Source organism: Microbacterium sp. Soil_C_42, assembly GCF_057656735.1.
In genome coordinates, this window is the sequence record NZ_JBDGJU010000024.1 from 1 (window position 1) to 55350 (window position 55350).

At 71.2% G+C, this 55350-nt stretch carries 55 protein-coding genes and 1 riboswitch (1 of these 56 only partly in view); of the genes, 30 read left to right on the forward strand and 25 right to left on the reverse strand.

Features of this window, described 5'->3' with window-relative positions; all coding sequences use genetic code 11:
* Positions 1–78: 78 nt before the first annotated feature.
* The 3 genes from bcp to aroA all read right to left on the reverse strand — a co-directional run bounded on the left by bcp (position 79) and on the right by aroA (position 3077).
* Positions 79–549 carry a thioredoxin-dependent thiol peroxidase gene (bcp, locus tag AC3A46_RS13605; RefSeq protein WP_487665666.1) on the reverse strand — a complete coding sequence of 157 codons (471 nt, stop codon included), beginning with the start codon at positions 547–549 and terminating at the stop codon, positions 79–81.
* Between the two features lie 9 nt (positions 550–558).
* The gene (gene rsgA, locus AC3A46_RS13610; RefSeq protein WP_487665667.1) at positions 559–1620 is read right to left on the reverse strand and encodes a ribosome small subunit-dependent GTPase A; all 1062 of its coding nucleotides are present in this window, start codon (positions 1618–1620) and stop codon (positions 559–561) included.
* Between the two features lie 83 nt (positions 1621–1703).
* The gene (aroA, locus tag AC3A46_RS13615; protein ID WP_487665668.1) at positions 1704–3077 is read right to left on the reverse strand and encodes a 3-phosphoshikimate 1-carboxyvinyltransferase; all 1374 of its coding nucleotides are present in this window, start codon (positions 3075–3077) and stop codon (positions 1704–1706) included.
* A gap of 167 nt (positions 3078–3244) precedes the next feature.
* Between aroA and AC3A46_RS13620 the strand changes: the two genes are divergently transcribed.
* Positions 3245–3862 carry a sigma-70 family RNA polymerase sigma factor gene (locus tag AC3A46_RS13620; RefSeq protein WP_056371499.1) on the forward strand — a complete coding sequence of 206 codons (618 nt, stop codon included), beginning with the start codon at positions 3245–3247 and terminating at the stop codon, positions 3860–3862.
* Positions 3859–4101: a zf-HC2 domain-containing protein gene (locus AC3A46_RS13625; protein WP_045297433.1), complete on the forward strand. Its 243-nt coding sequence runs from the start codon at positions 3859–3861 to the stop codon at positions 4099–4101. The genes AC3A46_RS13620 and AC3A46_RS13625 overlap by 4 nt, the downstream gene beginning before the upstream one ends.
* Positions 4102–4117: 16 nt before the next feature.
* On the opposite strand, the gene AC3A46_RS13630 is transcribed toward AC3A46_RS13625, so the two are convergent.
* Positions 4118–5023 carry a diacylglycerol kinase gene (locus AC3A46_RS13630; protein WP_487665669.1) on the reverse strand — a complete coding sequence of 302 codons (906 nt, stop codon included), beginning with the start codon at positions 5021–5023 and terminating at the stop codon, positions 4118–4120.
* Entirely contained in the window at positions 5020–6684 is a 1665-nt protein-coding gene (locus tag AC3A46_RS13635) for an FAD-binding oxidoreductase (RefSeq protein ID WP_487665670.1), read from the reverse strand. Before AC3A46_RS13635 ends, AC3A46_RS13630 begins: the two co-directional genes overlap by 4 nt.
* 34 nt (positions 6685–6718) lie before the next feature.
* Between AC3A46_RS13635 and AC3A46_RS13640 the strand changes: the two genes are divergently transcribed.
* Both AC3A46_RS13640 and AC3A46_RS13645 read left to right on the forward strand, forming a co-directional pair.
* Positions 6719–7306, forward strand: coding sequence for a TetR/AcrR family transcriptional regulator (locus tag AC3A46_RS13640; protein ID WP_487665671.1), 588 nt, complete (start codon positions 6719–6721; stop codon positions 7304–7306).
* Positions 7303–8862: a glycerol-3-phosphate dehydrogenase/oxidase gene (locus AC3A46_RS13645; RefSeq protein ID WP_487665672.1), complete on the forward strand. Its 1560-nt coding sequence runs from the start codon at positions 7303–7305 to the stop codon at positions 8860–8862. The genes AC3A46_RS13640 and AC3A46_RS13645 overlap by 4 nt, the downstream gene beginning before the upstream one ends.
* 288 nt (positions 8863–9150) lie before the next feature.
* On the opposite strand, the gene AC3A46_RS13650 is transcribed toward AC3A46_RS13645, so the two are convergent.
* On the reverse strand, positions 9151–12906 hold the full coding sequence (locus AC3A46_RS13650) for a multifunctional oxoglutarate decarboxylase/oxoglutarate dehydrogenase thiamine pyrophosphate-binding subunit/dihydrolipoyllysine-residue succinyltransferase subunit (protein ID WP_487665673.1): 3756 nt from the start codon (positions 12904–12906) through the stop codon (positions 9151–9153).
* Between the two features lie 178 nt (positions 12907–13084).
* Between AC3A46_RS13650 and guaB1 the strand changes: the two genes are divergently transcribed.
* Positions 13085–14542, forward strand: coding sequence for a GMP reductase (guaB1, locus tag AC3A46_RS13655; protein WP_487665674.1), 1458 nt, complete (start codon positions 13085–13087; stop codon positions 14540–14542).
* Positions 14543–14776: 234 nt separating this feature from the next.
* On the opposite strand, the gene AC3A46_RS13660 is transcribed toward guaB1, so the two are convergent.
* Both AC3A46_RS13660 and AC3A46_RS13665 read right to left on the reverse strand, forming a co-directional pair.
* Positions 14777–15745, reverse strand: coding sequence for a hypothetical protein (locus AC3A46_RS13660; protein ID WP_487665675.1), 969 nt, complete (start codon positions 15743–15745; stop codon positions 14777–14779).
* A gap of 132 nt (positions 15746–15877) precedes the next feature.
* Entirely contained in the window at positions 15878–16144 is a 267-nt protein-coding gene (locus tag AC3A46_RS13665) for a hypothetical protein (RefSeq protein ID WP_487665676.1), read from the reverse strand.
* Positions 16145–16277: 133 nt separating this feature from the next.
* Here AC3A46_RS13665 and AC3A46_RS13670 point away from each other — a divergent pair, with 133 nt between their 5' ends.
* Positions 16278–17606: a hemolysin family protein gene (locus tag AC3A46_RS13670; RefSeq protein WP_487665677.1), complete on the forward strand. Its 1329-nt coding sequence runs from the start codon at positions 16278–16280 to the stop codon at positions 17604–17606.
* Positions 17603–18661 carry a hemolysin family protein gene (locus tag AC3A46_RS13675; protein WP_487665678.1) on the forward strand — a complete coding sequence of 353 codons (1059 nt, stop codon included), beginning with the start codon at positions 17603–17605 and terminating at the stop codon, positions 18659–18661. The genes AC3A46_RS13670 and AC3A46_RS13675 overlap by 4 nt, the downstream gene beginning before the upstream one ends.
* Before the next feature lie 60 nt (positions 18662–18721).
* On the opposite strand, the gene AC3A46_RS13680 is transcribed toward AC3A46_RS13675, so the two are convergent.
* A complete protein-coding gene (locus AC3A46_RS13680) occupies positions 18722–19786 on the reverse strand; it encodes an NADH:flavin oxidoreductase/NADH oxidase (RefSeq protein WP_487665679.1) in 1065 nt (354 codons plus the stop codon).
* Positions 19787–19827: 41 nt separating this feature from the next.
* Here AC3A46_RS13680 and AC3A46_RS13685 point away from each other — a divergent pair, with 41 nt between their 5' ends.
* From AC3A46_RS13685 to AC3A46_RS13705, 5 genes are all read left to right on the forward strand, one after another.
* Complete coding sequence (locus AC3A46_RS13685) at positions 19828–20691, forward strand: ADP-dependent NAD(P)H-hydrate dehydratase (protein WP_487665680.1); 864 nt, start codon at positions 19828–19830, stop codon at positions 20689–20691.
* Between the two features lie 138 nt (positions 20692–20829).
* Positions 20830–22041 (forward strand): glycosyltransferase 87 family protein, encoded by a 1212-nt coding sequence (locus AC3A46_RS13690; RefSeq protein WP_487665681.1) that lies wholly within the window; start codon positions 20830–20832, stop codon positions 22039–22041.
* Between the two features lie 31 nt (positions 22042–22072).
* Positions 22073–22399, forward strand: coding sequence for a thiamine-binding protein (locus AC3A46_RS13695; protein ID WP_487665682.1), 327 nt, complete (start codon positions 22073–22075; stop codon positions 22397–22399).
* Positions 22400–22486: 87 nt separating this feature from the next.
* Entirely contained in the window at positions 22487–23704 is a 1218-nt protein-coding gene (locus AC3A46_RS13700) for an MFS transporter (protein WP_487665683.1), read from the forward strand.
* A 40-nt stretch (positions 23705–23744) separates the two neighbouring features.
* Positions 23745–24503 (forward strand): NUDIX hydrolase, encoded by a 759-nt coding sequence (locus tag AC3A46_RS13705; RefSeq protein ID WP_487665684.1) that lies wholly within the window; start codon positions 23745–23747, stop codon positions 24501–24503.
* Positions 24504–24513: 10 nt separating this feature from the next.
* Here the strand turns inward: AC3A46_RS13705 and metX are convergent, their stop codons facing one another.
* Positions 24514–25719 (reverse strand): homoserine O-acetyltransferase MetX, encoded by a 1206-nt coding sequence (gene metX / locus AC3A46_RS13710; protein WP_487665685.1) that lies wholly within the window; start codon positions 25717–25719, stop codon positions 24514–24516.
* A gap of 117 nt (positions 25720–25836) precedes the next feature.
* The gene (locus tag AC3A46_RS13715; RefSeq protein WP_487665686.1) at positions 25837–27159 is read right to left on the reverse strand and encodes a bifunctional o-acetylhomoserine/o-acetylserine sulfhydrylase; all 1323 of its coding nucleotides are present in this window, start codon (positions 27157–27159) and stop codon (positions 25837–25839) included.
* Positions 27160–27328: 169 nt separating this feature from the next.
* Here AC3A46_RS13715 and AC3A46_RS13720 point away from each other — a divergent pair, with 169 nt between their 5' ends.
* From AC3A46_RS13720 to AC3A46_RS13735, 4 genes are read left to right on the forward strand one after another with little or no spacing between them, the layout of a single operon-like run.
* Positions 27329–28117 (forward strand): SDR family oxidoreductase, encoded by a 789-nt coding sequence (locus AC3A46_RS13720; protein ID WP_487665687.1) that lies wholly within the window; start codon positions 27329–27331, stop codon positions 28115–28117.
* Entirely contained in the window at positions 28114–28983 is an 870-nt protein-coding gene (locus tag AC3A46_RS13725) for a metal-dependent hydrolase (protein WP_487665688.1), read from the forward strand. The genes AC3A46_RS13720 and AC3A46_RS13725 overlap by 4 nt, the downstream gene beginning before the upstream one ends.
* Before the next feature lies 1 nt (position 28984).
* Positions 28985–29677, forward strand: coding sequence for a uracil-DNA glycosylase (locus AC3A46_RS13730; RefSeq protein ID WP_487665689.1), 693 nt, complete (start codon positions 28985–28987; stop codon positions 29675–29677).
* Between the two features lie 36 nt (positions 29678–29713).
* Positions 29714–30325, forward strand: a complete 612-nt coding sequence (locus AC3A46_RS13735; protein ID WP_487665690.1) for an N-acetyltransferase family protein — start codon at positions 29714–29716, stop codon at positions 30323–30325.
* Between the two features lie 3 nt (positions 30326–30328).
* Here AC3A46_RS13735 and AC3A46_RS13740 read toward each other — a convergent pair whose 3' ends face one another.
* From AC3A46_RS13740 to AC3A46_RS13775, 8 genes are all read right to left on the reverse strand, one after another.
* Positions 30329–30748 carry a hypothetical protein gene (locus AC3A46_RS13740; RefSeq protein WP_487665691.1) on the reverse strand — a complete coding sequence of 140 codons (420 nt, stop codon included), beginning with the start codon at positions 30746–30748 and terminating at the stop codon, positions 30329–30331.
* The gene (locus tag AC3A46_RS13745) at positions 30726–31796 is read right to left on the reverse strand and encodes a M4 family metallopeptidase (protein WP_487665692.1); all 1071 of its coding nucleotides are present in this window, start codon (positions 31794–31796) and stop codon (positions 30726–30728) included. Before AC3A46_RS13745 ends, AC3A46_RS13740 begins: the two co-directional genes overlap by 23 nt.
* Positions 31797–32106: 310 nt before the next feature.
* A complete protein-coding gene (locus AC3A46_RS13750; RefSeq protein ID WP_487665720.1) occupies positions 32107–32892 on the reverse strand; it encodes an ABC transporter ATP-binding protein in 786 nt (261 codons plus the stop codon).
* A 5-nt stretch (positions 32893–32897) separates the two neighbouring features.
* The gene (locus AC3A46_RS13755) at positions 32898–33686 is read right to left on the reverse strand and encodes an ATP-binding cassette domain-containing protein (protein ID WP_487665693.1); all 789 of its coding nucleotides are present in this window, start codon (positions 33684–33686) and stop codon (positions 32898–32900) included.
* Positions 33683–34585 (reverse strand): ABC transporter permease, encoded by a 903-nt coding sequence (locus AC3A46_RS13760; RefSeq protein ID WP_487665694.1) that lies wholly within the window; start codon positions 34583–34585, stop codon positions 33683–33685. The genes AC3A46_RS13755 and AC3A46_RS13760 overlap by 4 nt, the downstream gene beginning before the upstream one ends.
* The gene (locus tag AC3A46_RS13765) at positions 34582–35532 is read right to left on the reverse strand and encodes an ABC transporter permease (protein ID WP_487665695.1); all 951 of its coding nucleotides are present in this window, start codon (positions 35530–35532) and stop codon (positions 34582–34584) included. The genes AC3A46_RS13760 and AC3A46_RS13765 overlap by 4 nt, the downstream gene beginning before the upstream one ends.
* On the reverse strand, positions 35529–37043 hold the full coding sequence (locus tag AC3A46_RS13770; protein ID WP_487665696.1) for an ABC transporter substrate-binding protein: 1515 nt from the start codon (positions 37041–37043) through the stop codon (positions 35529–35531). The genes AC3A46_RS13765 and AC3A46_RS13770 overlap by 4 nt, the downstream gene beginning before the upstream one ends.
* A 166-nt stretch (positions 37044–37209) precedes the next feature.
* Positions 37210–38163 carry an alpha/beta fold hydrolase gene (locus AC3A46_RS13775; protein WP_487665697.1) on the reverse strand — a complete coding sequence of 318 codons (954 nt, stop codon included), beginning with the start codon at positions 38161–38163 and terminating at the stop codon, positions 37210–37212.
* 67 nt (positions 38164–38230) lie between these two features.
* Here AC3A46_RS13775 and AC3A46_RS13780 point away from each other — a divergent pair, with 67 nt between their 5' ends.
* The 4 genes from AC3A46_RS13780 to AC3A46_RS13795 all read left to right on the forward strand — a co-directional run bounded on the left by AC3A46_RS13780 (position 38231) and on the right by AC3A46_RS13795 (position 40507).
* Positions 38231–38740, forward strand: coding sequence for a carboxymuconolactone decarboxylase family protein (locus tag AC3A46_RS13780; RefSeq protein ID WP_045297469.1), 510 nt, complete (start codon positions 38231–38233; stop codon positions 38738–38740).
* On the forward strand, positions 38737–39492 hold the full coding sequence (locus tag AC3A46_RS13785) for a tyrosine-protein phosphatase (RefSeq protein ID WP_487665698.1): 756 nt from the start codon (positions 38737–38739) through the stop codon (positions 39490–39492). The genes AC3A46_RS13780 and AC3A46_RS13785 overlap by 4 nt, the downstream gene beginning before the upstream one ends.
* A gap of 74 nt (positions 39493–39566) precedes the next feature.
* The gene (locus AC3A46_RS13790) at positions 39567–40043 is read left to right on the forward strand and encodes an SIP domain-containing protein (protein ID WP_487665699.1); all 477 of its coding nucleotides are present in this window, start codon (positions 39567–39569) and stop codon (positions 40041–40043) included.
* Positions 40044–40183: 140 nt separating this feature from the next.
* Positions 40184–40507, forward strand: coding sequence for a hypothetical protein (locus AC3A46_RS13795; protein ID WP_157549698.1), 324 nt, complete (start codon positions 40184–40186; stop codon positions 40505–40507).
* Positions 40508–40566: 59 nt separating this feature from the next.
* On the opposite strand, the gene AC3A46_RS13800 is transcribed toward AC3A46_RS13795, so the two are convergent.
* The 4 genes from AC3A46_RS13800 to AC3A46_RS13815 all read right to left on the reverse strand — a co-directional run bounded on the left by AC3A46_RS13800 (position 40567) and on the right by AC3A46_RS13815 (position 44841).
* Entirely contained in the window at positions 40567–41025 is a 459-nt protein-coding gene (locus AC3A46_RS13800; RefSeq protein WP_487665700.1) for a Fe-S oxidoreductase, read from the reverse strand.
* Complete coding sequence (locus AC3A46_RS13805) at positions 41022–41858, reverse strand: arginase family protein (RefSeq protein ID WP_487665701.1); 837 nt, start codon at positions 41856–41858, stop codon at positions 41022–41024. The genes AC3A46_RS13800 and AC3A46_RS13805 overlap by 4 nt, the downstream gene beginning before the upstream one ends.
* Before the next feature lie 121 nt (positions 41859–41979).
* A complete protein-coding gene (locus AC3A46_RS13810; RefSeq protein WP_487665702.1) occupies positions 41980–42717 on the reverse strand; it encodes a PspA/IM30 family protein in 738 nt (245 codons plus the stop codon).
* 99 nt (positions 42718–42816) lie between these two features.
* Entirely contained in the window at positions 42817–44841 is a 2025-nt protein-coding gene (locus tag AC3A46_RS13815; protein WP_487665703.1) for a TPM domain-containing protein, read from the reverse strand.
* 186 nt (positions 44842–45027) lie between these two features.
* Between AC3A46_RS13815 and AC3A46_RS13820 the strand changes: the two genes are divergently transcribed.
* The 7 genes from AC3A46_RS13820 (at position 45028) to AC3A46_RS13850 (ending at position 52696) form a co-directional block, all read left to right on the forward strand.
* Entirely contained in the window at positions 45028–45870 is an 843-nt protein-coding gene (locus AC3A46_RS13820) for a DUF3097 family protein (protein WP_487665704.1), read from the forward strand.
* Between the two features lie 117 nt (positions 45871–45987).
* Positions 45988–46653 carry a tRNA (guanosine(46)-N7)-methyltransferase TrmB gene (gene trmB, locus AC3A46_RS13825; RefSeq protein ID WP_487665721.1) on the forward strand — a complete coding sequence of 222 codons (666 nt, stop codon included), beginning with the start codon at positions 45988–45990 and terminating at the stop codon, positions 46651–46653.
* A gap of 59 nt (positions 46654–46712) precedes the next feature.
* Positions 46713–47654 carry a CPBP family glutamic-type intramembrane protease gene (locus AC3A46_RS13830; protein ID WP_487665705.1) on the forward strand — a complete coding sequence of 314 codons (942 nt, stop codon included), beginning with the start codon at positions 46713–46715 and terminating at the stop codon, positions 47652–47654.
* A gap of 57 nt (positions 47655–47711) precedes the next feature.
* Positions 47712–47776: riboswitch (guanidine-III (ykkC-III) riboswitch) on the forward strand.
* A gap of 9 nt (positions 47777–47785) precedes the next feature.
* Complete coding sequence (locus AC3A46_RS13835; RefSeq protein WP_487665706.1) at positions 47786–48106, forward strand: DMT family transporter; 321 nt, start codon at positions 47786–47788, stop codon at positions 48104–48106.
* Positions 48107–48293: 187 nt separating this feature from the next.
* Complete coding sequence (locus tag AC3A46_RS13840; RefSeq protein ID WP_487665707.1) at positions 48294–49835, forward strand: M20/M25/M40 family metallo-hydrolase; 1542 nt, start codon at positions 48294–48296, stop codon at positions 49833–49835.
* 318 nt (positions 49836–50153) lie between these two features.
* Positions 50154–50987 (forward strand): mechanosensitive ion channel domain-containing protein, encoded by an 834-nt coding sequence (locus AC3A46_RS13845; RefSeq protein ID WP_487665708.1) that lies wholly within the window; start codon positions 50154–50156, stop codon positions 50985–50987.
* 56 nt (positions 50988–51043) lie between these two features.
* Entirely contained in the window at positions 51044–52696 is a 1653-nt protein-coding gene (locus AC3A46_RS13850; protein ID WP_487665709.1) for a SulP family inorganic anion transporter, read from the forward strand.
* A 98-nt stretch (positions 52697–52794) separates the two neighbouring features.
* On the opposite strand, the gene AC3A46_RS13855 is transcribed toward AC3A46_RS13850, so the two are convergent.
* Positions 52795–53058 carry a hypothetical protein gene (locus AC3A46_RS13855; protein ID WP_487665710.1) on the reverse strand — a complete coding sequence of 88 codons (264 nt, stop codon included), beginning with the start codon at positions 53056–53058 and terminating at the stop codon, positions 52795–52797.
* A 93-nt stretch (positions 53059–53151) separates the two neighbouring features.
* Positions 53152–53490 carry a DUF7882 family protein gene (locus AC3A46_RS13860; RefSeq protein WP_487665711.1) on the reverse strand — a complete coding sequence of 113 codons (339 nt, stop codon included), beginning with the start codon at positions 53488–53490 and terminating at the stop codon, positions 53152–53154.
* 433 nt (positions 53491–53923) lie between these two features.
* Between AC3A46_RS13860 and AC3A46_RS13865 the strand changes: the two genes are divergently transcribed.
* The 3 genes from AC3A46_RS13865 to AC3A46_RS13875 form a co-directional block, all read left to right on the forward strand.
* On the forward strand, positions 53924–54577 hold the full coding sequence (locus tag AC3A46_RS13865) for a hypothetical protein (protein ID WP_487665712.1): 654 nt from the start codon (positions 53924–53926) through the stop codon (positions 54575–54577).
* Positions 54564–54944 (forward strand): hypothetical protein, encoded by a 381-nt coding sequence (locus tag AC3A46_RS13870; protein WP_487665713.1) that lies wholly within the window; start codon positions 54564–54566, stop codon positions 54942–54944. Before AC3A46_RS13865 ends, AC3A46_RS13870 begins: the two co-directional genes overlap by 14 nt.
* Before the next feature lie 106 nt (positions 54945–55050).
* Positions 55051–55350, forward strand: partial view of a tyrosine-type recombinase/integrase gene (locus tag AC3A46_RS13875; protein WP_487665714.1) — the 5' portion only. Its footprint extends 84 nt past the window's final position; 300 of the gene's 384 nt are visible here — the first part of the coding sequence; the start codon lies at positions 55051–55053; the stop codon falls past the right edge of the window.

A 55350-nucleotide genomic window follows, 5' to 3' on the forward strand; every position in this document is an offset into this window, starting at 1 on the left:
TCCACTCTCGCAACGGGAGGCCTTCGCCCGTCAGCAGATCACACGCGATTCACGCAACAACGTCCCTGGACATCACACTTAGGCCCCCAGCAGCGTCCGCACGCGCGCGACGTGACCGGTGGCGCGCACGTTGTACAGCGCGTGCGTGAGGCGGCCCTTCTCGTCGATGACGAAGGTGGAGCGGATGACGCCCATGAAGGTCTTGCCGTAGTTCATCTTCTCGCCCCATGCGGCGTACTTCTCGAGCACCTTGTGGCCGGGGTCGCTCAGCAGGTCGTATGTCAGGCCGTCGCGCTCCCGGAACCGGCGGAGCTTCTCGGGCTCGTCGGGAGAGATGCCCAGCACCGTGTAGCCGGCCGCCTGCAGCGGAGCGAGGCTGTCGCGGAAGTCGCACGCCTCCTTGGTGCAGCCGGGCGTCATCGCCGCCGGATAGAAGAACAGGATCACGCGCCCGCCCCGCAGGTCCTTCAGCGTCACGGCCTGCTCGTCCTGGTCGACGAGCGTGAAGGCGGGGGCGAGGGAGCCGGGTTCGAGGCGTGTCGTGGTCACCGTCCCACTCTAGGCGCCGGGCTCCTGGCCCTTCTTGGCGAACGTCTCGAGCAGTCGCTGCAGTGAGTCGAGTCGGGCGGCGCCGCCAGGGCCCAGCCGGCCCTCCTCGACGGCCTCGACGATGGCGCAATCCGGCGCGTCGGGGAGGTGCGTGCACCCGCGGGGACACTCCTCGGCGATCGCGTCGAGATCGGTGAAGGCCCGCAGGATGTTCGCGGGATCGACGTGGCCGAGGCCGAACGAGCGCACGCCAGGAGTGTCGATGACCCAGCCGTTGCCGCCCTCGCCGCGGTAGCGCAGCGACACGGTCGAGCTGGAGGTGTGCCGCCCGCGACCGGTCACGACGTTGACGTGGCCGGTGGCGCGCTTCGCATCGGGAACGAGCGCGTTGACGAGCGTCGACTTGCCGACACCCGAGTGTCCGACGAACACCGTCGAGTGGCCGACGAGCGCCGCGCCGATGCGCTCGAGCGGCATCTCCTCCCGTCCGCTCGTGAACACGTCGAGGTCGAGGCCTTCGAAGTGCGCGAGGAACTCCGCCGGGTCGGCAAGGTCGGTCTTGGTGACGACGAGGAGAGGGCGGATGCCGGCATCCAGCGCCGCGACGAGGTAGCGGTCGACGAGCCGCGGGCGCGGCTCGGGGTCCGCGGCGGCGACCACGACGAGCATCTGGTCGGCGTTGGCGACGACGACGCGCTCGACCTGGTCGGTGTCATCGGCGCTGCGTCTGAGCAGCGAGGTGCGCTCCTCGATGCCGACGATGCGCCCCAGCGTGCCGTCGTCGCCCGACGCGTCGCCGACGACGCGAGCGCGGTCGCCCGTCACGATCGGCGTCTTGCGCAGCTCGCGCGCCCGGGCGGCGAGCGCCGTGCGCTCGGTCGGCAGGTCCTCGTCGACCAGCACGGTGTACCGGCCGCGGTCGACGCCGAGCACGCGCGCGATCGCGGCGTCGCTGTGGGCCGGACGGCGTTTCGTCCGGGGGCGGTTGGCCTTCGGATTGGGCCGCACGCGTACGTCGGCCTCGTCGAACTCCGGCTCGTCGTCGTCGTCGAGGTCGTCGAGCCAGCTCACGGTGTCATCCCGCTCATCGAGTCATCCCGGATCGGTTCACGCTGGTCATCCCGATCGCTCCGAGAAGGTGTCCACGCGCCGTCTCACGAGGCGCGCATCGTCTCCTCGGAGACCCCGCCGTCGGCGTGCTCGCCGTCGAGCATCCGTTGCCAGATCTGCGGGAACTCGGGCATGGTCTTCGCGGTCGTGCCGATGTCGTCGACCTCGACCCCGGGCACGGCCAGGCCGATCAGGGCGCCCGTGGTCGCCATGCGGTGGTCGTGGTGCGCGTGCCAGGTTCCGCCATGGAGCGGGCGGGGGACGATGCGGATGCCGTCGGGCAGCTCTTCGGCCTCGCCGCCGAGGCCGCGCAGCTCCGCGACGAGCGCCGCGATGCGGTCGGTCTCGTGGCCGCGGATGTGACCGATGCCGTGCAGGGTCGAGGGGGAGTCCGCGAAGGCGGCGAGCGCGAAGATCGTGGGTGTCAGCTCGCCGGCGGCCGACAGATCGAGATCGACCCCCTGGATGCCGGCTCCGGCGGTCACGGTGAGCGCGCCGCCGCGGCGCACCACGCGGGCGCCCATGAGCGACAGGATCTCGGTGAGCATCGCACCGGGCTGGGTGGAGTGCGCGGGCCAGCCGGTGACCGACACCGCACCGCCGGCCACCATGGCCGCAGCCAGGAACGGCGCTGCATTCGAGAGGTCGGGCTCGATCGCGACGTCCTTGCCGCGGATCGGACCGGCCGGCACGATCCACTCGCCCACGCCCGGGCGCTCGACGTGCACGCCGCGGTGCCCGAGGGCTTCGACGGTCATGTCGATGTGCGGGATGCTCGGCAGCCGCTCGCCGGCGTGACGCAGTTGCAGCCCGACGTCGAACCGCGGCGCGGCGAGCAGGAGACCGGAGACGAACTGGCTCGACGCGCTGGCGTCGATCGTCACTTCGCCGCCGCGGACGTGGCCGTGGCCGCGGATGATGAAGGGGAGCGCCCAGTGGCCGCCGTCGTCGATGTCGACGCCGACGTCACGCAGCGCCGTGATCATGGCGCCCATCGGGCGGTGCAGCGCGCTCTCGTGCGCCGTGAGGGTGACGTCGCCGCGGGCGAAGCCGCCGAGGCCGGCCACGAACCGCATGACGGTGCCCGCCTGCCCGCAGTCCACGACGGTGTTGCCGCGCAGCGGCCACACCGGCGTCACCTCGATGTCGTCGCCGTACAGTCCGTTGCCTTCGACGAGCTCGATGCCGACGCCGAGCGAGCGCAGCGCGTCGATCATGCGGGCGGAGTCGTCGGAGTGCAGCGGCGCGATCAGGCGGCTCGGGGCGTCCGCGAGCGCGGCCAGGATCAGCTCCCGGTTCGTCAGCGATTTCGACCCGGGGACAGTCACCGTGGCGTGCAGTGCTCCGTCCGCGACGGGCGCGGGCCAGTGACCGCGCTCGATCGGCGCGGAGGGCGGGGAATACGCGTCGGCTGTCATCGGGTTCTACCCTACTGAACCCGGTGGGCACGAGCCGGGAGCAACCTACTGAGCGGAGCCGGATGTTCGCCACCCTCGAGCGCCTCGATCGTGAGGCGCCCCTCCTCGCCGAGCGCGACGCACGCGTTCCAGGCAGCCTGGAACAGGCCGCCGTAGACTGGCGCGTGATGAGCGACTCGACCGACCAGGCTGCCGAGGCGGACCGCGATCAGGACCCCCGCGCGCAGTTCGAAGAGCAGGCGCTGCCCTTCATGGACCAGCTTTACGCCGCGGCCATGCGCATGACCCGCAATCCCGCCGACGCGGCGGATCTCGTGCAGGAGACCTTCGTCAAGGCGTTCGCCTCGTGGAAGACCTTCACGCAGGGCACCAACCTCAAGGCGTGGCTGTACCGCATCCTGACGAACACGTATATCAACACCTACCGCAAGAAGCAGCGCGAGCCGTACCAGGGCACGATCGACGACCTCGAGGACTGGCAGCTCGGCGGTGCCGAGTCGACCACCGCGACGAGCACCCGCTCGGCCGAGGCCGAGGCGATCGACCACATGCCCGCGTCGGTCGTGAAGGACGCGCTGCAGTCCATCCCGGAGGACTTCCGGCTGGCGGTGTACCTCGCCGACGTCGAGGGCTTCGCCTACCAGGAGATCGCCGACATCATGAAGACCCCCATCGGCACGGTCATGAGCCGTCTGCATCGTGGCAGGCGGATGCTGCGTGAACTGCTGGCCGACTACGCAAAAGAGCGCGGCATCACCCCTGCCGCCACGAGGAGCACGAAATGACCGACTGCGGCTGTGAGAAGGCGCGGCGCGACCTGGAGGAGTACCTGCGCCACGAGGTCTGCAAGACCGAGCAGAGCGACATCGCCGAGCACCTGGCCAACTGCGAGGGCTGCCGCGACGAGGCGCTCGTCGCGACCACGCTGACCGAGGTGCTCGCCCGGGCGTGCAAGGAGAGCGCGCCCGAAGAGCTGCGCGACCAGGTGCTGGCCAAGCTGCGGGCGGTCCAGGCGGCGCACTGAGCCGCTGCCCGCCGGGTCACCCGGCGGGTGTGAAGATCGTGAGCGCGCCGGGCGCCACGTCGACGGTCACTGGCAGCGCGCCGATCGGGTCGCCGTCGGCGTAGGCCGTGACCCCCGGTGACGACAACCGCACCGAGCGCACACGTCGCATGGCGACCTCCGGCACGCCCGCGTGCGTGCCCTTGTACACCCGGGGGAGCAGCCGCAGCAGGCGCAGCCTGCCGGCAGGCCGCACGAGCACGACGTCGAGCAGTCCGTCGGCCGGGTCGGCATCGGGACAGATCGGGATGCCGCCGCCATAGGTGCGCCCATTGCCGACGGTCGCCATCACGAGGTCGCCGTTCACAAGTTCGCGCGTGCCGTCGGCGAGCTCGAGCTCGACCTCGTACGGGATGCCGGCGAGCGTCAGGAACTCGACCAGGATCGCGATGTTGTAGCGCGAGCCGCCGCGCGGCCAGCGCATGGCGTTGGCGCGGTCGTTGACCTTGGAGTCGAACCCGCTTGCGAGCACCGATCCGAAGTACCGGGTCGATCCGTCCTCGCGGGTGACGCGAGCCAGGTCGATCGCCCGGGTGACGCCCGCGGCGATGGCGTCGGCCGCCGCGGTGACGTCGAGCTCGCGCAGCCCCAGCGTCGCCGCGAAGTCGTTGCCGGTGCCCGAGGGCACGATGCCGAGCGGAATGCCGGTGCCGGCAAGCTCCTGGATCGCGAGGTTCACGGTGCCGTCGCCGCCGGCGACGACGACGGCGTCCACGCCCACCTGGATCGCGGCCCGCAGCAGCGCGGACGACTCCGCCGCGCTGCCACCGCTCAGGATCGACGTCTGGACGCCGTGCGCGCGCAGGCGCTCGGCGGCGTTGGTCGCGGCGCCGGTGTGGGCCCCCGCCCGGGCCGCGGGGTTGACGAGCAGTGCGACCTTCATGGGCGCTCCTGCGCAGAGGCGGCCGGCTCGACCAGTGCGCCCGGGTTCATGATCCCGCGCGGGTCGAGCACGTCCTTCACCGCGCGCAGCACCTGCACGCCGAGCGGTCCGATCTCGGCCTCGAGATACGGTCGATGATCGCGCCCCACCGCGTGGTGATGGGTGATCGTGCCGTGGGCGTCGCCGATCGCGCGGGACGCGGCATCCTTCGCCCTCATCCACTGGGTCTGCGGATCGTCGGTGAGCGCCGCGACCACCGTGAAGTAGAGCGACGCGCCCGCCGGGTACACGTGCGAGATGTGGCACAGCACGAGGGGCTTCGTGCCCGCGGCGGCGAGGCTCTCGGTGAGCGCGGCGGTGACCGCGGCCTTGAGGGTGGGCAGGTTCGCCCACGTCGTCGCGGTCTCGAGGGTCTCGGCGAGGACGCCGATGTCCATGAGGGTGTCGCGCAGCGCGGGTGAGGCGAAGCGGCCGCGCTCCCACGACCGCGCCGGATCCTCACCTCGTGACGTCGCCCCGTGCGCACGGAAGACCGCGTCGAGCGCATCGCGTGTCGCCTCGGCCTCGGCGGACGTCGCCCCCTCGAAGGTGGCGACGGCGAGGCATCCGCGCATCCGCGTGAGGTGTCCGCCCATCGCGGCGTTCACCCGCGTCTCGGTCTCGTCGCTCAGCCGCAGGACGGTGGGACGGATGCCGCGCTGCGTGGCTTCGCGGACCGCCGACGCCCCCGCGGTGAAATCGGGGAACGACCAGGCGCGGTACGCGGTCGCCGCGGGGATCGGGCGGATGCGCACGGTCACCTCGGTGAGGACGCCGAAGGCGCCCTCCGAGCCGAGGAGCAGCTCGCGCAGGTCGGGGCCGGCGGCGCTCGCGGGGGAGCGCCCGAGATCGAGACCTCCCGCCGGGGTGGCGACGCGCAGCGCGTGGACGATGTCGTCGAAGCGGCCGTAGCCGCGCGAGGCCTGGCCGCTCGACCGTGTCGCCGCGTACCCGCCGAGGGAGGCGTAGAGGAAGCTCTGCGGGAAGTGCCCGAGCGTATAGCCGCGGGCGCCCAGAAGCTCCTCGGCCTGCGGGCCGGTCGTGCCGGCGCCGAACGTCGCGAGAAGCGACACCTCATCGAGCGCGAGGAGCGCCGCGGTGCGGCTGAGGTCGAGGGCGATCACGGCGCGCTGCGCGCCGCGCACGGGGTCGACGCCTCCGACGACCGACGTGCCCCCGCCGAAGGGCACGACGGCGATGCCGCGCTCGCCGCACACGCGGAGCACGGCGGCGACCTCGGAGTGATCCGCGGGGGAGACCACCGCGTCGGGCGCGGCCTGCAGGTCGTCGAGCCGGCGGCGCAGCAGGTCGGGCGTGCTCTTGCCGCCGAGGTGCATCATGCGCACCGCGTCGTCACGCGTCGCCGCGCCGGCGCCGACCACGGCGGCCAACGCCTCGAGGTCGCCGTCGGGCAGCAGCGAGGGAGTGAGGACGGGCGTGGTGCGGTGCGAAACGGGGTGCGCCTTGCCCGACAGCAGCGTCGCGACGATCGCCTTCGCCGGCGCGGGCAGACGCGCAGGCTCCGAGCCCCAGGCGTCCCAGTCGCCGCGGGGGCGGGGCGTCGGGGCGGCGAGCGGACGCACCGGGTCGCTCGAGGGATCGGTGGGCACCGTCGCAGCCATGGCGACAGTATGACACATTCTGTATGGTTGTCACATGGCCGATGGAGTGCCCGATACCGAGACCGCGATCCTCGACGCCGCGCTCGCCGAGGTGCTGGCGCACGGCATCCGCCGGACGACGGTCTCCGACATCGCCCGGCGCTGCGGGATCGCCCGCCAGACGCTCTATCGCTACTGGCCCGACGCCCAGGCGGTGTTCGCCGCACTCGTGACGCGCGAGCTCGTGGCGGCGCTTCCCGCCGCGGCCGGGGAGTCCGCCGACCTCGACGAGCTCGTCGCGCTGCTCGTCGAGACCGCAGACCGTGTGCGGCGCCTGCCTCTCGTCGACCGGCTCCGCGACACCGATCCCGAGCTGTTCGCCCGGTACATCCTCGATCGGCTCGGCACGAGCCAGCGGGCGATCCACGCCGAGACCGCCCGTCGCATCGCCGGGGGGCAGCGTGCCGGCTTCGTGCGCGCGGGCGAGCCGCCGCAGCTGGCGGCCATGGTGCTGCTCATCGCCCAGTCGGCGGTGCAGTCGGCGCCGCTCGTCGCCGAGTGGCTGCCCGAGGACGCGTGGCGGGACGAACTCGCGCACGCGCTGCGCGGCTACCTCGCACCGATCGTGGAGGAGCAGCGATGACGACGCGCATCGTGGGGCGTACGCCCGGATCGTCCGCGCTCTCGGCGGGGCGGCGCCGGCGCGAGCTCGACACGCTCGCCGACCGTGGCGAGATCGACGTGCTCGTCATCGGCGGCGGCATCACCGGAGCCGGGATCGCGTTGGATGCCGCGAGCCGGGGCCTGCGCACGGTTCTGGTCGAACGGCACGACCTCGCGCACGGCACCAGCCGCTTCAGCTCCAAGCTCGTGCACGGCGGCCTGCGGTACCTCGCGTCGGGCCAGATCGGGATCGCGCGCGAGAGCGCGACAGAGCGTCACATCCTCCTCACGCGCACGGCGCCGCACCTCACGCGCGCGCTGGCGCAGGTCGTGCCGCTGCACGGGCCCGGGCACCTCGCGCGCGGTGCCTACATCGGCATGGGCTACGAGCTCGGCGACGGCCTGCGCCGCGCCGTCGGAACCCCCGGGTCGCTGCTGCGGCCGCCCGGCCCGATCGGCCGCGACGTCACTCTCGCCCTCGCGCCCGCTGTTCGCGCCGAGGGCCTCCGCGGCGGGGTGCGGGGCTGGGACGGACAGCTCATCGACGACGCCCGGCTCGTCGTCGCCGTCGCGCGGACGGCCGCCGGGTACGGGGCATCCGTCCTCACCCGTGTCGAGGCGGTCGCGGTCACCGGCCGCGAGGCGACCCTGCGCGATCTCGTGACGGGCGAGACGCTCCACGTGCACGCGCGCGCCGTCGTGAGCGCGACGGGCGTGTGGGCCGGAGAGCTCGACCCTGACGTCGGCCTGCGGCCGAGCCGCGGCACGCACCTCGTGGTGTCGACGGCCCGCCTCGGCGGTTCCGATGTGTCGCTCACCGTGCCGGTCCCCGGGTCGTCGAGCCGATTCGTGTTCACTCTGCCTGCGCAGCACGGTCGCACCTACATCGGCCTCACGGACGTGCCCGCCGACGGGCCGATCCCCGACGTCGCGCACGCGACCGAGGCCGAGATCGACATGCTCCTCGGTACGGTCAACACCGTGCTCGAGGAGCCCCTGGTCCGTGCCGACGTGCTCTCGACCTTCGCCGGGCTGCGGCCGCTGCTCGCCGGCACCGACGGCAACGACACCAGCGACCTGTCGCGCCGTCACGCGATCATCGAGTCCTCCAGCGGCGTGCTCAGCATCGTCGGGGGCAAGCTCACGACGTACCGGCGGATGGCGGAGGACGCCGTCGACGCCGTGATCCGGCGCGACCCCGGCTTCGCCTCCCGTCCGTCGCGCACGCGGTCGATCCCGCTCGTCGGCGCGTGGCCGCGGCACCGCCTCGGCGAGATCGCCGCGGCACCGCGCCTGGTGCGCCGGTTCGGCGCCGAGGCGCCCTACGTGGCCGCCCTCCCGACGGGAGCGACCGCCGCGTGCGCCGTGACGGCCCAGGAGCTCCAGTGGGGGGTCGCGGTCGAGGGCGCGCTGAGCGCCGCCGACCTCCTCGACCGGCGCACCCGCCTCGGTCTCGTCGAGACCGACCGTGTGCAGTCGACGGATGCCGCCGCCGCCGCCTTCGCGCGCGCCGGCGTCGACCCCGTCGAGGTCTGAGCGGCCGTCGCCTCCAGGCTCCTCATTCGAGGGTCTGCGCGGCCGTCGTCTCCAGGCTCCTCATCCGAGGATCTGCGCCGAGATGAGGGGCCACACGCCGGATGTGTTCCGCATCTCGGCTCGCGTCCTCGGATGAGGCCGAAAGGGAGGTCGGGGTGGCAGGAGTCCGCTCCAGGACCGCCGCGCAGACGGGTCGGGCCGAGAGCGGTCCCGGCAGAACGGAGTTCGGCCCTGGAGTCCTCAGCGCCGAGCTGAGTCCTCCAGGGCCGAACCGGCGGAGAGATCCGCCTACAGCGTGAGCGCCTGCTGCATGATCGCGGCCTGCTCGGCGGCGTGCACCTTCGGCGAACCGGTCGCGGTCGACGCCGCCGACGCGCGCGAGACACGGCTGATGGTGCGACCGTTGAGGTTCTTCACGACCTCGAGGGCGATGAAGGGCCATGCGCCCTGGTTCTCGGGCTCGTCCTGCACCCACACCAGCTCGGCGTTGGGGTACGCGTCGATGACGGCGTTGAGCTCGTCGATCGGGGCGGGGTAGTACTGCTCCAGGCGCACCAGGGCGATCTCGGGGTTCGGGTTCTTGTCGAGCTCGGCGCGGAGATCCCAGTGGATCTTGCCGGCGTGCAGCAGCACGCGCTTGACCGCCGACTTGTCGAGACCGCGGTTGTCGTCGATCACGGGCTCGAAGCGGCCGGTGAGGAAGTCCTCGACCGGGCTCGTCGCGCCGCGCAGGCGCAGCATCGCCTTCGGGGTGAAGACGATCAGCGGACGGCGCGGACGCGCGTACGCCTGGCGGCGCAGCAGGTGGAAGTACGACGCCGGGGTCGACGGGCGCGCGACGGTCATGTTGTCCTGCGCGCACATCTGCAGGTACCGCTCGATGCGTGCCGACGAGTGGTCGGGTCCCTGGCCCTCGTAGCCGTGGGGGAGCAGCAGCACGACGCTCGACTGCTGGCCCCACTTCTGGTCGGCCGCCGAGATGTACTCGTCGATGACCGACTGGGCGCCGTTGGCGAAGTCGCCGAACTGGGCCTCCCACAGCACGAGCGAGTCGGCGCGCTCGACCGAGTAGCCGTACTCGAACGCCATCGCCGCGTACTCGCTCAGCAGGGAGTCGTAGACGTAGAAGCGCCCCTGGTCCTCGCTGAGGTTCGCGAGCGGGATCCACTCCTGGCCGTTCGAGCGATCGTGCAGCACGGCGTGGCGCTGCACGAAGGTGCCGCGACGCGAGTCCTGGCCCGCGAGACGCACGTTGGTCTTCTCGAGCAGCAGCGAGCCGAACGCCAGCAGTTCGCCGAAGCCCCAGTCGATCGAGCCGTTGCGGCTCATGTCGAGGCGCTTGTCGAGCAGCTGCTGCAGCTTGGCGTGGACCGTGAAGCCGTTGGGCTTGTTCACGAACGTGTCGCCGATCAGGCTCACCATCTCGCGCGAGACGCCCGTGGTCGCCGGCTCACCGGCGGCCGGCGCATCGCCCGCTTCGGGCTCGAGGATCGGCGAGGAGCCCGTCTCGGCCGCGTGCGTCTCGGCGAACGCGATCTCGAGGCGGTTCTGGAAGTCCTGCTTCGCCTTCTCGTACTCTTCCTCGGTGATGTCGCCGCGACCGACGAGAGCCTCGGTGTAGAGGCGGCGCACGGAGCGCTTCGCCTCGATGAGGTTCGTCATGAGGGGCTGGGTCATCGACGGATCGTCGCCCTCGTTGTGCCCGCGACGGCGGTAGCAGACGACGTCGACGACGACATCGCGGTGGAACCGCTCGCGGTAGGCGAAGGCCAGCTGCGCCACGCGAGTGACGGCCTCCGGGTCGTCGCCGTTCACGTGGAAGATCGGCGCCTGGATCGTCTTGGCGACGTCGGTCGAGTACACCGAGGTGCGGGCGTCGGTCGGCGTCGTGGTGAAGCCGACCTGGTTGTTGACGACCACGTGGACGGTGCCGCCGGTGCGGTAGCCGCGCAGCTGCGACATCTGCAGCGTCTCGACGACGACGCCCTGGCCGGAGAAGGCCGCGTCGCCGTGGACGAGGATCGGCAGCCACGTGAACGTGCCGATGGGCTTGCGGTCCTGCTTCGCGCGGACGATGCCCTCGAGCACGCCGTCGACGGTCTCGAGGTGCGACGGGTTCGCCGCGAGGTACACCGGCAGCTCGGACTCGTTGTCGGCGACGAACGTTCCCTCGGTGCCGAGGTGGTACTTGACGTCGCCCGAGCCGCTCTTCGAGCCGATCGCGACGGAGCCCTCGAACTCGCGGAACACCTGGCCGTACGTCTTGCCGGCGATGTTCGTCAGCACGTTGAGGCGACCGCGGTGCGCCATGCCGATCGCGGCGCCGTCGAGGCCGGCCTGGGCCGCGCCCTGCAGGATCTCGTCGAGGAGGGGGATCAGCGACTCGCCGCCCTCGAGGCTGAAGCGCTTCTGGCCGACGTACTTCGTCTGCAGGAACGTCTCGAACGCCTCGGCCTGGTTCAGCTTGTCGAGGATGCGCAGCTGCTCGTCGTGGCCGGGCTTCTGGTACTTGACCTCGACGTTCTCCTGGAACCACGCGCGCTGCGTCGGGTCCTGGATGTGCATGTACTCGATGCCGATGGTGCGGCAGTACGAGTCGCGGAGGACGCCCAGGATGTCGCGGAGCTTCATCTGGCGCTTGCCGCCGAAGCCGCCGGTGACGAATTCGCGGTCGAGGTCCCAGAACGTGAGGCCGTGCTGCTCGATCTCGAGGTCGGGGTGCGTGCGCTGCTGGTACTGGAGCGGGTCGATGTCGGCCATCAGGTGGCCGCGCACGCGGAACGAGTTGATGAGCTCCTGCACGCGCGCGGTCTTGTCGACGCGCTCGGCGAGGTCGACGTTGATGTCGGACGCCCAGTGGATCGGCGCATACGGGATGCGCAGTGCGGCGAAGATGTCCTCGTAGAAGCTGCGCTGCCCGATGAGCAGCTCGTGCACCTTCTTGAGGAACTCGCCCGACCCGGCACCCTGGATGACGCGGTGGTCGTAGGTGCTCGTCAGGGTGATCGTCTTGCCGATCGCGAGCTCGTTGAGCGTCTTGTCGCTCGCGCCCTGGAACTCGGCCGGGTACTCGAGGGCGCCCGCGCCGACGATGCAGCCCTGGCCCTTCATGAGACGCGGCACGGAGTGCACCGTGCCGATGCCGCCGGGGTTGGTCAGCGAGATCGTGGTGCCCTGGAAGTCGGCCGCGGTGAGCTTGTTGCCGCGTGCGCGCGTGACCAGGTCCTCATAGGTCGTGAGGTACTCGTTGAACGTCAGCTGCTCGGCGCGCTTGATGCTCGGAACGAGGAGAGCGCGGGTGCCGTCGGGCTTCGGGAGGTCGATCGCGATGCCGAGGTTGATGTGCGCGGGCGCGACGAGCGACGGCTTGCCGTCGACCTCGGCGTAGAACACGTTCTGGCTCGGGAACTCCTTGAGCGCCTGGATGATCGCCCACCCGATGAGGTGCGTGAAGCTCACCTTGCCGCCGCGCGTGCGCGACATGTGGTTGTTGATGACGATGCGGTTATCGATCATCAGCTTCGCCGGCACCGTGCGCACGCTCGTCGCCGTCGGCACGGTCAGCGACTCGTCCATGTTGGCGGCGAGGGCCTTCGGCATGCCGCGCAGCGTCGTGACGACATCGGCGTCGGCCTCGCCGTCGGCTGCCGACGGCTGTGCCTTCGGCGCCTGCGCCGGGATCGGCTGCGGCGCGGCCGGGCGCGCGGTGGTGCGCGCCACCGGCTGCGTGCCGATCACCGGGATCGGCGCCGTCACCGGACGCGGCTCGGATGCGGTCGCCGCGGGCGCGGTCGCTGCAGGGGCGCTCGCCGCAGGCGGCGCAGTCGCTGCAGGGGCGCTCGCCACAGGGGCGCTCGCCGCGGGCGCGGCCTGGGTGGGTGCTGCTCCGTCGACGGGGTGGTAGGCCTCGAGAACGGGCCACCACGCCTTGTCGACGGAGTTCCGGTCGATCTTGAACTGTTCGTACAGCTCCTCGACGAGCCACTCGTTGGCTCCGAACTCTCCCTCGTTCGAAACCCCGACGCCCGTCACCTGGCTCGACACGCTGAATCGCCTGCTTTCATCGGTGAAGTTCTGGGATGCGCGGGGGGCGCGAACCGCCCTCACACACGACGGTTAAGCCTAGCCCAGTCTGGGCGGGAGGTTCGGGCCCTCCGCGGCCGCGAACCTGAAAGAACCCGCATGATTATCCGCACAGGAACTGTCACTAACCTTGGCGGTCATGGAGTTCTACGGCGAAACACCCGACGTCGACCTGACTTACTCTGACGTCTTCCTCGTCCCGCGGCGCTCGGCGATCACGAGCCGCCTCGATGTCGACCTCGCTCCGGGCGACGGCACGACGGCCACCCTCCCGCTGATCTCGGCGAACATGAACTCGGTCACGGGGGCGCGCCTCGCGGCCACGCTGGCGCGCCGCGGCGGCCTCGGGGTCCTCCCGCAGGACATGCCGCTGCAGGAGCTCGACGCCGCGATCCGCTGGGTCAAGGCGCAGCCCGTCGCGTGGGACACCCCGCTCGTGCTGCCGCCCGATGCGACCGTCGCCGACGCCGCGCGGCTGCTCCCCGCGACGGAGGGACACGGCATCGTCGTCGCCGACGCCTCGTCCGGTCACGTCGACGCCGATGAGATCCTCGGCATCGTCCCGGCCACCCGGCTCGGCACGGCCCTGCCCGACGCACGCCTGGGTGACCTCGCGCGTGGGCGCGCAGCATCCGTCGATGCCGATGACATCGAAAGCGCGCGCCACGCGTTCGATGTGATCGTCGCCGCGGAAGCCGAGACCGTGTGCGTGCTGCACCACGGGCACCTCGTCGGCACCCTCTCGCGCCGCAGCGCACTGCGCTCGACGCTGTACCGCCCGGCCGTCGACGCGTCGGGCCGCCTCATCGTCGCGGCGGCCGTCGGCATCAACGGCGACGTCGCGTCGAAGGCGAAGGCGCTGGCCGGCGCGGGCGTCGACGTGCTGGTCGTCGACACCGCCCACGGGCACCAGGAGGGCATGCTCCGGGCGCTGCGGACCGTCGCCGACCTCGACCTGGGCATTCCGATCGCGGCCGGCAACATCGTCAGCGCCGAAGGCGTGCACGACCTCGTCACCGCCGGCGCCACCATCCTCAAGGTCGGCGTCGGCCCCGGCGCCATGTGCACGACGCGCATGATGACCGCGGTCGGCCGTCCGCAATTCTCCGCCGTCCTCGAGACGGCCGAGGCCGCCCGCATCATGGGTGCGCACGTGTGGGCGGACGGCGGTGTGCGCTACCCGCGCGACGTCGCGCTGGCGCTGGCGGCGGGTGCGGCATCCGTCATGATCGGCTCGTGGTTCGCGGGAACCATCGAGGCGCCCGGCGAGCTGCAGATCGACGACGCCGGCCGGGCCTACAAGGAATCGTGGGGCATGGCCTCGACGAAGGCCGTGCACGAGCGCTTCGGGCGTCTCGATCCTTACGAGCTCGCCCGCAAGGAGCTCTTCGCCGAGGGCATCTCGTCGTCGAAGATCTACCTCGACCCGCTCCGCCCCGGCCTCGAGGACCTGCTCGACATGATCACGTCGGGCGTGCGGTCCTCCTTCACGTACGCGGGCGCGTCGACGGTCGCCGAGTTCCACGACCGCGCGCGCGTCGGGCTGCAGTCGGCGGCCGGTTACGAAGAGGGCAAGGCGCTGCCGGTCAGCTGGTGAGGATGCTCCGGATGCTGCGGCCCGCGGCATCCTGAACCCCGCGACTTTCGCGCGGCGCGGTCGCCCGTGGTCGGCTCCGCGCTGTCGGAATCGGCATCCGCGGCCCATCTCGTCATGGTCTCTTGCTGTGCGCGGTCGAAATCGGCACGTGCTGCCGTCCCGTTCGTGCGCTTGTGCCGATTTCTGCAGCGCGATGCGGGAGCACCCGGTCGAGGAGCATCGACGCCGTCCTGCTCATGGTCGTTGCAGGGAGCTCGGCAGCCCGTCGGCGGTCAGGATGTCGTACACGTGCCGCGGATTGTCGAAGTCGGTGGCCTCGAGCCGGGAGAAGCCGCGGACTTCGCGGCGGATCTCGTTCTCGCGGTTCTTCTCGTCGATCACGATCTCGTCCGGATCGCGGCCGTCGCCGAACTCGGGGCTGAGGTACTTGCCGCGGCCATCGATCTCGAGCCAGTGGTCGAACCCGGGGAAGTAGCGATCGCCGAACACGAGGCGCCCGCTGCGGAGCACTCGCCGTTCCTGCGACCGTGATTCCGGGAAGCCCAATCGGCGCAGCACGTGTGCGGCCTGTGTTTCGCGAGGGTTCGCCGCCCCGGTGTCGGCGAACGCGACGACGCGGCGGGCCCGCACGTCGCCCCGCCGCCGAGGCTCGCTGCTGAGGAGCCGGAGCAGTTCGTCGACCGTCGTGAGCGGCCCGCCCTCGCGGCCGGTCCACACCGCCTGGTCGACGGCGGCCGCCGCGACGAGGAACGGGGCCATGCGGGCGAGGTCGAGCGCCGTCTGGGCGGGTGTGGTGAGTTCGTGCCGGCCGAAGGGGGCTCGCTCGACCACTTCGAGACCGAGGGCGTGCCGCCTCACCGCCCCACCGGATCGGCCGCCCGTCGCGCGTTCGATCATCACGTCCACCTGACGCGGCCACCGCCCGAGGATGTCGATGCCGTGCTCGGCAGCGGCGGCGAAGTGCGACAGCACCGCACCGGGTTCGAGCCGGCGCGCGACCTCCGAGACGACGATGCGATGTCGTTCGAGGGGGCGGAGCCTGCGCCATTCGGCGTTCAACACGTAGGAACCCGCGGTGACACGGGTCCACTCGCCCGACGCCAGGTTCTTGCGAATGCGACGGTCGTCAGCGAGGTCGAACTGATCGCGCCGGCGGAGGATCGCGATGTCGGGCGTGATTCGTGGATATGCCGTGGACGTCACTGTTCCACGGTGGGTGCGGCGGCGCTGGGCGGAGCGCGATACCGCCGGTTCGGTGGATACCGAGACGCGACGCCGGCCTGGGGAGAAGTCTCGGCCCGTGTGCCCCGGATCGGCATCGGCTGCTCATTCGGCCTACGCACGTGGTTGCGCGCTGTCGAAATCGTCGTGAGCTGTCGTGCTGTCGGGGCGCGGACGCCGATTTCGGCAGCGCAGCCAGACAAAGCGAGCGAGAGCAATCGCGAAGATGACGGATGCTGCGGCCCGCGGCATCCGTGATGCCAGGTGGTCGTAGGTGTACACGACGTCGTAGCCGACGTGCTCGGCCCACCGGTACCACCGCTCCTGTTCGCGCCATGCTCCGACCGGCGGAACCACGAGGCTGATCCTGTCCAGTGCCATAGCGCCATGGTGGCACCATCCCCGGATCGTGCGGAGATGCCTGCCGTAGACTTGTCGGCACGATGGACGACCCTCCTAGTTGCAGACAATCGCCCCACCGACCCTCCACCCCGATGAACGGGGGTGATGCGTGATGGATTACGTCATGTTGGGCGTGGGGCTTCTTCTCACAATCGGCACCGGCCTGTTCGTCGCCAGCGAGTTCGCGCTCGTGAATCTCGACCGGGCGGACCTCGAGGCCCGCCAGGCCGCGGGTGAAAACCGGCTCTCGCTCACGATCAGCGCGCTGCGCATCACCTCGACCCACCTGTCGAGCGCGCAGCTCGGCATCACCCTCACCACCCTGCTCACCGGTTACACGATGGAGCCGGCGATCTCGAACCTGCTCGCGCCGGTGTTCGACGCGTGGGGCATCCCGAGCGGGGTGTCACGACCCCTCGCCGCCATCATCGGCGTCTCGATCGCGACCGTCTTCTCGATGATCATCGGCGAGCTCGTCCCCAAGAACTTCGCACTCGCGGTCCCGCGTCAGACCGCCAAGCTCGTCATGCCGTTCCAGGTGGCGTTCACGACGGTGTTCCGCCCCGCGATCGTCGTGCTCAACGGCAGCGCCAACGGCGTGCTGCGCGCCGTCGGCATCGAGCCGAAGGAGGAGCTCTCCGGCGCCCGCACCGCCGAGGAGCTCTCGAGCCTCGTCCGCCGCTCGGCGAGCGCCGGCGTGCTCGAGGAGGACACCGCGTCGCTCCTCGACCGCAGCCTCACCTTCGCGCGGCTCTCGGCGGCCGACGTCATGACGCCCCGCCCGAGCATCCACGCCCTCGCGGCCGACGACTCCGCCGAGGACGTCATCCAGCTCGCCCGGCGCACCGGCCACAGCCGGTTCCCCGTCTACGGCGAGGACATGGACGACATCACCGGCATCGTGCACCTGAAGGCCGCGGTCGGGGTTCCCCGTGAGCGCCGGGCCGACGTGCCGGCCGCCGCGCTCGCGACCGAGCCGCTGCGCTTCCCCGAGGCGGTCCACCTCGACGTGCTGGTCGCCGAACTGCGTGCCCGCGGGTACCAGATGGCCGTCGTCGTCGACGAGTACGGCGGCACCGCCGGCGTCGTCACCCTCGAGGACCTCGTCGAGGAGATCGTCGGCGAGGTGCTCGACGAGCACGACCGCCGTCGCGCGGGCATCGTGCGGGTGCAGGACTCCGTCATCTTCCCCGGCGAGCTCCGCCCCGACGAGGTGCGCGACCGCACCGGCATCCGCATCCCCGAGGGCGACGTCTACGACACCGTCGGCGGGTACATCATGAGCGTGCTCGAGCGCATCCCGGTCGTCGGCGACAGCGTCGAGATCGAGGACGGCACCATCGAGGTCCAGCGCATGCAGGGCCGCCGCGTCGACCGCGTGAGGTTCACACCCACGCCGATGCCCCACGAAGACGCGAACGAGGGGGGTGATCGCCGATGAACGACTGGGCAGGAATCGCCTGGCTGGTGGTGCTCCTCATCGCCAACGCCTTCTTCGTCGGCGCCGAGTTCGCCGTCATCTCGGCACGACGCTCGCAGATCGAGCCCCTCGCCGAGAAGGGATCACGCGCGGCCAAGACCGCGCTGTACGCGATGGAGCACGCGACGCTCATGCTGGCGACCAGCCAGCTCGGCATCACGATCTGCTCGCTGCTGATCCTGAACGTGTCGGAGCCCGCCATCCACCACCTGCTGGCCGAGCCGCTGGGGCTCACCGGCTGGTCGGAGGCCGTCGTCGACGGTGTCGCCTTCGCGGTGGCTCTCATCGTGGTGTCGTACCTGCACGTCGTGTTCGGCGAGATGGTGCCGAAGAACCTCGCGTTCTCGGTGCCCGACCGCGCCGTGCTCATGCTCGCGACGCCGCTGGTGTGGGTGTCGAAGATCTTCCACCCGGTGATCGTGACCCTGAACTGGATCGCCAACCACATCGTGCGACTGTTCCGCGTCGAGCCGAAGGACGAGGCCGCCTCGACCTTCACGCTCGAAGAGGTCGCCACGATCGTCAATCAGTCCCGCATCGAGGGCGTGCTCCACGACGCATCGGGCACGGTGGCCGCGGCCGTCGAGTTCACCGACAAGAAGGCCGCGGACGTCGCGGTGCCGCTGTCGCAGCTCGTGACGCTCCCCGAGATCACCACTCCCGACGAGATCGAGCGCGCGGTCGCCAAGCACGGCTTCTCGCGCTACGTGATCGTCGACGGGGCGGGCCTGCCGCTCGGCTACGTGCACCTGAAAGACATCCTCCGGGCGGCCGAAGGGCCGGATGCCGCGACCGATGTCGCCCTCCCGATCGCGACGAAGCGCATCCACCACATGGTGCCCGTGCTCGAGTCGACCGATCTGGAGGACGCGCTCGCCGTGATGCGCCGGGCCGGACGCCACCTCGCGCAGGTGCGCAACGAGTCCGGTGAGATCACCGCGGTGCTGTTCCTCGAGGACATCATCGAGGAGCTCATCGGAGAGGTGCAGGACGCGACGCGCCGTCGCGGCTTCTGACGAACGACATGAGCGGATGCTGCGGCCCCGGGCCGCGGCATCCGCTCATCGCTTCCGGCGTCAGAGGCGGGCGCGGAGGTACTGCGCCGGCCAGTAGTCGATGTCGGCGCCCAGCTCGGCGGCGGCGCGCAGGCCGTAGTGCGGGTCGCGCAGCCACTCGCGGCCGGCCATGACCGCGTCGGCGAGGTCTTCGGCGAGCACGCGCTCCGCGTGGGCGGCGTCGTCGATCATGCCGACCGCATTGACCGGGACGCCCGCCTCGCGCCGCACGCGCGCCGCGAGCTCGACCTGGTACCCCGGCCCGGTCGTGAGCTTCTGGTGGGCGACGAGTCCGCCGCTGGAGATGTCGAAGAAGTCCGCGCCGCGCTGCGCCGCCCACCGGGCGACCGTCGCGGTCTCTTCGGGATTCCAGCCGCCGTCGGCCCAGTCGGTGGCGGAGAACCGCACGATGATCGGAACGCCGGGGGCGGCATCGGTCACCGCCTCCAGCACGCGCAGCAGCAGGCGCGCCCGATTCTCGAGCGGACCGCCGTACTCGTCGTCGCGCAGGTTCGACAGCGGCGACAGGAACTGGTGCAGCAGGTACCCGTGGGCGCCGTGCAGCTCGAGCACCTGGAATCCGGCGGCGACGGCGCGGCGCGCGGCCGCCGCGAAGTCCGCCACGATGCGGTCGATGCCCGCGAGATCGAGGGCGACGGGCTCGGCGTAGCCGTCGAACGCGACCGCCGACGGGGCGACGGTGACCCAGCCGCCGTCATCTGCGGCGACCGAGCCGCGGCGGCCGGAGAACGGCGACCAGGTGGAGGCCTTGCGGCCCGCGTGGGCGAGCTGCACGCCCGCGACGGCGCCGCGGCTGCGGATCGCGGCGACGATCGGCGCCCACGCGCCCTGCTGCGCGTCGTTCCACAGCCCGGTGTCCTCGGGCGAGATCCGGCCCTCGGGCGACACCGCCGTCGCCTCCGCCATGACGAGTCCGGCGCCACCCGACGCGAACTGCGCGAGGTGCGTGTGGTGCCACTCCTGCGGCACGCCGTCGATCGCGCTGTACTGGCACATCGGCGAGACCCAGAGGCGGTTGCGCACCGTGACGTCGCGCAGGGTGAGGGGGGTGAAGAGGCGGCTCATCTGGTCTCCGGATCGGATCGGGTGGGCGGTACTGTGGCCGCATGGTGAGGACGTGGACGCGCGCCGATGCCGCTCGCGCCCTGCGGAGGCCAACCGCCGACGACGACAAGTATTCCCGAGGCGTGCTCGGCATGCGGACGGGGTCCGAGGCCTACCCGGGGGCGGCGGTCCTCGGTGTCGAGGCCGCGTGGCGCACCGGCCTCGGCATGGTGCGCTACCTCGGACCCGCCCGTCCCACCGACCTGGTGCTGGCACGCCGGCCCGAGACGGTGACCGCCGACGGGCGCGTGCAGGCGTGGGTGATCGGATCGGGAACGGATGCCTCGGCCCGCACGCCGTCCGACACCGCGGCGCTGCGGGCGCTGCTCTCCGACACCGACCCGGTCATCGTCGACGCCGGGGCGCTCGACCTCGCCGCGGAGGCCACGGCCCCCCGCATCCTCACGCCGCACGACCGCGAGCACGCACGCCTGCGCTCGGCGCTCGGACTCGGGCATGCCCCGGCCGACCGCGTCGCCGCCGCCCGCGAGACCGCCGAGGCCACCGGCGCCGTCGTCCTGCTCAAAGGCGCCGTCACCGTCGTCGTGGCGCCCGACGGATGGGCGGCGACGGTCGAGGCCGGCACACCCTGGCTCGCCACCGCGGGGACGGGTGATGTGCTCGCCGGCGTCATCGGAGCCCTGGTCGCCGGTGCGATGGCGGAAGAAGGACGCACGGATGCGACCCTCGCCGCCCTCGCCGCCTCCGGCGCATGGCTGCACGGGCGGGCGGGGGCGATCGCCGCGCAGGCCGCGAGCATCGCGGGGGCATCGAGCTCCCCGCCGTTCGGCGACGGGCCGATCACGGCGCTGGATGTCGCGGACGCCCTGCCCCGCGCCGTCGCCGAGGCTCTCGCGCACTCCTGAACCAGCCCCGCTGCGGGCACAGAATCGCAGGTCGCGCGCGACCCGCCGCGTCGCAGCATCCGTTTCCGGCGTGTCGGGCATCATTTCCGATGCTGTGCGCGTCCAGGACGTTGCGCGGGCGCTCCCTAGGATGAAGGGGTGTTGCGGCGGACGTGGGTGTGGATCGCGTTCGTCCTCGTCCACGCGGTCGTCATCTGGCTCGGCTTCTTCGACGACCACGCCTCCTCGTGGGACGTCGACCAGCTGTACCGCTGGTGGGCCGGGCTCACGCTCGGCGGGGATGCGATGCCGGGCATCACCGAGGACTGGATCTATCCGCCGCTGGCGCACCTGCCGATCCTTCTCGTCGGGGTGCTCCGCAGTGTCGTGGACTACACCCTGGGCTGGGGACTGCTCGTGACGGCGCTCGATGCCGCGGCCTTCGCGGTGCTGGTCGGCCGGGGCCGCTCGCGCGGCCGCATGATCGCGGCGTGGTTCTGGCTGGCGGCGATCCTCGCGCTCGGCGGTGTGGGCATGTTCCGGCTCGACGGCGTGACGGTGCCGATCGCGGTCGCCGGGTCGCTGTGGCTCGTCGGCCGGCCGTGGCTGGGCGCCATGCTCCTCGCCGCCGCCACGTGGATCAAGGTGTGGCCGGCGGCGCTGCTCGCCGCCGCGGTCATCGCGGTGCGTCGCCGGCTCGCGGTCGTCGGCGGCGCTGCCGCCGTCTCGGCGGTCGTCGTGGGGGTCGTCCTGCTCGCCGGCGGCGGCTCGCACCTGCTCGGCTTCGTGGGGGACCAGACCTCGCGCGGCCTGCAGATCGAAGCGCCGGTGAGCAGCGCGTACCTGCTGCTCGCGCTGGCGGAGGTGCCCGGTGCGCGGATCTTCTACGACCCCGACCTGATCACCTTCCAGATCACCGGCCCGTCGGTCGACACCGTCATCATGCTGATGACCCCGGTCCTCATGCTCGGGATGCTCGCCATCGCGGTGATCGGCGCCGTCAAGGCGTGGCGCGGGGCGTCGTTCGTCGTGCTCTTCCCGCCGCTGGCCCTCGCGCTGGTGCTCGGCTTCATCGTCCTCAACAAAGTGGGGTCGCCGCAGTACATGACGTGGCTGATCGCGCCGGTCGTCGTGGGTCTCACGATCGATCGGCGGCGGTGGCTGCGCCCCGCAGCCCTGACCGTGGCGATCCTCGCCCTCACGCAGTGGCTCTTCCCGTTCGTCTACGACTGGCTGCTGGTGCTGTCGCCCGCGGCCGTCTGGCTCGTCGTCCTGCGCAACGCGATGCTCGTCGCGCTGTTCGCGTGGGTCGTCGTGCGGCTGGTGCGGCTCCCGGTGCGCCAGTCGGCGCGGCTGCGCGTGTCAGAGTAGATCTCGTCCCCCTCGAGACCCGGAGGTCACTATGCTCGTCGCCTTCTCTGTCGCCCCCAGCGGAACCGGCCGCGCCGACGGCTCGGTGCACGACGCCGTGGCCGCCGCCGTGAGAGTCGTGCGCGACAGTGGTCTGCCGCACCGCACGACGTCGATGTTCACCGAGATCGAGGGGGAGTGGGACGAGGTCTTCGACGTCGTCAAGCGCGCGACCGACGCCGTCGCGCCGTACGGCTCCCGCGTCTCGCTCGTGCTCAAGGCCGACATCCGGCCGGGCTACGCGGGCGAGCTGGACGGCAAGATCGAGCGCCTCGAGGCCGCGATCGACCGCCAGGAGGGCGACGCCGGCGCCGTGTGAGCTCCTCCCGGTGCGTTCACGCCACTCCGCGACCAGGGACCTCGAATCGATTCGACAGGATCGTGCGGCCGCCGGTAGCATGACGCCGTGACCTCCTCGAATCTCACGAGGGGGGCGGCGACGTGGGCGCTCCTTTCCCTCGCCGTCGGCAGCTTCGGCATCGGCATGACCGAGTTCGTCGTCATGGGCCTGCTGCCGAACATCGGCTCCGACCTGCTCCCGTCGCTCTGGCAGCTCCGCCCAGAGGACGCGATCTACCAGGCCGGCTGGCTCATCTCGCTCTACGCCCTCGGTGTCGTGGTCGGTGCCCCGACCATCGCGGGCGCGGTGGCGAAGTATCCGCGCCACCGCGTGATGATCGGACTCGCGCTCGCCCTCACGATCTTCAACGCGCTCACCTTCCTGGCGCCGACGTTCGAGTGGGTCGCGGCATCCCGGTTCCTCGCAGGGCTCCCGCACGGCGCGTACTTCGGCATCGGGGCGCTCGTCGCCGCCGACGTCCTCGGGCCGGGCAAGCGGGCGAAAGGCGTCGCGTTCGTGCTCACCGGCCTCACGGTCGCGAACGTCGTCGGCGTGCCCCTGGGCACCTACCTCGGCCAGCAGCTGGGATGGCGTGCGGCCTTCATGGTCGTCGCGGCCATCTTCGCGGCGGCCACGGTGCTCATCGCGTTCTTCGTGCCCGAGCATCCGGGGGATCCCTCCCGCACGCTGCGTGCGGAGCTCAAGGTGTTCCGCATCGGGCAGGTCTGGCTGGCGCTCGGCGTCGGCGCGATCGGCTTCGGCGGGTTCTTCGCGGTGTACAGCTACGTCGCGCCGCTGGTGACCGAGGTCGCGGGATCGCCGGAGTGGGTCGTGCCGATCGTGCTCGTGCTCATCGGGCTCGGCATGACCGTCGGCAACCTCGTCGGCGGCCACCTCGCCGACGTCGACCTGAAACGGACGCTCATCGGGGGCCTCGTGGGGCTCGCGGCGGTGCTCGCGCTGCTCGCGCTGACCGCCCACTGGATCTGGGCGCTCGCGTTCTTCGTGTTCGCGGTGGGGTTCGTGGCGTCGGCGCTCAGCCCCACGATCCAGACGCGGCTCATGGATGTCGCCGAGGACAACCAGTCGATCGCCGCGGCGCTGAACCACTCGGCCCTCAACATCGGCAACAGCCTGGGCGCCTTCCTCGGCGGCGTCGTCATCGCGGCCGGATGGGGGTTCGGCGCGCCGGCGTGGGTGGGCGTGGGCCTTGCGCTCGCCGGGCTGGTGCTGGCGTCGGCGAGCCTGATCCTCGAGCGGCGCCGGGTGCCCGTCGCTGTCTGAGCTCCGCGCCGCGGGCTGCGGCGATGGATAGAGTGTGCGGATGCCGGAACCGACGTCGTCCTCCGACCGCGCCCTGCAGGCGCTGAGCGACTCGATCGGCGGCGCTCGCACGCGCCGCCGTGAGGACGCCATCGACCCGGCCATCCCCGTCGCCGCCACCGTCGTGCTGCTGCGCGACGCCGGGGACGGGCTCGAGGTGCTGATGCTCGAGCGGCCGGACCGCGGGTCGTTCGCCGGTGCGTGGGTGTTCCCCGGCGGCAAGCTCGAAGACGCCGACCGGGACGCCGACGGCGATCCGGAGGAGGCCGTGGCCCGTCGCGCCGGCGTGCGCGAGACGCACGAGGAGACCGGGCTCGCACTCGACGTGGACGCGCTCGTGACGCTGTCGTGCTGGGACCCGCCGCCGGGGCTCGCGCTGCGCATCCGCACGTGGTTCTTCGTCGCACCGGCCGCGGCAGGCCCCATCACGCTGTCGGCCGACGAGGCTGTGGCCGCCCAGTGGCTGCGCCCCGCCGACGCGCTCGCGCGACACGGGCGCGGCCGGTTGACGCTGTATCCGCCGACGTGGGTGACCCTGCACGGCCTGGCCGAGCACCCCGATGTCGACTCCGTGGTCGGGGCCGCGCGCCTCCGCGGCGTCGAGCGCTTCGAGACGGTCGCGCGCCGCGGTGGCGCGGGCCCGCTGCTCATGTGGCAGGGAGACGACGAATGGGAGGCGGACGCCGAGGGCGCAGCATCCGGTTCCCGTCATCGCCTCGAGATCGGCGCCCTGCCGTGGCGCTACGAGCGCACGGACTGAGACCCGAGGATCAGGCTTCGAGCAGCCGCCGCAGGTGCGCCCCGACGGCGTTCGTCTCGATGAGGAACCCGTCGTGGCCGAAGTCGCTCGACAGCACCACGGCGCGATCCCCGTCGAGCGTGCTGCGGATGCCGCGCGCGATGCGGTGCTGACCGTCGATGGGGAACAGGCGGTCGCTGTCGATGCCGAGCACCAGGGCCTTGGCGGTGATCAGGGCGAGGGCGTCCTCGACGCCGCCGCGATCGCGGCCGACGTCGTGCGAGTTCATCGCCTCGACGAGCGTGATGTACGAGTTCGCGTCGAAGCGGCGCGTGAACTTGTTGCCGTGGAAGTCGAGGTAGGACTCGACGGCGAAGCGCCCGCCATGCCCGAGCGGGCTCACGCCGGATTGCCACGTGCGCTGGAAGCGCTGGTTGAGCTCGGTGGGGGAGCGGTAGTTGAGCAGCGCCATCCGCCGGGCGAGCGCGAGGCCGCGGTTCGGACCGTCGCCGTCACCCGCGTCGTAGTACTCGCCGCCCTGGAACCGCGGATCGATGCGGATCGCCTCGAGCTGCACCGAGTTGAGCGCGACCTGGTCGGCCGTGTTGACGGGCGGCGACGACAGGATGCCGACGCGCTCCACGCGGTCGGGGAGCATGACGGACCACTCGAGCGCGTGCATGCCGCCCATCGATCCGCCGACGACGGCGGCCCACACGTCGATGCCCAGGGCGTCGGCCAGGCGCACCTGCGCGGCGACCTGGTCGCGGATCGTCAGGTACGGGAAGCGCGACGCCCACTCGTAGCCGTCGGGACCGATCGATGCGGGGCCCGTCGATCCCTGGCATCCGCCGAGCATGTTCGGGGCGACGACGAACCAGCGATCGGTGTCGATGGGCGCGCCGGGGCCGACGATGTCGTCCCACCAGCCCGAGGTCGGATGCCCCGCGCCGGCCGGCCCGCGCACGTGGCTGTCGCCGGTGAGGGCGTGCAGCACGAGCACGGCGTTGTCGCGCGCGGCGTTGAGCTCGCCCCAGGTCTCGTAGGCGAGGCGGTACGCGGGAAGCTCGCGGCCGCCCTCGGTGTGGAACGCCCCGAACGCGGCGAAGTGGCGCTCGCCCACAGGATCGCCGTCGCGCCACGCGCCGGTCGCCGGAGGGCGGCCCAGCAGCAGGCGCGCGTCGGCCTCCGTCACGGGTGCGCTCGGCACCGTGTCTTCGGAGGTCTGCCAGTCCATCCGTCCATTCTCGCCTGAGCATGCGCCTGCATGCTGTCTGTTACGGGTATGGGAATGACGGATGCCGTGTGCCGGCGCAGTGCGCAGGCACACGGCATCCGTGTCCCGAGGAGGGGGTCAGGCGCGAGCAGCCTCCGACACGCGGCGCGCCGCGGCCAGTGCCTGCTCGAGGTCGGCCTTGAGGTCGTCGATGTTCTCGAGACCCACCGACAGGCGCACGAGGCCCGGCGTGACACCGGTCGTGAGCTGCTGCTCGGGGGTGAGCTGCGAGTGCGTCGTCGACGCGGGGTGGATGACGAGCGAGCGCACGTCGCCGATGTTGGCGAGGTGGCTGAAGAGCGTCAGCGAGTTGACGAACTCGCGGCCCGCCTCGACGCCGCCCTTGAGCTCGAACGACAGCACCGCGCCGACGCCCTTCGGGGCGTATGCGTTGGCGGCCGCGTACCACGGCGACGTCGGCAGGCCCGAGTAGTTGACCGAGGCGACGTCGGAGTGGTTCTCGAGCCACTCGGCGATCTCCTGCGCGTTCTGGACGTGGCGCTCGACGCGCAGCGAGAGCGTCTCGATGCCCTGGATCAGCAGCCACGCGCTGTTGGGGGAGATCGCCGAGCCGAGGTCGCGCAGCAGCTGCACGCGCGCCTTGATGATGTAGGCGAGGCCGTCGCCGACCGCGGCCGTGTACGACGCGCCGTGGTACGAGGGGTCCGGGACGGTGAGGCCGGGGAACTTGTCGACGTTCTTCGACCACTCGAACGTGCCGCCGTCGACGATCACGCCGCCGATGGTCGTGCCGTGGCCGCCGAGGAACTTCGTGGCCGAGTGGACGATGATGTCGGCGCCGTGCTCGAACGGCTTGATGAGGTACGGGGTCGCGATCGTGTTGTCGACGATGAGCGGCACGCCGTTCTCGTGGGCGACGTCGGCGACGCCGCGGATGTCGAGCACGTTGATCTTCGGGTTGCCGATCGTCTCGCCGAAGAACAGCTTCGTGTTCGGGCGGACCGCGCGGCGCCACTCCTCGAGGTCGTCCTGGTTCTCGACGAACGTGACCTCGATGCCGAGCTTGGCGAGCGTGTACTTGAAGAGGTTGTAGGTGCCGCCGTAGATGGAGCTCGACGACACGATGTGGTCGCCCGCCTCGGCGATGTTGAGAACCGCGAACGTCGCCGCGGCCTGTCCGCTCGCGAGCAGCAGGGCGCCGGTGCCCCCCTCGAGCGCGGCGAGGCGCTCCTCGACGACGGCCTGCGTCGGGTTCTGGATGCGCGTGTAGATGTTGCCGAACTCGGCGAGCGCGAAGAGGTTGGCCGCGTGGTCGGCGTTGTCGAAGACGTACGACGTGGTCTGGTAGATCGGCGTCGCGCGAGCCTTGGTCACCGGGTCGGGCTGGGCCCCCGAGTGGATCTGCTTGGTCTCGAAACGCCAGTTCTCGGGTGCGGACATGGCCTGCTCCTGCGGGATCGGATGCCGGGAGCGTGCCCCCCAGCCGGGTTCGAGAGTACGGAGAACCCCGGGTTGTCAACAACGTGGGGGAAATGTGACGTAACGCAGTCGGGTCTCGCGAGTCCGGTCGGGCAGTGCCGCCGGGCGCGACGTGAGTAGCGTTGTGGTCATGGCGAACAGACGTGCAGTGGTGACCGGGGCGAGCTCGGGGATCGGCGAATCGGCGGTGCGGGCGCTGCGGGCGACCGGGTGGGACGTGGTGGGCGTCGCCCGACGCGCCGATCGGCTCGCCGCCCTGGAGGCGGAGACGGGTGCCGTCGCGTTCGCGGCAGACCTCACGGCCGGCACCGACGTCGAGGCGCTCGCCGCCTTCCTGGCGGACTCCGGCCCGGTGCACGCCCTCGTCCACGTGGCCGGCGGCGCACGCGGCACCGACCGCGTCGAGGACGGCCGCGTCGAAGACTGGCAGTGGATGTTCGACGTCAACGTGCTGTCGGCACAGCGGCTGGTCGCCGCCCTGCTGCCGCAGCTGCGGCGGGCAGCGGCATCCGACGGTCACGCCGACACGCTCTTCGTCACCTCCACCGCCGCGCAGACCGCGTACGCCGGCGGCGCCGGCTACAACGCCGCCAAGGCCGGTGAGGCGATGATCGCGCACGCGCTGCGGCTCGAGCTGAACGGCGAGCCGATCCGCGTGATCGAGGTCGCCCCGGGCATGGTGCGCACGCCGGAGTTCACCCTCAACCGCCTCGGCGGCGACAGTGCGGCGGCCGAGCGCGTGTACGACGGCGTCGAGAAGCCGCTCACCGCCGACGACGTGGCCGACGTCATCGCCTACGCGCTCAATGCACCCGGCCACGTCAACCTCGACCTCATCACCATGCGCCCGGTCGCGCAGTCGGCGCAGTTCCTCCTCGCGCGCGGTCCGCTGCGCGCGCGCGGCACGGAGGAGCTGTGACCCTCGCCGACGGCACCGTCGTCACCTATCCGGCCGGCGCCACCTCCTCCCGCGGCACAGTCGTCCACGTCACCGACGCCGGCGACGGGCGAACCGCCGTCGTCCTCGACGAGACCGCGTTCCACCCGGTCGACACCGCCTGGCCCGATCAACCCGCCGACCGCGGCACGCTGGGCGTGGGCGGCGCCGAGCTCGTCGTGGTCGACGCCGTCGTCGGCGCGACGCAGGGGGACGGGCTCCTGCTCGGCCCCGACGTCCCCGTGCGCACGGGCACCGAGGGCTGGACGTTCGTCGTCGCCCACCTCGTCGCGAACGGTGCCGCGGTGGCGGCGGGCGACACGGTGGACGTGACGGTGGATGCCGCCTACCGCGCCGCGCTCTCGGCAGGGCACACCGCCTGCCACCTGGCCTCCCTCGCCCTCGACGCGGCACTCGCCGACGCGTGGCGCAAGGACGCGCCCACCGATGCGCTCGGCGCCCCGGCCTTCGACGCCCTCGCGATCCAGCAGTCGCGGATCCTGCCGGACGGCTCTCGCGACGTCTACCGCATCGGCAAGTCGCTGCGGCGCAAGGGGTTCGATCCCGACGCGCTCGGCGACCTCGACGCCCTCGCGGCGCGGGTGGACGCGCAGCTCGCGGACTGGATCGCCGCGGGCGGCGCGGTGCGCATCGAGCGCGACGGCGACATGCTCGCCGACCGGCGCACCTGGGTGTGCGAACTGCCCGGCGCCGAAGCGAGGATCCCCTGCGGCGGCACGCATGTCACGTCTGTGCACGAGCTGTCGGCGGCGACCGTGGTGTTCACGTCCGCGACGGTCGAGGGGGGCCTCGAGCTCGTCATGACCACCACGGTGGAGCGCGCCTGAGATGGCGATGACCCTGCCCGAGCTCGCCGCCGCCGGCCTCATCGACCCGGAATGGTCGGCGCAGCTCGAACCCGTCGCCGCGGACATCGCGGCGCTCGACGAACGACTCCGGGCCGAGGTCGACGCCGGACGCCCGTATCTGCCGGCCGGCGACCGCGTGCTGCGGGCGTTCCAGCGCCCGCTTGCCGACGTGAAGGTGCTCATCGTCGGGCAGGACCCGTACCCCACGCCGGGGCATCCGATCGGGCTCTCGTTCGCGGTCGACGCGCATGTGCGACCGCTGCCGCGCAGCCTCGGGAACATCTACCAGGAGCTGGAGAGCGACCTCGGCATCCCGCGCGCGCCGCACGGCGACCTGTCGGCGTGGAGCGACCAGGGGGTCATGCTGCTGAACCGCGTGCTCACGGTCGCGCCGGGCGCGCCGGCATCCCATCGCGGCTGGGGCTGGGAGAAGGTGACCGAGCACGCCATCCGCACGCTCGTCGCGCGCGACCGGCCGCTCGTGGCGATCCTGTGGGGACGGGATGCCGCGAACCTGCGACCGCTCCTCGGCACGACGCCGATCATCGAATCGCCGCACCCGTCGCCGCTGTCGGCGAGCCGCGGGTTCTTCGGCTCGCGGCCGTTCTCGCGGTCGAACGAGCTGCTCGCCCAGCAGGGCGCCGACCCCGTCGACTGGCGCGTGCCCGCGTAGGGCCGCCGGCCGATCGCAGACATCGAGGAGGAGCTCATGCTCGAAGAGGAATACGACAAGGACCGCCGCAAGCTGCCGCGCCATCTGCAGCGACAGCCCGAGCCCGAGCGTCCGTTCTCGTTCACGATCCGTCCTGTCGAGGACCGGGACATCCCCGACATCCGCGAGATCTACAACTACTACGTCACCAACTCGGTCGTGACCTTCGACGAAGACGTGTGGTCGGTGGCGCAGTGGCGAAAGAAGCGCGACGGCCTCGCCAAGCAGGGGCTGCCCTTCCTCGTGGCGGAGTCGCCGTCGGGTCAGGTCCTCGGGTACGCGCTCGTGCAGCCCATGTCGAGCAAGTCCGCGTACCGGTTCTCGGTCGAGAACTCGATCTACCTCGGCCAGGCTGCGACCGGCAAGGGGCTCGGTCGCGCGTTGCTCGCAGCCCTCATCGAGGCGTGCGAGGCAGCCGGGATCCGGCAGATGGTCGCGGTGATCAGCGATAAGGGCGCCGAAGGGTCGGTCGCCCTGCACGAGAGGATGGGCTTCGTCGAGGTCGGCCGCATGGGCCGCGTCGGCTTCAAATTCGGCAGGTGGCTCGGGACGATCTACATGCAGAAGGCGCTCAAGCCGGCGAAGAAGAAGGGCCTCTTCGCGCGCTGAGCGTCAGCGGCCCGGCCGATCGGGGTCGGCACTGTGGCGGTTCCAGTCGCGCACGGCGTCGACGAGTTCGCGCCACGCGCCCACGACCTCGTCGTCGGGCAGCTCCGCCTCGAGGGGGCCGGTCCCCGACCACGTCGCGCGGATGAACCACACGAAACCGTCGGGCATCGGTTCGCGGCGCCGCGTCGCCGGGCGCGCGGGCGCGGCGACTAAGTCGTCGGAGGCCGCTCCTGCCGCGCCGCCCGCCTCGCTCCACGGGCAGCGGTCGATGAGGGTGATCCACTCGGACGCCTCTGCCTCGGGCGGCTGCGCCGACCACCGTCGCGTCATGCCGGCGATGCCGCCGGTGCGCGCGACATCGACCTCGACCGCGGGCGGTGCCGCGGAAGGTGCGGTCGGGTCAGGATGCGGCTTCTCGGTCATTCGGGATCACGCCGACGCCCGTCCACCCGGCGCGGACGGCGTCGACCTCCTCCGACTCCTCACCGTACTCCGCTGCCGCCGCGGCGAGGGTGGCACGTGCGAAGGTGATGAAATCGGCCGTGGACGGGAGCGTCCCCGACGTCAGGGCGCGGTACCAGATGAGCCCGGCGCGCTCCCACGCATGGCCGCCGAGCGCCTGCGCCGTGAGGTAGAACGCGTGATTGGGGATGCCGGAGTTGATGTGCACTCCGCCGTTGTCGTCGCGGGTCTCGACGTAGTCGCGCATGTGCGCGGGCTGCGGGTCCTTGCCGAGCACGTCGTCGTCGTACGCCGTGCCGGGGGCCTTGAGCGACCGCAGTGCGACGCCCTGGACGGCGTCGGTGAAGATCCCCTCGCCGATGAGCCACGTCGCCTCGGCGACCGTCTCCCCATCGCGGTGCTGCTCGGCCAGGGCGCCGAAGACATCGGCGATCGACTCGTTGATCGCGCCGGACTGGCCGCGGTACACGAGGCCCCCCTCGTCTTCGATCACGCCGTGCGCGAGCTCATGCGCGATCACGCTGAGCGACCGGGTGAACCCGCGGAACACCTCGCCGTCGCCGTCGCCGAAGACCATGCGCTCGCCGTTCCAGAACGCGTTGTCGTACTCGCGGCCGTAGTGCACGGTCGCCAGGAGCGAGCTGCCCGAGCCGTCGATGCTGTCGCGGGCGTAGGAGTCCCACCAGAAGTCGTACGTCGCGCCGAGCCCGTCGTGCGCCTCGTCGACGGCGGCGTCGCCCGTAGCCGGGTCGTCCTCGCCGCGCACCCGGGTACCCGGCAGCACTTCCCGGTGCTTCGCGTCGGAGATCTCGCGGTCGGGTGCGGGCGTCGCCTCGGCGACGAGCGTTCCCGGCTCCTGGATCGACAGGCGCAGGCGGGAGCGCACCGGACGGTACTCGCGCGGCGCCGCGAGGGTGCGGTGCGCCGCGTCGGCCGCCCGAGCCCAGTTCTCCTCCTGCACGGCGGCGATGCGGGCGAGCAGGTACGGGGGGACGATTCCGGGGCTCATGCTCCGAACCTACTGGCCGTCACCGACAGGGCGGGGTGCCGACGCACGCGCGCGCCACGCACCTCACGCGCACGGTTGTTCTGCTGGAGATGCTCCTGGGGATAAGGACGTCCCATCTCACCCCGGGGAGGAGTGGTCGCCGCATCACCCTGCGGTCGCGCGACGATCGCGGCATCCGTCGCCCGAGGATCTCTCGCGGGTCCTGACCCAGCGTCCTTATCCCCAGGACTGTTTCTCCCAGGACGGGTCGTTCGTCGCGAACCACCAGCGGGAGACCGGGAGCGGCCGGGACGAGGCGAGCCCTGCGCGACTACCTGCCGTTCTCGATGACAGGGATGGAGGCCAGCAGTCGCCGCGTGTACGAGACCTGCGGCTGCAGCAGCACCTTCTCGGTCGGGCCCTCCTCGACGATGCGGCCGTCCTTCATGACGACGACCTCGTCGCACAGGTTCTGCACGACGCCGATGTCGTGCGACACCATCAGGAGCGTCAGGCCGTCGCGCACGCGCAGCTCGCCGAGCAGCTCGAGGATCTGCGCCCGGACCGTGACGTCGAGCGCAGACAGCGGCTCGTCGCCCACGAGCAGACGGGGGCGGTGCACGATCGCGCGGGCGAGGGCGATGCGCTGCCGCTGGCCGCCCGAGAACTCGTGCGGGAAGCGGTCGGCCATGTCCGCCTCGAGGCCGACGTCCTCGAGCACCTCGCGCACGCGCGCGCGGCGGTCGCCGTCGATCCCCAGTGCCCACAGCGGCTCGCCGACGATGCGACCGACGCTCATGCGCGGGTCGAGCGACGCATACGGGTCCTGGAACACGATCCCCGTCTGCTTTCGCAGCCAGTGCAGCGACCGTGCCGAGGCGCTCGCGTCGACCGGTCGCCCGTCGAACTCGAGGGTGCCGGCGGAAGGGGTGTCGAGCGCCAGCAGCAGGCGGACGAGCGTCGACTTGCCGGAGCCCGATTCGCCGATGAGGCCGACCGCAGAGCCCTCGCGCACGTCGATGTCCGCGTCCTCGAGTCCCGTCGTGAACGCCTGCCTCTCGAACAGGCGCGTCTTCGGCGCGGGGTAGCGCCGGGTGAGCCCGCGGCCGCGGATCAGCACGCTCACTCCGCGCCCCCTGGCCGCCACAGCGTCGCCGTCGCGTCGCGCAGCAGCTCTTGAGTGACGGCGGATGCCGGAGCCGACAGCAGCTGAGACATCCGAGCCTCCTCGACGACACGTCCCTGCTCGAGCACCACGCCGTGCGTCGCGATCTGCGACAGCACGGCGAGGTCGTGAGTGATGAAGACGAGGGACATGCCGTCGTCGCGCACGAGCGACAGCAGCAGCTCGAGGATCTCGGCCTGGATCGTCACGTCCAGAGCCGTCGTCGGCTCGTCGGCGATCAGCAGCCGCGGACGGCAGGCGAGCGCCATCGCGATCGCGACGCGCTGGCGCTGGCCGCCTGACAGCTGATGGGGATAGCGAGCAACGATACGGTCCGGATCGGGGAGGGCGACACGGGATGCCTCGGCAACCGCGCGGGCGGCAGCATCCCGTTTCGAGAGCCCCTCGTGGATGCGGATCGACTCGGCGATCTGGCGTCCGACGGTGCGGATCGGGTTGAGCGCGGTGCGCGGCTCCTGGAAGACGATGCCGATCTCGTCGCCGCGGAGCTCGGCGAGCTCGCGCTCGGGCAGGGCCAGGATCTCTCGTCCGTTCCACCGCACGCTGCCCGACGCCGTCGCACCGTCGGGCAGGAGGCCCAGGATCGCGAGGGCGGTGAGCGACTTGCCCGACCCGGACTCGCCGATGAGTCCCACGCGGGCGCCATCGGGCACGGCGAACGACACCCCGTCCACGACACGGCGGTCGCCGATGTCGATCGTCAGGCCCTGCACCTCGAGGCTCACGAGACCACCTCCGGGATGTGCAGCCGTGCGCGCCGGGTCGCGAACGGACTGCGCGAGAGCGTCGGGTCGGTCGCCTCTCGGAGGGCGTCGCCGAGGAGGTTGAGCCCCAGCACGGTGATGGTGATGGCGAGACCCGGCCACACGACCGACAGCGGGTGCACTCCGATGAACTGCTGCAGCTGCGCGAGAAGCAGACCCCACGACGGCTCGGTCACCGGCGCGCCGAAGCCGAGGTACGACAGGCCGGCCTCCGCGAGCACCGCGACCGCCATGCCCCACGAGAGCTGCACGATGAACACCGGCGCGACGTTGGGAAGGAGGTGCCGCCAGAGGTTCTGGGCCGGCGTGAGGCCGGAGGCGCGTCCCGCCAGCACGAAGTCGCTGTGCAGAACGCGGCGCAGCTCGGGCCGCGTGACGCGGCCGATGTTGACACCGAAGCCTATGCCGACCGCCCAGATCACGACCCACAACGACCCGCCCCACACCGCCGAGATCATCATCGCGATGATGAGCACCGGGAATGCGATCAGGATGTCCACGAACACCGCTACGGATTCGCGCACCCAGCGCACGGTGAGGGCGCCGAGGGCCGCGAGGGAGATGCCGATCAGGGTCGCGATGACGCCGGCGCCGATCGCGACCAACACCGTGGTGCGGGCGCCGGCCATCAGGAGGCTCAGGATGTCGCGCCCCGATCCGTCGGTGCCGAGCAGGTGCGGCCAGCCGGGAAGAGCCCAGCGGTCGGCGATGTCGACCTTCTGCGGGTCGAACGGCGTCCAGAAGCGCGCGACGACCGCGGTGATCCCGACGACGGCGACCACGATGAGCCCGAAGCGGCCTGTCGACAGAGCCCACAGCCGGCCGAGCCACGCCCAGCGCGAACGACGCCGCGGGCTCACGATGCCTCCCGCTGCCGGGGGTCGATCACGCGGTGCACGAGGTCGACGACGAAGCCGACGATCAGCACGAACCCGGTGAGGGCGAGGAGCTCGCCCTGCACCTTCGGCAGGTCGCGCGCGGCGACGTCGGCCACGAGCATGCGGCCGATGCCGGGCAGGGAGAAGAGCTGCTCGATGACCACGGCGCCGACGATGATCCCGGCGACCTGCAGGCCCAGCACCGTGATGACCGACAGTCCGACGACGGGCAGGCCGTGGCGGAGCAGCGCCTGGTCGCGCGTGAGCCCCTTCGCGGCCGCGGTGCGCACGAAGTCCTGCCCGACCGCCTGCAGTGTCGCGCTGCGCACGAAACGCAGCAGCATGGCGCCCTCGACGATGCCGATCGTGAGGGCGGGGAGGATGAGGGCGCGCAGCGCCGCCCACGGGTCGCTCCACCCCGACCGCGGGAAGCCCTGCGCGGGCAGCCACCCGAGCCACACCGCGAAGACGACGACGAGCATCATGCCCGCCCACACCACGGGCACCGCGGCGAGGGTCTGCGCGCCGACGCTGAGTCCCGTGCCCGAGGCGCGGCCGCGCCGCATGGCCGAGAGCACGCCGAGCGGAACGCTGATCACCACGGCGATGAGGAGGGACAGGATGCCGAGGGGCACGGTCACCTCCGCCTTCTGGGCGAGCTCCTCCACGACGCTCGTGCCCGTGAGGAGGGAGGTGCCGAGGTCGCCGCGGAACAGTCCGCCGATCCAGGTCAGGTACTGCTCGGGGAGCGGGCGGTCCAGGCCCAGCCGCTCCCGGATGGCGTCCTGCTGCTCGGTCGTGGACCCGACACCGGCGATGAGGTGCGCGATGTCACCGGGGAGCACCCGGAGTGTGAGGAAGATCAGCACGCTGGCGACGACGAGCCCGAGCAGGAGCAGGGCGAATCGGGTCAGCGTGTACCGGATCACCCGTTGCTCTTGGCGATCTCGGCGACGTTCAGACGCTCGTTCACGTTGATCGAGGGCATACCGGCGATGTTAGTGCCGACGGCGACGACGGAGGCCCCGTTGTAGAGCCAGTCGGCCGCGGCGTCCTCCGACACGATGCGGGCGGCCTGCTTCCGCAGGTCTGCGGCTTCGGACTCGTCGGTGGCGGCCAGCGACTGGGCGTACAGGTCCTGCACCTCGGGGTTGTCGTAGGTGAAGTAGTAGTCCGGGTTCGCCCAGTTCTCGAAGTCGCGGGCCTCGGTGTGGAGCACGAAGCTCAGGTCGTAGTCGTGGTTCGTGTAGACATCGGTGAGCCACGTGGTGAAGTCGACCGAGTCCACGTCGAGGGTGATGCCGACCTCGTCGAGTTCCGACACGAGGATCTGCGGGATCGTCGTCGAGTAGAAGTTCGGGATGGTCAGGGTGAGCTCGAGGTCGTCCTCGTGACCGGCCTCCGCGAGAAGCTTCTTCGCGGCCTCCGGGTCGTACGGCGCGACGTCCGACAGGTCCTCGTAGCCGGGGTCGAGTTCGGGGATCGGGCCGTATTGGGTCTGCCCTGACGCGAGGGCCTCGATGATGGCGTCGTGGTCGATCGCCTGACGGATCGCCTGGCGCACGCGCTTGTCGGCGAGCGGACCGGAGGTCTGGTTGAACGCGAGCGTGCCCTTGTCCGTGGACTTGCCGAGCACGAGCGCGAAGTCGCCGTTCTGCTCGACCTGCTCCTTCAGATTCGCGTCGAAGCCCGTCAGTACGTCGACCTCGCCCGCGAGCGCCGCGTTGAGGGCGGCCTGGTTGTCGGGGATGTACTCGAACACGACCTCGGCGGCGCCGGACGCGTCGCCCCAGTAGGCGTCGTTGCGCTCGAAGGTGATGCTGTCGCCCTGGCGCCACTGGGTCAGCACGAACGGACCCGTGCCGTTCGCCTTGGTCTTGTAGTCGACGGTGTCGCCCTCCTTGAGGACGATGCCGGCGCGCCCGGTGAGGTTCCACAGCAGGCTCGAGTCGGGCTCGCTGAGGGTCAGCGTGATGTCCTGCCCCTCCGCGGCGATCGAGGTGACGTTCGCCAGGCGCGCCGCGTCGCGCCACGCCGGCGTGTCGCGGCGTGTCGTGAGCGACCACACGACGTCCTGCGGAGTCAGCGCCTGGCCGTCGTGGAACGTCACCCCCTCGCGCAGCGTGAAGGTGTAGGTGAGGCCGTCGGGCGAGACGGTCCAGTCGCTCGCGAGCGCGGGGACGATGTCCTGCTCGGGCGTGCGGGCGACGAGGCCCTGGTAGATGTTGTCGACGAGGATCTGGTCCAGCGCCGACCCCGCGGTCTCGCGGATGTCGAGGTTGCCGGGCTCGAGCACCAGCCGGACCGCGACCGACGCATCGGGGTCGGGTTCCCCGGGCGAGGTGGGCGCGGCGTCGCCCCCGCCACCGCTGCAGGCGGTGAGGACGAGCAGACCGGCGGCCAGCAGCGAGGCTGCGGCGAGAGCGGTACGACGGAGCATGAAGGTCCTTTCGGGGAGGGTCCCGTGTGCTGTGCGGGGCCCCGGGCTGCCCAGGGGGCAGAGCTGCCGGATAGGTATCAGCCTAGGGATATCGCCGAGGCACGCGGCAACTCGGTACCCGGAACGCAACAGAAGCGTCGATGCTTCCCGACCGGCGCCGCAGGGGTCACGGGACCGCGGCCATCGCACGCAGGCGCGCGCCCAGTTCCCGCGGGATCTCCTCCTGCACGTTGTGCCCCGAGGAAACGACGGCGACGGATGCTGCGGGCACGCGTCGTGCGAACTCCGCGGCGTCGTCCTCCGTGACATACCCGCGCTCGCCGCGCAGGAGCGTGGTCGGGGCCGTCACGGCGGCGAGATCCGCCCAGCCGGACTCTCCGAGCACCGCGGCGACGGCGTCCTGCCCTTCGACGGGCTCAGAGACCTTCGGCTCGGCGGCCGCCGCGTTCGCGAGGCGGGCGAAGTGGTGCTTCCACTCGACTCTGCCGTCGGGACGGACACGGGAGTTGAAGTACACGCCGCGCTCGGCCTTGCGGCGGGTGCCGCCGCCGAGCCCGAAGGAGAGGGCACGGTCGACGAGCTCGTCGCGCGACCCCCAGTCGGCGGGGCCGGCGAAGAAGTCGCGGATCTGCCGCGCCCCCGCGTTGGGGTCCAGGCCCGGCGTGATGTCGATGACCACCAGCTCGCGTACGAGATCGGGTCGGGATGACGCCACGGCGGCGGCGGTCAGCCCGCCGAGGGACTGCCCCACGAGCAGCTGCGGGGCGTCCGTCCAGGTGTCGATGCCCGCCGCGACGTCCGGCGCGAGCGCCCGCGCGACGTAGGCCATGTCGCCGCGCCACGACGAATCGCCGTGCCCGGGCAGGTCGATCGCGAGAGCGGGGAGCCCGAGCGCGAGGATCGTGGTGTCCCACGTGTGCGCGTTGAGGCCTGCGCCGTGGAGGAACGTGACCACGGGGGCGGCGCCGGGGGAGTCCGCGGGCGTGTAGCGCAGCGCGCTGAGCGTGCGGCCGTCGGCCAGCGTCAGCGACAGCCGCTCGCCGTGGGGGACGAGAGCCTGGATGCCGGCCTCCGCGGCCTGCTCGGGAAGGAACGAGAACTCGTCGATGGGGTCGCTCACCCGCTCATCATGCCCCACCCCGGTGACGCCCGGCCCCGCGCGAGCCGGCCCTGGGTAGTCTGGCGTCATGACGGCAGAACACCGCGTGCATCTCTCGCGAGCGGCGCGACCCGCCTATCAGGCGCTCTCGGCCTTCTCGAAGACCGTGGGCGGCATCGCCGCAGAGAACGGCATCGACGACCGGCTCAAAGAACTCGTGCAGATCCACGCCTCGCAGCGCAACGGCTGCGCCTACTGCGTGCGGGTGCACGTCGAGCGGGCGCTCGCCGCCGGCGTCACGGCGGACGACATCGCGCAGCTGCCGGTGTGGCGCGAGTCGGGCGTCTTCTCCGACCGTGAGCGGGCGGGCCTCGAGCTCGCCGAGGCGTATGTCTACATCCACGAGGACGGCATCCCCGACGACGTGTACAACCGCATCGGCGGCGTGCTCAGCGAGAAGGAGTACGTCGCCCTCAGCTGGATCCTCGTCTCGATCAACGCGTTCAACCGGATCGCCATCGCGGGCCGGTACAGCACGCCGCCCCGCGACGACCTCGTCGGCGAAGACAAGGACGCCGCCGCGGGCGCCGCCTGGTGACCGTCCCCACACCCCCTCTCGATCCGGCACCGGCCGAGCCCGTCGTCCCGGGCGCGGTCAACCTCCGCGACGTCGGCGGCCTGCGCGCGGGTGACGCGGCCACGCGGTTCGGCGTGCTGTTCCGCTCGGGCAACCTCGCCCGGCTCGATCCCGCCGGCACCCGGGCGCTGGCGGATCTTCACCTCCGGCGCATCATCGACCTGCGCGCCGACGACGAGGTCGCGCGCGAACCCAGCCGCATCGCCGGTCTCGACGTCGTGACGCAGCGCGTGCCCCTGTTCCTCGGATCGGTGGAGTCCTTCTTCCGCGACGACATCAGCCTCGACGAGATGTACCGCCGACTCGTCGACGACTCATCCGAGGGCGTCACCGCGGTGGTCCGCGGCATCCTCGTCGACCAGCCGGTGCTCGTGCACTGCACCGTCGGCAAGGACCGCACCGGCGTGACGATCGCACTCACCCTCGCCGCTGCCGGTGTCGACCCCGACGCCGTCGTCGCCGACTACGCCCGCACCGAGGGGCTGCTCCCGCCGCAGCGCAATCGCAAGATCGTCGAGATGCTGCGCGCGATGCACCCCGACGCCGTCCACCTCGAGGATCTCGCGACCAGGTCCCCGGCGCCCGTCATGCGGGCACTGCTCGACGATGTCACGCGGCGGTACGGGTCCGCCGAGGAGTACCTGCGCGCCCATGGCCTGGCCGACGACGAGATCGCCGAGCTGCGCCGCGTGCTGCTGCACCGCAGCGCGTAGAGACGAGGCATCCGCTCTTCACGGTCGGTAATGAGGTAAGGCAACCCTTCATCAGCGGTTATAGTGGAGGGGTCATGGTCCAGAACATCCAGCCTCAGAGTGCCGCGCACAGCGCGTCGGCGTGCCGTGCTTCGCGTCACACGCGCGTGCAGCACCTGATCACGGCCGACGAGTCGTCGCTGGCCGAGCTCGAGGCCGTGCTCGCGACCCTGCCCATCTGCTCGACGGGCCGGGTGTTCATCGAGATCCCCGATGCCTCGTGGCTGGCCGAGATCACCGCTCCGAGCCGCATGATCGTCACGTGGCTCGACCGCTCGCAGCGATCGGGCGCGCCCGGCACCGGCCGCGGCTGCGCGTCGGGCGAGGCGCTGACGCGTGCGGTCACCGCGTGGGCCGACGAGATGCTGTGCACCGACGACGACGAGACCCGCATCCACCTGCTGGGCGGCTACCTCGGCACCGCCGACATCGTCGACCACCTGGTCGAGCTGGGCATCCGCGCGGACGCGATCCACACCCCCGCGCAGTACGGCCTCACCACCGCGCGCTGAGCCGCCGCGCGGCTCCTGCGCCGCGATGCACGCTCCCTAGGTACTGCCCCGGTATTCACCTCATTGACGGGGCCCGAGCCTCGGAGTTCGATGAGCGCGGGCGAGCTCGCTGCTGCCCTGTCGACTGGAGGGGGCGCATCATGCGCAGGAAGATCATGCTGGGGATCGCGGTGGGGGCTGTGCTGGTGCTCGGTTCCGCGGGCGGAGCGTTCGCGGGGGAGTACAACGCCAACGGCGAGGCGACCGGCGCGCGCAGCAACGCGAACTCGCCGTGCGCGTTCTCCGGCCTGGAGGACCACGAGACCGACGGCTCGGGCGTGGAGCCCGGGGCCACGCAGAACTGGGGCCAGTTCGACCAGGAGGTCCGCAAGGCCGCCAGTCTGCACGGCGGCGGGGCCTCCGAGGTCAACATCCCGGGCCTCGGGGAGTGGGGCTGCAACGGTCACACCCAAGGGCAGAAGTGATCTGAGGACGCGGTCGGGGTATCCGGCCGCCTCCTTCGTGCTGTCGTCGCCTCGTGCGATCAGGTCGCGCCGCGCGGCACGTAGTTGCCGTCGGCGAGGCCGGCCTCGATCTCGAACCGGTTGCGAAGCGGGTTGCGGCCGGCCAGCAGGTAGAGCACGGGCATGAGCAGCCCGTAGCGCTGCCACTGCCGCTTGTGCACCGCCTCATGCCGCAGCAGCGCATCCGTGAGGCGCCCGTCGCCGGTGAGGAAGCACGCGCCGACGCACGAGCCGCCGCGCGGGAACGTCCAGCGGGGCATCCCGCGGAACACCCACAGGCCCTCGCGCTTCTCGACGCGGCCGGTGCTCCAGAGCGTGCCCCAGACCCATCCCACCGCGCAGCCGTACCAGTAGCCGATGCGGCTGATCGGCGAGTCGAGGAGGATCGACGGGATGGCGTCGTCGATGCGGCGCCCCCTGATGACGGCGCGCTCCGCGGCGGCGCGCCACCCGGCGGGCGGGGCGGGGATGGGACTCACGCCAGCGCCCCGATCACACGCAGGATCGCGCCCAGGTCGTCGGTCGCCGCCGCGATCGAGGCGGGCGAGTAGCCGGCGAGGGATGCGCCGACCAGCGGCACCCGCTCTCGCAGGCGCGCGACCGCCACGGTCAGCTCCGCCACGGTGACCCCGAACGGCTCGGGGTGCGCGTTGCCCGCGATCTCGGCGGGGTCGAGCGCGTCGATGTCGATGTGGATGTACACGGCGTCGGCCCCCGTCGCGAGCACCGCGTCGGCGAGGGCGTCGGCTTCGCGCAGCGCGTCCACCGTGAGTGCCGCGATGCCGAGTTCCGCAACGACCTCGAGCTCGGGGTCGTCGAACGACCGAGCCCCGCCGACGATCACGCGGCCGGCGGCGATCGTGCCCGCGGGCAGCGCCAGGCCGGGGTCCCCGTCGCCGATCACCGCGCGCAGCGCCATGCCCGCGAAAGCGCCCGACGGCGACGAGTCCGGCGAGTTGAGATCGGGGTGCGCGTCGATCCAGACCACCGCGAGCCCGGGGAAGCGGCGGGCGGCGTGAGCGATCGGTGCCAGCGCGACGCCGCAGTCGCCGCCGATCGTGAGCACCGGCTCGTCCGGCGCCGCGGCGTCGTACGCGTCGAGCGCCTGCGCGACCATCCCGCGCACGCGCTGCAGTGCGCTGAGGCGATGGATGCCGGTGCCCAGCGATTCGCCCGCTTCCATCGGCACGTCGAGCACGGTGGTCGAGGCCCGGGGGAGGTCTCCCGCGATCGCCTGGGCGCCGTCGATCAGCTGCATCGCGCGGGAGGACGGGCTTCCCTGCCACTGCGGGACCACGAGGTATCGCGTCATCTCCTCATCTTCGCGCAGTCCGGGGGTCAAGGCATCCGTCCTGCCGTCCGTTCGCTGGAGGCAGACGCGAGGGGCGCCGGATCCGTGCGGATCCGACGCCCCGAGGCGGTGAGCGGTGGGCTCAGTTCTCGATCGCGGCCTGCACCGGAGCGCCGGACTTGAGCGCGGCGAGGCGGGCCTCGACCTCGGTCAGCTCGCCGACGTCCTCGAGGGCGTTGAACTGCGCGTCGAGGGTCGACGCGGCCAGCTCCTGCTTGCCGGCGGCGAGGGCCTCCTGGCGGCGCACCTTGTCTTCGAAGCGGCCGAGCTCGCTGGTCGGGTCGAGCACGTCGATCGACTTGACGGCGTCGTGCACCTTGTTCTGGGCCTCGGCGGTCTTGGCGCGGGCGAGAAGCTCGGAGCGCTTGGCCTTCAGCTGCTCCAGCTTCTGCTTCATGCCATTGAGGCCCTCTTTCAGCTTGTCGACGACCTCGTTCTGCGTCGCGATGGTGGGCGCGATCGCCTTGGCCTCGTTCTCCTCGCTGATCTGACGCTGCAGCGCGATCTTGGCGAGGTTGTCGAACTTGTCGGCGTCGGTGGTGTTGCCGGTCTTGCGCAGCTCGTCGGCCTTGCGGCTGGCGGCGAGGGCCTTGCTGCCCCACTCGGCGGCGGCCTGCACGTCCTCCTGGTGGTCGCGCTCGAGCAGGCGCAGGTTGCCGATGGTCTCGGCGATGGCCGACTCGGCGTCGGCGATCGAGTTCGTGTAGTCGCGCACGAGCTGGTCGAGCATCTTCTGCGGGTCCTCAGCGGAGTCGAGGAGTGCGTTGATGTTCGCCTTCATGAGGGTCGAGATGCGACCGAAGATGGACTGCTTCGCCATCGGTTTTCCTTCCTATCGGACGTCAGTTCTGGGTCGGTGAGTCTGGTCTGGAGACGGATGCCGCGGCCCGCTGCCCGCGGGCGGTCGGGCGATTTCGGGTCAGAAGCGGCCACCTCCTCGACGTGCGCGCGTGCCGCCGCCTCCGAAGCTACCGGGTCGCATGCCGCCCGACGAGCGGCCCGGGCCGCCGCCGCCCAGCATGCCGCCGAGGCCGCCGCCCATGCCTCCCGAGGAGCTGCCGCCGCTCAGCACGGAGTTCAGCACGATGCCGCCGAGGACGGCGCCGAGCATGCCCCCGCCGGACTGGCCGCCCTGCTGGCTTCCGCCGAACATGCCGCCCACGCCGGCGTCGAACGCGCCGACGTCGTTCTGCGCGAGCTGGATCGCCTGCCCGGCGAGCTGGTCGGCACGCTGCGCCTGCTGCATCGCCTGCTGCGGGTCGCTCGCCTGCAGCGCCTGGGCGCGGGCGAGCGAGGCTCCGGCCTCGGCGAGGCGGGTGCGTGCCTGGGCGCCGACCGCGCCGCGCCGGGCGGTGATGTAGTCCTCGGCCGCCGACACCTGCGCCTGCGCCTGCATCATCACCTGGCCGACCATCTGCCGTGCGCGCTCAGCCTGGGCCTCGGCATCCCGGACGCCCTGCACGAGGGTGTCGATCTGCGTGTTGGCCGCTTCGAGGCTCTGGAGCGCTGCGAGGGGGCGCTTGGCGGTGCCGCTCAACTGGGCGCGCGCGGCCTCGAGCTGCTGGCGCGTCGACGCGATGACGCCGGCGATCCGCCCATCGGTGTCGGGGAGGGCCGATGCCGCGGCGATGTCGGATTCGAGCTCGGCGACGAGGGCGGTGGCGTTGCGCTCGCCCTCGGCGAGGTCGGACTGGAGCTTGTCGATGGCGTTCTCGAGCAGGGTCGCCTGGCCGACGGCCTCTTCGGCGGCACGGATCCCGACCGCGGCCTCGCCGCCGTCGCCCGCGCCGATGGCGGCCTGTGCGGCGGCGAGCTGTTCGTCGGCGAACGCGAGGCGCTGCCGTGCCTGCTCGGGATTGTCGACGACGGTCGCGAGCGCCTCAGGTGCGTACGCCGTCTGCAGGCTCTGCAGCCGGGAGGTCGCCTGGTCGAGGGATGCCTCGGCCTTCGCCTTCGCGTCGTGCACCCGCGCGAGCGCCTCGGGGGCGTTCTGCTCGAGTTTGCGCAGCTCGTCGAACGCGGCCGCCTTCTCGTCGAGGAGGGTGTTGGAGGCCTCGCAGAGCGCGATGATCCGCTCGTTCCAGGCTCGCGTGTCCTGCTCGGCGTCGGGGATGTGATCGTCGAGTCTCTGCTTGAGTCCGAACGCCTCGTCGAGGCTCTGCTGCGCGGTCGCGAGCGCCGCCTCGAACTCGGTCGTCGCGGCGTCGCCGAACTGCGCCTTCGCGAAGGCGAGCTCCTGCGTGCTCGTCTTGATCGCGTCGTCGGTCTCGACGAGCAGCGACGACGCGCGTCGCTCGAGTTCCTCGATGCTGGGCTGGGGCGGACCTGCCGGCCCGGCGGTCACCGCGCCGTTCTTGCGCCGGCGGAGGAACATCACGAGCAGCACGACGCCGACGCCGACGACGACGATGACGAGCAGCCACGTGAGCCACGCGCTGCCGCCGGCAGGGGCGCCCGGCCCGCCGACGGCGTTCGTGAGACCGTCGGCCGCCGCGTCCACCGCGCCGAGCCAGTCGTCCTGGGCGAGCGCGGGCTGGATCTGCTGCTGCTCGATGGTCGCGAGCTGCTCGTCGCTGACGGGGCCGGCCGGGTCGCCTGACAGGTAGAACGCGCGGCCCTGGGTCGCGACGGCGAGCAGGTACTGGCTGACGCCGAGGTTGTTGTCGTCGGCGGTCTGGTTCGCCCATTCGGCGGCGTTCGCCGGGTCGGTGAACTCGTCGACGTAGACGACCCAGAGGTCCAGGCCCGTGTCGGACTTGAGCTGTTCGAGGCGCGACTGCGCCTCGGAACGCTGCGCGGACGAGAGCACACCCGACTCGTCGAGCACGTACTCCGCGCTCGAGCCGAGCGTGACCGGCGGAGTCGCGAGCGCCGCCCCACCGCTGATCGCCGCGACCGCGACCACCGCAGCGGACGCCAGCGCTGCAGCCCAACGCAGTCGCATCGATCCCCCCTCTGGGACTCGGGTTCCCCCACCCGCGAGTCTATTCAGCCGCGGGGATACGACGATAGCCCACGGCCCCGACGCCACTTGAGTGTTCGCCGAGAACGTACGCAGGCGCCGCCGATGCGGGTCGCTCCCGCCCTGCGCACGCGGCGGCGGGTAGCCTTGCCGATCCGGAGGAGGACCATGGACGATCGCTACGGCGCCGATGTGCTGGCCACGGGGTGGAAGGGCCACGGGGTGCGGGAGCTGCCACGGGTGGCGGCATCCCGTGATCTCGTCGTCGAGGTGGCGGACGACGGCTTCTGCGGAGCCGTCGTGGGTGCGTCAGGCGGCATGGTGGAGCTCGAGGACCGCCTCGGACGCCGCCGCCTGTTCCCGCTGGGCGCGGGGTTCCTCATCGACGGCGAGCTCGTCGTGCTCGGTCCGCCCGCACCGGCCGCGGCGCCCGCCGGCCCGAAGCGCACCGCATCGGGCTCGTTCGCCACCGCCGACTCGCGCGCCCGCGTCGCGCGTGCCAGCCGCATCCTCGTCGAGGGGCGCCACGATGCCGAGCTCGTCGAGAAGGTGTGGGGTGACGACCTCCGGGAGGAGGGCGTCGTCGTCGAGTACCTCCAGGGCATCGATCTGCTCGATGCCGCGCTCGACGAGGAGCCGCCGTCGGCCGAGCGCCGCTACGGCGTGCTCGTCGACCACCTCGTGCCCGGGTCGAAGGAGTCGCGCATCGCCGACGCCATCGGGCGCGGCCGCCACGGGAAGCACGTGCTCATCGTCGGCCACCCCTGGATCGACGTGTGGCAGTGCGTCACGCCCCGCGCGGTCGGCATCGAGCGCTGGCCCGAGGTCCCCCGGGGCATCGAGTTCAAGGTGGGCGTGTGCCGGGCGCTCGGCTGGCCCGCGCGCGACCAGGCCGACATCGCCCGGGCCTGGCAGCGCATCCTCGCGTCGGTGAAGACCTACCGCGACCTCGAGCCCGCCTTCCTCGGCCGCGTCGAGGAGCTCATCGACTTCGTCACGGTCCCGCAGTGACCCGTCGGGGCCGGTCGCCCTGGGTAGCCTGGAGGGGTGACGAACCCTGCCACGCCCGCGCCCGAGCCCCGCACCTTCCGTGAGAAGCCGGTGTCGTTCGTCCGGCGCAGCGGCCGGATGTCGGACGCGCAGGAGCGCGCCTGGAGCGAGCTCGCCCCGCGGTACGTCATCGAGGTCCCCCGCGACCGTGCCGCCACGAGCATCCTGCCGGACTCGGAGATCGATCCGGGCACGGTGTGGGGGCGCGACGCGCCGCTCGTCGTCGAGATCGGTTCGGGCCAGGGGCACGCCATCGTGCACGCGGCGACGTCGCGCCCCGACACGGACTTCCTCGCCATCGAGGTGTTCCGGGCCGGGCTCGCCCGCACCATGCTCGACGCCGACCGCGCCGGGGCGCGGAACCTCCGCCTCGTCGAGGCGAACGCGCCCGAGGTGCTGCAGCACCTGCTGCCCGAGGCATCCGTCGACGAGCTCTGGATCTTCTTCCCCGACCCGTGGCACAAGAAGAAGCACACCAAGCGGCGCCTCGTCGCCGAAGGCTTCGGCGCGATCGCGGCGCGGGTATTGAAGGACGGCGGGATGCTGCGCCTCGCGACCGACTGGGAGGACTACGCGCGGCAGATGCGCGAGGTCATGTCGGTCGCACCCGACTTCGAGGCGACGTTCGAGGGGCAGTGGGCCCCGCGCTTCGACGGCCGCGTGCTGACCGCGTTCGAGCGCAAGGGCGCGCGCGTGGGACGCGACATCCGAGATCTGTCGTACCGCCGCGTCGCGAGGTCATGAAGATCCAGCACCCCCTCGACCACTGACTGTCCTGACCCCGACCGACCGGAGCGCCGAGCATGCCCGCACATCCCGACGCCGCGCCCGCGCCGGCCGTCCGCGCGTGGTCCTGGGCTCTCGCGCCCGCTCTCCTCGTCTGCCTCGCCGCCCCGGCGTTCTTCGTCGTGCGCGTCCCGTGGCTCGGGTGGGTGCTGCTGGCGGCGGGTCTGGCGGTGGCGCTGCTGACGGATCGGATGGTCCCCACGCCCCCTCCACACGCCGCCGGCACGCCGCGGGGAGCCTCCGGGAGCGGAGGCCCAGCTGCCACCCGGCCTCCGGCGCCGGGCGGCAGCATCCGTCCGCCCTCTCTGCTGCGCGATCTCTCGCTCATCGCCGTGGGACTGCTCATCGTGAGCGCGATCCCCCTCAAGGCGGAGCTCGACAACCTCGCGATCCTGCGGTTCGCGATGGCCCTCGGCGGCGCGGTCGCCGTGCCCTACGTGATCTCGCGGTGGGTCTATCGCGATCGCGCCATCCGGTTCCCCTGGCGCGGCGGCGGCCGGTGGACGCGGTTCCAGTGGACGTGGCTCATCGCCGTGCTGCTGCTCGGCTGGCTGATCTTGCCGTTCTACTTCATCACGTCGGGCGTCTACCTCAACTGGCCGGTCGTCGACACTCCCGAGCTCATCGCCCGCCTCTTCGTCGGCGTGGGCGCGGTCGGCATCTGGGACGAGCTGTTCTTCATCTGCACATGCTTCGCGCTGCTGCGGCGGCACTTCCCGTTCTGGCAGGCGAACATCCTGCAGTCGGTGGTGTTCGTCTCGTTCCTGTGGGAGCTGGGGTACCAGGCGTGGGGTCCCGTGCTCACCGTTCCGTTCGCGCTGCTGCAGGGCTTCATCTTCATGAAGACGCGCTCGCTCGCGTACGTGGTCACCGTGCACCTGCTGTTCGACGCGGTCGTCTTCCTCGTGCTCGTCCACGCGCACAACCCGGGGATGCTCGACTGGCTCTTCTTGGTCTGACCCCGGCGGGCGGGAACCCTGCCCAGGTCCTGCCCAGCGGGTGTGGCTAGGGTGGTCAGCGGATCCCCGACCGGATCCCCGGACGACGGATCAGTACCCGGTACGCGACAAGACTGGCCAGGAGCACAGTCATGGCGTGGGTCATCCTCATCGTTTCCGGCATCCTCGAGGCCGTGTGGGCCACCGCCCTCGGCAAGACCGAGGGCTTCACGAAGCTCTGGCCGTCGGTGGTCTTCGGCGTCGCGCTCGTCGCCAGCATGGGCGGACTCGCCTGGGCGATGCGCGACATCTCCACCGGCACCGCGTACGCGGTGTGGGTCGGCATCGGTGCGTCGCTGACCGTCGCCTACGCGATGATCACCGGCGACGAGGCGTTCTCGTTCGTCAAGATGCTGCTCATCCTCGGCCTGGTCGGCTGCGTCGTCGGCCTGAAACTCGTCGGCCACGAGTGACCTCCGGGAGACGGATGCTGCGCCCCGGCGACGACGCCCCCGGGTCGCAGCGTCCGCCCTGGTCGCGCCCCGATGATGAGAGCTCGATGAGAGTGACCGTCGTGGGACTGGCCGTGCCGATGCGGAGTGTGTGACCATCCCCGCAGGAAGCCGGTGACAGAGGGGTCGCCGGCGGAGAGGCACGACCATGCCCATGAGAACCAGGCGCGCCTGGGCTGTCGCTACCGCGACCGCCCTCGTCGCCACCGTCGCTCTCGCTACTCCCGCGTATGCGGCACCGAACAACAATTCGGTGAACAAGATCACGAAAGCCGTGACGCTCGCCGGCGTCATGAACCATCTCGAGGCGTTCCAGGCGATCGCCGACCAGTACGGCGACCGGGCCGCCGGCCGTCCGGGGTACGAGGCATCAGTCGACTACGTCGTGAGTCAGCTCACCGCCGCGGGGTACACGCCGGAGGTGCAGTCGTTCGAGTTCGACTATTTCGAGGAGAACAGCGAGCTCATCCGCGTTTCGCCGAACCCCACTTCGTTCGTCGACGAGTCGGACTTCCTCCGCAACAACTTCGACAGCGGCAGCCCCAAGGGCACCGCGACCGGTCCGCTCGTGCCGGTCGGTGTCGTCTACCCGTCCGAGGCGCTCCCGCCGAACAGCAACACCAGCGGATGCGAAGCGACGGACTTCACCGGCTTCCCGGCGGGCGGCATCGCGCTGGTCCAGCGCGGGTCGTGCGGGTTCGCGGTCAAGGTCCTCAACGCGCAGGCGGCGGGCGCCGCCGGCGTGATCGTCATGAACGAGGGGCAGGCCGGCCGCACCGGCCTCGTCGGCATGATCGGCGACGCCACCGGGCTCAACATCCCGGCGGTCTTCGCGACCTCGGCCACAGGGGCGAACCTGCTGTCGGTGCCGAACTCGATCGTCACCGTGACCGTCGACTACGAGGCCGACACGCGCACCGCGTGGAACGTGCTCGCCGAGACCACGGCCGGAAACGACGCCAACACCGTCATGGCGGGCGCTCACCTGGACAGCGTCCAGGACGGCGCAGGCATCAACGACAACGGCTCGGGCAGCGCCGCGCTGCTGGAGACGGCCATCCAGATGCAGAAGACCAAGCCCAGCAACACGGTGCGGTTCGCCTGGTGGGGCGCCGAGGAGAGCGGTCTGCTCGGTTCGGAGCACTACGTGGAGGCGCTGTCGGAGGAGCAGGCGGGCGATATCGCGCTCTACCTCAACTTCGACATGATCGGCTCGCCGAACTACTTCATGGGCGTCTACGACGGCGACAACTCCAGCGGGACGGCCGCCCCCGGCTTCATCCCCGAGGGGTCCGCGCAGATCGAGGACGTCTTCGAGCAGTACTACGCGAGCGTCGGAGAACCGTTCCAGGACACCGAGTTCTCGGGCCGCAGCGACTACGGGCCCTTCATCGCCGTGGGCATCCCCGCGGGCGGTCTGTTCACCGGTGCCGAGGGGGTCAAGACCGCCCAGCAGGCGGCGATCTTCGGCGGCACGGCCGGCGTCGCGTTCGACCCGTGCTACCACGCTCCCTGCGATGACATCGACAACCTCAACGAGCACGCGCTCGACGTGAACTCCGACGCGGTCGCCGCGGCGGTCATGACGTTCGCGTTCGACACGTCGACGGTCAACGGCGTCCGCACACCGGGCAAGTCGCACGGTGCGGGCAAGAGCATGGACGCGTTCACGGGCGACGCCGCGCAATGATCGAGCGGATGCTGCGCCTCGGCGACGTGCGCCGGGGCGCAGCATCCCTCACCCTCAACCTCATGTCGAGATGACTTCTTCGTGAACTCTTGACGACGGGGTTCCCGAGGAGGACATTCGATCTTGCGAAGAGAAAACAGAGACGTAAGGCCCGAAAGGACCCGGAACACAGAAACCCCTTCGCATTGACGATCCCCCCGGCGCTTCGGCACCGAGGGGATCATCGTTTTGCGCCCGGCGTCGTCGGGGCCTCTCGTTCGAAGCCGGGGCCCCGGCGAGGCTCGCGCGACGCGCGCACCCCGCTCGTATCCTGACGACGTGGATTTCAGTCAGTTCCTGAGCACGCCGATCACGTGGTGGCAGGTGCTGTGGGCGATCCTCGCCCTGCTCGCCGGGTGGATCGCCTCGCGCATCGCCAAGAGGGCCGTCACCGACCTCCTTGGCCACGTGCCTACGGCGACCCCGGCCGCGACCAGGTTCGCCGCGCGATTCGCCCAGTACACACTGCTGCTCGTCGGCTTCGGGATCGCCCTCGCGTTCCTCGGGGCGAACGTGCAGCCGGTGCTGGCCGTGGTGATCGTGCTGGTCGTCGTCGCCGCGCTGGTGCTGCGCGGCGTCGCCGACAACTTCGCGGCGAGCGTGCTCATCGCCACTCGCAAGCCCGTGGTGCTCGGCGAGGAGATCACCGTCGAAGGACCCGACGGCAACCCCATCACCGGCACGGTCATCGAGCTCAATTCCCGCGCCGTGGTCTTCACCACACCCGACGGGCGCACCGCGCACGTGCCGAACTCGAAGCTCCTCGCCGAGACCCTGGTCAACAACTCGCGCCACGGCGGCAGGCGCAGCGAAGTGCAGGTGCGCGTCGAGCGCGCCGGCGCCGGGGTCGACGAGGTCATCGAGGCGCTCGCCGAGTCCGCCGCCGCGGCCGAGGGCGTGCTCGCCGATCCCGCTGTCGGCGTGCTCGTCAACGCCGTCTCGCAGACCCGGATCACCGGGCGCGTGCAGTTCTGGCACGATCCCGCGCGAGGTCTCTCGGTCACGTCGGGTGTGGTCGCCGCGCTCACCGCGGGACTGGCGCGGCGCGGGTGGTCGGCAACAGTGACGAGCGAAGCGGTCGTGCCGCCCCTCGTTCCCGGCGATCCCGTCTGACACCGCTCGACCATGCCAAGCTGGAGACGACTTTCCCCACGTATCCAGGAGCAGGAATGCAGCGACCTCTCGCCGGTCTGACCAGGCGGAACCTCGTCACCGAGCTCACCGCAGGGGTCACCCTTCTCGCGATCGCCATCCCGCTCAACATCGGGTACGCGCAGATCGCCGGCCTTCCGCCGACGGCAGGGTTGTACGCGCTGGTCGTGCCGACGCTGATCTATGCGCTGGTCGTGTCGTCTCGTCAGCTCGTGGTGTCGCCGGATGCGGCGGCGGCCGCCCTCGTCGCCTCGTCGATCGGCGGGCTCGCCACAGCCGGCAGCACCGACTACGCCACGCTCGCACTCGCTCAGGCGATCATCTGCGGCGTCATGTTCGTGCTGATGTCGGTGTTCAAGCTGGGCTTCCTCGCCAACTTCCTCTCCAAGCCGATCCTGATCGGATTCGTCGGGGGACTCGCCCTGGACATCCTGGTCAGTCAGATCGCGAAGATGCTCGGGGTCAAGATCGACTCGGGCGGCGAGTTCGTCGACAAGGTGGTCGGACTCGTGTCGAACCTCGACACGATCAACGCGTGGTCGCTGGCGATCTCGGCGGTGTCCGTTGCCGTCCTGCTGCTCGGCGCGAGGTACCTGAGGGTCGTTCCGTGGGCGCTCGTCGTGCTGATCCTGTCCACGCTGCTGGTGGTGCTGACAGGCCTCGACCACCGGGGCGTCGACGTTCTGGGAGCGGTGCCCTCTGGGCCGCCCACGCTCACGTGGCCCGTCATCGACTGGCAGATGTGGATGGCGCTGATCCCGTCGGCGATCGCGCTGACGCTCGTCACCACCGCCGAGGGCCTCCTCGTCTCGCGCTCGTACGGCGAGAAGCACGGCTACCCGTTCCACGCCAACCGCGACCTCCTGGCCTTCGGCCTCGGCAACATCGCCGCGGGGGCGCAGGGCAGCTTCGCGATGGGCTCCTCGACGTCCCGCACGGCAGCGATGGATCAGGCGGGCTCGCGCACCCAGCTTCCGTCGCTCGTGCTCGCCGTGGGCACGCTGCTGCTTCTGCTGTTCGGCACCACGCTGCTCGCCGACATCCCATCGCCCGCCATCGGCGCCGTCGTCGGTGTCGCGATCCTGCCCCTCCTGGGCATCCGCGAATTCCGCGTGCTCTGGCGCCAGGACCGCTTCGAGTTCGCGATCGGCGCGGTGTGCTTCCTCGTGACGCTGTTCGTCGGCGCGATCCCGGGCATCGTCGTGGCGTTCGTGCTCGCCCTCATCAACCTCGCCAAGCGCGCGGCGAACCCCGCGATCGACGTGCTCGCCGCCGATGACGACGCGAAGCAGTCGCTCCTCGAAGACGCGGCGGCCGGCGCGACGACCGCGCCCGGCGTGGTGGTGGTGCGGATGGCAGCGCCGCTGTTCTTCGCGAACGGCACCGTCTTCTCCGCCGCCGTGAAGCGCGCGGTGACCGGCGCCGAGGAGCCGGTGAAGCACGTGGTCATCGATATGGAGGCGGTGACGGACATCGACGTCACCGGCGCCGAGGCGTTCGCGGCGCTCGAGGAATGGCTCGATGAACAGGGGGTCAGCCTGGCGTTCAGCCGCGTGCGGGTGCCGACGAAAGCGCGCCTCGCCGAGCTCGGACTGCTGTCCGGGCAGACCGTCTACTCGACCAACCGAGAGGCTGTGGCCGCGCTGGAAGGCCGGGCGCCGCAGTACTGAGGATTCACGGCCGCCGGGCGTGCGCGATCAGGGCCACCGGCGTGTGAGGGCGCCTGAAACAGCCGGTGTGCGTGGGTCGCAGCATCCGTTCCCGGTGATCAGCCGACGAACGGCGGACCACCGCTGGACCAGATCGCATCAGGGCTGGGCGCGGGCAGCTCGTCCGGGATGGGGATGATCGCCAGCGGAACGCCCGGCGTCAGCAGGAGGTGGGCGACCCGCATCTCGCCCTCGCCGTCGTTGACCTCCAGCCAGTACGGGCCTGCGGAGATCCCCGCTTCGATCTCGTCGCGCAGATCCTCGAAGCGCCGGCCTCCGATGCTGTAGTGGTCCCCGCCGTAGTAGATGTCGATCCTCTTCATCACCACTCCCATCGCTGCCGCCCATCTCACTGGCGCCGGGCGCCGCCGCGAAGCGCCTTGACAGGCCGGCCCCGCGAGGTCTACGAAGTCGCTTCAGCCGGCGAGGTCGTGCTCTGCGGCGCCCTCGACGTGCGGCATCGCCGGCTCCGGCACGAGATAGAGGCCCGTGGGGGAGTTCGCCGTGTACGCCAGCGCGTCGATCCACGCCGGATTCAGCTGGGGTTTGCGGCTGCCGTAGAACTTGTAGACCAGCGAGCATCTCGGATGGATCCACACCGTCGTCCTGCCGTCGCCGATGCTCGCGTCGTCGCGCCAGGTGAAGTGGAAGGGCTCGCCCCGCCGCAGCTTCGTGCCGATCACGAGCTGCAGGTGTGCAAGCGTCCGGTCGTCGAAGTCGACCTTCACGGTCCCTTCGTACATCAACTTGCCCATGAAGGCCTCCGTGGGAAGGGGTCGACGGCCGAAGCGCTGAGAGCCGCAAAGAGGAGGTCGTCGATCCGCTCCGCCCCCATGCTCCTCCGACGGGAGGATGCGGGCCAGCCCTTGACATCCGCACATCCCGCAACGGCGGACGATCCGCCTGCGAACCCGCGGCCGGGGGCCCCGGGGAAGAGCAGAAGGACCGCGAGGCCTGATGACCCGCGGTCCTTCTCACTGCTTGTGGTGGTGGTGACCGAGACAGGAATCGAACCAACGACCGCCGAAGCGTCACCGATGTGTTGACCCACAACCGTTACCGATGTCCTGAGACATGACAGTGCGGTCTCGCGATCGGCGCGATTTCGCCGCGATCGTGCATGTTGTTACTGATCGGAAATATACCGCTAGAGTATATTTGCGATAAGCAAAGGAGGGGGGTGGACGGGTGGCCACCGACACAGAGATCGTTCGCCAGGTCGCGCGCGCCCCGATGCGAACCGCGCGGTTGAAGGACATCCGCACGGACGAAGCTAACCTGTGGCGTGTCGTCGACCGACTCGTCGACGAGGGAGCTCTCACCAGGCTCGTGCACGGGATCTATGCAGCGCCTCCGGATGGACGCGACGGCCGCACTTGGCGACCGCCACTGGAAGCGGCGGCCCTCGCCGTCGCGACAGCCAGGTTCGGTCAGCGACAAGCTGCCCTCATGGGTGTGAGCGCGGCTCGCCACTGGGCTGCGATCCCGCGTGCCATCGGAGTCGCCACCGTGGCGGTGCCGAGAGCCGGCTACGCCCCGACGGCGCTCGACACGGGTGGACGCATCAGATTCGTGCCTCGAGACCTCGATCAACTGGACCTGGTCGTGGAGCGCACAGCGCTCGGCGAAGGCTTCGTCACGACCCCAGCCCAGACTCTGTTCGATCTCCTGAGCAGGCCGCAAACGAATGACGTGCCGATGGAAGCAGGCGCGGCCGTGCCGAACCTGGCTGCGCGCGTGAGTGCACCGGAGTTCGAGGAGATTGTGGTCGCGGCGCGCAAGACCACGACCGCAGCGCGGCTCATGCTGAAAGAGCTGAAGGAGCGAGATGGCCCGGGATGAGAGCAAGCATCGACGAGATGGTGCTGGCAGGTTCGGCGAGAAGATGAACAGCGAGCCGGAGGCCTCATTGCGCGCCCCCGTTCCCGGCGTGCTCGACGACGACGAACGGATCGCAGTCGAGATGCAGTTCGGGGTGGACGAGGAGCAGGTGATCCGAGACCACGCCATCTCCCATGCTCTCGCTGCGATCGCCAGCATCGGTACCGACGAGGTCGTGTTCTTCGGCGGCACCGCGCTGTCTCGCACGCATCTCACGGAGGTGCGGCTGTCTGAGGACATCGAGGAAGCACTCGGCCACCAGTGCATGACTGAGGTGGGCCCAAGAGAGGCCGCTCGTGTCGTCCGTGAGGCTCTCGCCGCGCTCTGACCTCGGTCAGCCGCCGGGGCAGTCGCAGGGGGCTGCCGCTGTAGGAGGCACAGCCAACTGGCCCCGCCGGCTCAGGCTCCCCGACGTACTCGAAGCGCATGACGTCGTGGTAGCCGGTTCCAGCGCAGCCGCAGGCAAAGCGTCTGAGGAGCTTCTGTTCGGCGATGGCCGTCGGCACGTCAAACTGCCGGCCTCGCGGAATGGCTGGTTCACCCAAGCAGTGCGCGCAGCGCAAGCCGAGGACCCGACCTTCCCCCGCATCACGCCCCACGACCTCCGTCATACCGCTGCGTCGCTTGCCGTCAGCAGCGGTGCGCATGTCACAGCGGTGCAGCGGATGCTCGGACACGCGTCCGCTGCAATGACGCTCGATGTCTACGCGGACCTCTTCGACGACGATCTGGAC

Bases quoted from the DNA above. Each gene is read 5' to 3' on its own strand.
- AC3A46_RS13675 (WP_487665678.1), top strand. From the start codon at position 17,603: ATGAACGACTGGGCAGGAATCGCCTGGCTGGTGGTGCTCCTCATCGCC.
- AC3A46_RS13840 (WP_487665707.1), top strand. From the start codon at position 48,294: ATGCCCATGAGAACCAGGCGCGCCTGGGCTGTCGCTACCGCGACCGCC.
- AC3A46_RS13665 (WP_487665676.1), bottom strand. From the start codon at position 16,144: ATGGCACTGGACAGGATCAGCCTCGTGGTTCCGCCGGTCGGAGCATGG.
- AC3A46_RS13635 (WP_487665670.1), bottom strand. From the start codon at position 6,684: ATGGCTGCGACGGTGCCCACCGATCCCTCGAGCGACCCGGTGCGTCCG.
- AC3A46_RS13850 (WP_487665709.1), top strand. From the start codon at position 51,044: ATGCAGCGACCTCTCGCCGGTCTGACCAGGCGGAACCTCGTCACCGAG.
- AC3A46_RS13695 (WP_487665682.1), top strand. From the start codon at position 22,073: ATGCTCGTCGCCTTCTCTGTCGCCCCCAGCGGAACCGGCCGCGCCGAC.
- AC3A46_RS13640 (WP_487665671.1), top strand. From the start codon at position 6,719: ATGGCCGATGGAGTGCCCGATACCGAGACCGCGATCCTCGACGCCGCG.
- AC3A46_RS13670 (WP_487665677.1), top strand. From the start codon at position 16,278: ATGGATTACGTCATGTTGGGCGTGGGGCTTCTTCTCACAATCGGCACC.
- AC3A46_RS13680 (WP_487665679.1), bottom strand. From the start codon at position 19,786: ATGAGCCGCCTCTTCACCCCCCTCACCCTGCGCGACGTCACGGTGCGC.
- AC3A46_RS13770 (WP_487665696.1), bottom strand. From the start codon at position 37,043: ATGCTCCGTCGTACCGCTCTCGCCGCAGCCTCGCTGCTGGCCGCCGGT.
- AC3A46_RS13860 (WP_487665711.1), bottom strand. From the start codon at position 53,490: ATGGGCAAGTTGATGTACGAAGGGACCGTGAAGGTCGACTTCGACGAC.
- AC3A46_RS13805 (WP_487665701.1), bottom strand. From the start codon at position 41,858: ATGACGCGATACCTCGTGGTCCCGCAGTGGCAGGGAAGCCCGTCCTCC.
- AC3A46_RS13735 (WP_487665690.1), top strand. From the start codon at position 29,714: ATGCTCGAAGAGGAATACGACAAGGACCGCCGCAAGCTGCCGCGCCAT.
- guaB1 (WP_487665674.1), top strand. From the start codon at position 13,085: ATGGAGTTCTACGGCGAAACACCCGACGTCGACCTGACTTACTCTGAC.
- AC3A46_RS13795 (WP_157549698.1), top strand. From the start codon at position 40,184: ATGCGCAGGAAGATCATGCTGGGGATCGCGGTGGGGGCTGTGCTGGTG.
- AC3A46_RS13730 (WP_487665689.1), top strand. From the start codon at position 28,985: ATGGCGATGACCCTGCCCGAGCTCGCCGCCGCCGGCCTCATCGACCCG.
- metX (WP_487665685.1), bottom strand. From the start codon at position 25,719: ATGGACTGGCAGACCTCCGAAGACACGGTGCCGAGCGCACCCGTGACG.
- AC3A46_RS13625 (WP_045297433.1), top strand. From the start codon at position 3,859: ATGACCGACTGCGGCTGTGAGAAGGCGCGGCGCGACCTGGAGGAGTAC.
- AC3A46_RS13645 (WP_487665672.1), top strand. From the start codon at position 7,303: ATGACGACGCGCATCGTGGGGCGTACGCCCGGATCGTCCGCGCTCTCG.
- AC3A46_RS13830 (WP_487665705.1), top strand. From the start codon at position 46,713: ATGCCCGCACATCCCGACGCCGCGCCCGCGCCGGCCGTCCGCGCGTGG.
- aroA (WP_487665668.1), bottom strand. From the start codon at position 3,077: ATGACAGCCGACGCGTATTCCCCGCCCTCCGCGCCGATCGAGCGCGGT.
- AC3A46_RS13855 (WP_487665710.1), bottom strand. From the start codon at position 53,058: ATGAAGAGGATCGACATCTACTACGGCGGGGACCACTACAGCATCGGA.
- AC3A46_RS13810 (WP_487665702.1), bottom strand. From the start codon at position 42,717: ATGGCGAAGCAGTCCATCTTCGGTCGCATCTCGACCCTCATGAAGGCG.
- AC3A46_RS13745 (WP_487665692.1), bottom strand. From the start codon at position 31,796: ATGAGCCCCGGAATCGTCCCCCCGTACCTGCTCGCCCGCATCGCCGCC.
- AC3A46_RS13685 (WP_487665680.1), top strand. From the start codon at position 19,828: ATGGTGAGGACGTGGACGCGCGCCGATGCCGCTCGCGCCCTGCGGAGG.
- AC3A46_RS13790 (WP_487665699.1), top strand. From the start codon at position 39,567: ATGGTCCAGAACATCCAGCCTCAGAGTGCCGCGCACAGCGCGTCGGCG.
- AC3A46_RS13620 (WP_056371499.1), top strand. From the start codon at position 3,245: ATGAGCGACTCGACCGACCAGGCTGCCGAGGCGGACCGCGATCAGGAC.
- AC3A46_RS13815 (WP_487665703.1), bottom strand. From the start codon at position 44,841: ATGCGACTGCGTTGGGCTGCAGCGCTGGCGTCCGCTGCGGTGGTCGCG.
- AC3A46_RS13630 (WP_487665669.1), bottom strand. From the start codon at position 5,023: ATGAAGGTCGCACTGCTCGTCAACCCCGCGGCCCGGGCGGGGGCCCAC.
- AC3A46_RS13835 (WP_487665706.1), top strand. From the start codon at position 47,786: ATGGCGTGGGTCATCCTCATCGTTTCCGGCATCCTCGAGGCCGTGTGG.
- AC3A46_RS13705 (WP_487665684.1), top strand. From the start codon at position 23,745: ATGCCGGAACCGACGTCGTCCTCCGACCGCGCCCTGCAGGCGCTGAGC.
- AC3A46_RS13715 (WP_487665686.1), bottom strand. From the start codon at position 27,159: ATGTCCGCACCCGAGAACTGGCGTTTCGAGACCAAGCAGATCCACTCG.
- AC3A46_RS13870 (WP_487665713.1), top strand. From the start codon at position 54,564: ATGGCCCGGGATGAGAGCAAGCATCGACGAGATGGTGCTGGCAGGTTC.
- AC3A46_RS13720 (WP_487665687.1), top strand. From the start codon at position 27,329: ATGGCGAACAGACGTGCAGTGGTGACCGGGGCGAGCTCGGGGATCGGC.
- trmB (WP_487665721.1), top strand. From the start codon at position 45,988: ATGTCGGACGCGCAGGAGCGCGCCTGGAGCGAGCTCGCCCCGCGGTAC.
- AC3A46_RS13740 (WP_487665691.1), bottom strand. From the start codon at position 30,748: ATGACCGAGAAGCCGCATCCTGACCCGACCGCACCTTCCGCGGCACCG.
- AC3A46_RS13780 (WP_045297469.1), top strand. From the start codon at position 38,231: ATGACGGCAGAACACCGCGTGCATCTCTCGCGAGCGGCGCGACCCGCC.
- AC3A46_RS13820 (WP_487665704.1), top strand. From the start codon at position 45,028: ATGGACGATCGCTACGGCGCCGATGTGCTGGCCACGGGGTGGAAGGGC.